Here is a 56301-nt window from a genome sequence, read left to right as displayed (position 1 = left end):
GATTGAAGAAGTAGACGGAGCATGCGAAGAGTACCAGCACACCGCACCTCAGATTTTGAGGCGCACATTATGCAGTAGAACCCGGCAGCGCGCAAATGGCCAGACCGGGTTGTCGCATATTTTTTGTGCAGACTGTCTCGGCACTCCGACCTGCCAAATACCGCGCGTTGTAACGGCATGACCGGGTTGCCGCATTCAAATGCCGCCGTGGGCCACCTTGTAATAGACCCAGCCGAACAGGCCGGCGAAAATCGCCACGGTCAGCAACACCTTGAGCCAGATAAATTTCACGGTCATCTCCTGCAGAGCCTCTGCGGCCCGTTTTGCCGCCCCCGATTGTGTCACCGCCACCGCCATTACGCCAGCCCGGTCAGCGCCGCCAGCACAAAAATTCCGACCACCACCAGCGCCGACATCACCGCCGCATAGCCCAGGTTCCAGCGCATGATGGAAAAGGAGTCCAGCCCGTAGCGGCCCTGGAATGCCAGGTTAATGCCCGACAGCGGCCCGGTGGCGGTGCCCACCGCCCAGGACGACAGAAACACCAGCGCCAGCAGGGTGTGGTCGGGGGCAAGGGGCATCAGCACCGCCCCCGCCAGGGAGATGCAGATAATGGGGTGGATGCCGAGCAGCGCCAGCAGCACGGTGGCCAGATAGGTCACGCTGGCTTCCTGGGCGCCAAACTGCGTCAGCGGCAGGCTGCCGCCCAGGCTGGCAAACAGGGTTTCCAGGCCATAGCCCAGCACCCCGGCGGCGAGGAACAGTGCCAGCTCGTTGCCCATTTGCGGCAACCGGTCATTGACCAGTCCTCTCACCGCCGCCAGCGGCCGTTGCCGTCTGATCGCAAGAATAAGCAGGGTCAGCGCCGGGGCCAGCAGGGTGATCACCGCCAGAATGGACAACTGCGGCTGCCACTGGTGCAGTGCCAGCACCGCCGCCGCCAGCAGCCCCGGCAGCAGCAGACCGCCGGCCTGCAGCGGATAGCCGGTAAACTCAGCCACAGGGGCGTTTTCACCGTGAGCTTGCCGGCGGCCAAGCTGCCAGCCGGTCAGCAGCAGGCTGCACAGCGCCAGGGGCATGCTCACCAGCCAAAGGGTGGGCAGCCTGGCCTCGGGCGCCACGCTTAAGGACACCGCCATGGCGCCGAAAAACGGCGACCAGAAGGCGGCGGCGGTAAAGCTGCGGATCAGCGCCAGTGCCTGCTCCCGGGTCACGCTGCCGCGCCGTGCCAGGCGGTCGCCGATGATAAACACCGACGACAGGTTGATCACAGAGCCAAACAGATGCACCGCCGCCAGGGTAGACGCCAGCGCCCGTCGGCCTTGGGGAGCGCGTTCTTCATCCCCGGTGTGCGGCCGGCTGACCAGGCTTAAAAAGCTCACCGCCACCAGCATGGACAGCAGGCCGCTGTTGCCGGCCACCAGCCGCGCCGGATCCACCTCGGCCCCCTGCCCCGCGCTCCAGGCCAGGCAAGCGCCGCCCACCAGCAGCAACACCAGCGCCTGGGTGCGGTTGCGGTGGGCCAGCCCCGGCCACAGCAGGGTCGCCGCGCACCAGTACGCCAGCCCCGGCCAGTGGGTTGCCAGCGGCGCTCCCAGCAGGCCGGCGGCAACCATCATCATGGCGGCCAGGATCAGGCCGCCGGCCAGTGACCGGCGCACTGAGGCAGGAAACAGCGAACACAGGGTGGCAGGCAAGGCGGGCTCCGGGTGTGGCGAATAAGCATGAGGATCATAACCATAAACACACCGAGCCGTAAGCTGTCAGCCGCAGGCAAGGGGTACTTGCAGGTGCCGGCGCAACGCCACCGCCATTGTCTGCGGAAGGAATTTCGGGCCCCGCACGCAGACACGCCGTGAACCCATCCCTGGGGGATCCGCCGCGCTTCTGACCGCCAGGGATGGCGGGAATGCCGGAACGGCAAGCATTTTCCGGCCCTGGCGCGGAGGGTCTGCTTGGCAGAACCCAGTCGCCGCCGACGGTGATCTACTATTCGGAACAGCCATTTAACGCTGAACGCTCTGCGGCCGTGAGTTATCCCTTATAAACCTTGGGGTTGAACACATCCCGCAGCCAGTCGCCCAGCAGGTTGATCACCAGCACCAGCACCACCAGGTAGATGCCGGGGAAGGCGGTGATCCACCAGGAACCGGAGAAGATGTAGCTGAAGCCCATGCTGATCAGCGACCCCAGGGACGGCTTGTCCACCGGCATGCCGAGGCCGAGGAAGGACAGCGCCGCCTCGCTCATGATGGCGTTGGCCACCTGCACCGTGGAGATCACCAGTATCGGCGACAGGCAGTTGGGCAATATATGGCGGAACATGATGCGCATGGATTTGAAACCCATCACCCGCGCCGCTTCCACATATTCCTTCTTCTTCTCGGCCAGCACGGTGGCGCGAATGGTGCGGGCATACTGGGGCCATTCGGCCAGGCCGATGATCACCACCAGCATCAGCACCGCGTACTGGGCGTAGAAGTCGGCGCCCAGGGTGGCCTGAAATACCGCCGACACGATGATGGCCACCATCATGGTGGAAAACGACAGCTGCACATCGGCAATGCGCATCAGGAAGTTGTCGATGCGCCCGCCGAAGTAGCCGGCGGACAACCCCACCACTATGCCGATCAGCAGCTGCAGCGCCACTGCACCCAGGCCGATCATCAGCGATACCCGGGAGCCGTAGAGGATGGTGCTGAGAATGTCCCGCCCCTGCACATCGGTGCCGAGCACAAAGCGCTCGTCGCCCATGTCCAGCCAGCTGGGGGGCAGCTCGGAGTCGAGGATGTCGATGGTGGCCAGATCATAGGGGTTGTGGGGGGCGATGAGCGGCGACAGAAAGGCCGCCGCCGCCAGCGCCACGAACACCGCGAAGCTGACCATGGCGACCTTGTCGCGCAGGAAATGATACAGGAAGTCCGATTGCCGGAAACGGGCCCAGCGGCCGAGATTGAGTTCTGTGCTCATGGTGGTTTATCCCTTGGCGGCCAGGTTGACGGTGGGGTTCACCAGGCCGTAGATCAGATCGACGATGGTGTTGGTGACCACGAAGATAAAGCCCACGAAAATCACGTAGGTGGTGATCAGCGGCGTGTCTACCCGGGTAATGGCCTCGAGGAACAACAGGCCGATGCCCGGCCACTGGAACACGGTTTCGGTGAGGATGGTGTAGGCCACCATGGTGCCGATCTGCACTCCGCCTACGGTGATCAGCGGCAGCAGGGTGTTTTTCAGGGCGTGGATAAACCAGATACGGTACTTGTCCAGGCCCTTGGCCCAGGCGAACTTGACGTATTCGGCGCTGAGCTGCTCCAGCATTTCGGAACGTACCAGGCGGATGAACAGCGGCAGCATGATCGACGACAAGGCGATGCTCGGCAAAATCAGGTTGCGCAGGCCCTGCCAGTTGAACAGCCCCGACTCCCAGCCGAGCGGGCTGGTCAGTTCACCCCGGCCGTAAGCGGGCAGCCAGCCCAGTTCGATGGAAAACACATACATCAGCAGGATGGCGGTGAGGAAGACGGGTACCGAAATACCGATGATGCTCACCCCCATAATCGCCTTGGACAGGATGGACCTCGGCTTGATCGCCGAATACACCCCAAGGGGGATGCTCAGGCCCACGATGATCAGGCTGGCGCAAAATACCAGCTCCAGGGTCGCCGGCAGTTTTTCGAAAATGACCTCTATGGTCGGCTGCTTGAAGAAATAGGAAGTGCCGAAGTCGCCTTGCAGCACATTGCCGATAAAACGGCCGTATTTGATCATGAAAGGGTCATTGAGCCCCATTTCGGTGCGCATCTGCTGGCGCACTTCTTCCGATACCGATTGCCCCACCAGCTCGCGCAGGGGGTCGCCCAGGTTGTCCTGGATGGAAAAGGCCACCAGGCTGATGACAAACATCACCACCAGGGCCTGGAATACCCGTTTAAGCAGAAAAGTAAACATGTTTTAAGTTCCAACTTCGGGATTGGGGATCAGGGATTGGGGACTGGAAGGGACTCCCCTGCCAGACCCCGACTCAGGATCTTAGGTGTTAAGTTCTAGTCCCAAGTCCCTAATCCCCAGTCCCGGTTTTATTCGACCACCAGGTCGCCCAGATAGGGGAAGTCCATGGCGTTGACGACGGGCTCGGCCTGAACGTTGTTGCGTGCTCCCCAGGCCAGGTTCTGCCAGTGCAGGGGAACGAAAGCGGCGTCGTCGTAGAGGATTTTTTCCACCCGCTGCAACATCGCCTCCCGCTTGGCGGTGTCGGTTTCCAGGTTGGCGGACTCGATCAGGCCGTCCACTTCCGGATTGGAGTAGTAACCACAGTTATACTGGCCCCGGCCGGTTTCGCTGTTGCGGGTCATGGTCAGGAACTCGGAGAAGTTGGCGGTATCCTCGGTGTCGGAGTGCCAGCCGATCATCAGCATGTCGGCGGCGCACTTGTCAAACTCCGGCCAGTACTGGGCCACCGGCATGGTCTTCAGATCCACGTCGATATTGATGCGCGCCAGCATCGCCTTCACCGCCTCGGCGATGCGGAAGTCGTTCACATAGCGGTTGTTGGGGGCGATCATGCTGATCTTGAAGCCGTCCTGGTAACCGGCCTCTTCCATCAGTTGCTTGGCCTTGTCCAGATCGAACTGGGGCTTGAGCTCGGGATTGTGGCCCAGGTAGCCGGCGGGCGGCTGCTGACCGGCGGTGGTGGCGAAGCCGCGCATGATGCGCTGGACGATGCCTTCCTGGTTGATGGCGTAGTTCACCGCCTGGCGCACCCGCACATCCTTGAACGGTTCAAAGCGGTTCTGGTTCATCTGGAAGGTGATGATGCGGGTGCCGGGTTCGGTCACCAGCTTGACGCCCTGGGCGGCCTTGACCCTGTCGTGATCGTTGGGCGACACCGGTTTGATGAAATCCACGTCACCGGCCAGCAGCGCCGCCACCCGGGTGGCGTCTTCCTTGATCGGCACCAGGGTCATGTGGTCCACGTTGCCGGGCGAGTTTTTGTCCCAGTAGTCGGCATGGCGCTCATATTCCACCTTGACCCCCTGCTGGCGGAACTTGAGCTTGAACGGCCCGGTGCCCGAGGTGTTGGTGGAAGCGAAGGAACTGCCGTGCTTGACCACTTCCGCCTTGTCCTTGCCGTCCGCCGTGGTGCCGCTGTAAAACTTGGCATCCATCGGGAACAGGTAGGTCACGGTATTGAGCACCAGGGGATAGGGTCCCTTGGTCACCAGATCGACGGTATGATCGTCCACCTTCCTGGCCTCGGCAAAGGGTTCGAAAATGGCCTTGAAGTCGGGGGATTCCTTCAGCCGGTTGAAGGTCCAGATCACGTCGTCGGCGGTGAAGTCGTTGCCGCTATGGAACTTGACGCCCTGGCGCAGGTGGAAACGCATGGTTTCGTCGTCAATCCGCTCCCATTTCTCCGCCAGCCGGGGCTCGAAGTCGAAATCCTTGGTCCAGCGCACCAGGGGATCGAAGATCAGGTGCGACATTTCCAGGGTCGCTCCCGACAACTGCTCGTGGGGGTCCATGGAAACCGGGTCGGCGTCATAGGCGATGGTGATGTCCGCCGCCTGCAGGCTGAAGGCAAAGCCGGCGGCAAGCAGCGCGGCGGTGACTTTATTGAGTCCTTTTTTCATATAACACTCCGTCGATGGGATGAGTTTTGGCCAGCGGCCACGTCCGAAATATCCAGACCTTTCCGGGACATGCCCTTGAATTCGGGCATCAGGGAAATCAACGAGCGGCTGTAGGGATCCGCCGCTTGGGTAAACAGCTGTTCGGTCGGAGCCACCTCCACCAGGGTGCCTTTTTTCATCACCCCGATGCGGTCGCACATCTGCCGGATCACCGGCAAATCGTGGCTGATGAACAGCATGGTGAGCTTGAGTTCATCCTGCAAATCCTTGAGCAGGTTGAGAATTTGCGCCTGTACCGAGACATCCAGCGCCGAGGTGGGCTCGTCGCAAATCAGCAGCCGGGGTCGGGTGGCCAGGGCCCGGGCGATGGAAATACGCTGGCGCTGGCCGCCGGAGAACTCGTGGGGAAACTTTACCCCCGCCGCCCGGCCCAGCCCCACGTAGTCGAGCAAATCCGCCACAATGCCGCGGATCTGCGCCTCGCTCCCGGCCAGCCGGTGGAAGCGGATCGGCTCGGCGATGATGTCTTCCACCCGCATGCGCGGGTTGAGGGAGGAATAAGGGTTTTGAAACACCATCTGCATCTGCCGGCGCAGGGGACGGCGCTCCTGCTCGCTCCTGATGGCGGTCAGCTCTATGCCCTCGAACCAGATTTTGCCGGTATCGGGCGGATAGAGGCCGGTGATGGCCCGGGCGATGGTGGACTTGCCGGAGCCCGACTCTCCCACCAGGCCAAAGGTTTCGCCCTCGAAAATCTCAAAGCTGACGTCGTTGGTGGCCTGCAGGTATTCCCGCCGGGAAGGGAAAAAGGAATCCTTGGTCACAAAACGCAGGTTGCAGTGTTCCACCCTGAGCAGGGCGCCCTGGTACTGGCGCTGATCCTGGCTCTGGCCCAGCCAGTGGGTTTTCAGGTCCAGGCTCGCCATTTCCCTGGCATCCTCGATATAGGACACCAGCGGAAAACGGCGCAGCTTGATATCGGAACGGGGCACGGCGGAGATCAGGCTCTGGGTGTAGGCATGCTCGGGGCTGCCCAGCACCTTGCTGGTGGGACCGATTTCCACCAGCCGGCCGCGGTACATCACCGCCACCCGGTCGGTTACGTTCGACACCACGCCCATGTCGTGGGTGACCAGCATGCAGCCCACGTTGCGCTCCTTGCACAGGGTGCGGATCAGGGTCAGGATCTGATCCTGGATGGACACATCCAGCGCCGTGGTGGGCTCGTCGGCGATAATCAGCTCAGGATCGCACGACAGGGCGATGGCGATCACCACCCGCTGGCGCATGCCGCCGGAGAACTGGTGCGGATACTGTTTGATGCGCAGCTCGGGCTGGGGAATGCCCACCGCATCGAGCAGCGACACCGCCTTCTGGCGGGCCTGCTCCCGGCTCATGCCGGTGTTGGCCAACAGAGTTTCGACCATCTGGTATTCCACCGTGAACAGCGGATTGAGCGAGGTCATGGGATCCTGGAAAATAAAACCGATACGACGCCCGCGCACGGCGCGGATGGCGGCGGGGGCCAGGTCGGAAATTTTCTCCCCGTCCAGGTAGACATCGCCGCTGGCGATGCGCCCGGGCGGGCTCAGCAGATCGATGACGGCATTGCCGATGGTCGACTTGCCGGCGCCGGACTCGCCGACCACGCCGAGGATTTCGCCTTTTTCGATGGTGAACGACAGCTCGTCGACGGCGGCCATAACGCCGTGGCGGGAGGGATATTCAATCCGCAGGTTCTTAACTTCAAGCAGGGACATGTTCATCCTTAAGCGGGGAGTTCCCCTCAATACGGCATCCTTGCGCCGGCCGTGCCGGCCTGGGCGACGGGAGCTTCCTAACTATAGCCCCGAGCGGCAACCCTTCAACCCGGACCCCGGCAACAAGAAAGTAACATTTGCAAGCATTGTAAGCCCGTCCGGGTCCAAACTGAACTGCGGTTATGCGGAGCCAGCTCACAAATCCAGTAACAAATATCAAACATGACAATTAATGCAGAATTTATGACTACGATTTCACATCAAGATAATCCAGGACGGACAAGAATAGAATAGTAACTTTACTCTAGACATCGGCACGGTGCCGATACGACAGCGGCATGCCACGGCCAGGGGGAAAATAAAGGAGGACGGGGAAGGCGCGGCCCTTCCCCGTAGCGTCAGTAAAAGGCCGCCAGCCCCTGCAGGCAGGCCAGGGCGAACAGGCCGGCGATAACGTCGTCGAGCATGATGCCGAAACCGCCGTGCACCCGGCGATCGAACCAGCGGATGGGCCAGGGCTTGACGATATCGAAGAAGCGGAACAGCACGAAGCCGGCCGCCAGCCAGCCCCAGCCCGCAGGTGCCGCTATCATGGTAATGCCGAAACCGATGATCTCGTCCCACACGATGGCGCCATGATCGTGCCGGCCAATGGCCCGGGTGGCCGCCTCGCAGATCTTGATGCCGGCCAGGAAGCCCAATACCAGCAGACCCAGATAGGCCCACAGCGGCAGCCCCCGCACCAGCAGGTAAAGGGGAATGGCCGCCAGGGTACCCATGGTGCCGGGCATCACCGGGCTTAACCCCGAGCCAAAGCCCAGGGCCAGCAGGTGCAGCGGATTGGACAGCCTGAGCGCCGCCAGCTCGGGTTTTCTCATTCAGGCACTCCGAAAATGATCCCAGCTCTGGGCCTGCAACCGATAGGGCTTGCCCTCGGCCAGCAGTTCCACGCCAGGGTCGCCGGCCAGGATACGGCCGACGCGGGTAAACTTGACCCCGCAATGGGCCAGGGCGGTATCCAGCAGGCCACGATGGGTTTCCGGCACGGTAAAGCACAGCTCATAGTCATCACCGCCGGTCAGGGCCAGCTCCCAGCCTGACTCCGCCGGCACCGCGGCCTGCATGGCCTCGCTCAGGGGCAACTGCTCCAGCTCGAGCTGGGCACGAACTCCGGAGGCACGCATAATGTGGCCCAGATCCCCCAGCAGGCCGTCGGAGAGATCCAGGGCGCTGGAGGCGATGTCGCGCAGGGCCTGGCCGGCCAGGATGCGGGGATGGGGATGCTCAAACTTGGTACGCACAAAATCCAGGTACTCGTCCGGCACCGCCACCTGCCCGAGCCGCTGTTGCAGCCCCAGCGCCGCGTCGCCCAGGGTGCCGGTGACATAGATGCCGTCCCCGGCCCGGGCACCGCTGCGCCGCAGGCCCTTGCCCTCGGGCAGGGTGCCGTGCACCGTCACCGTGATGGACAAGGGGCCTTTGGTCATGTCGCCGCCCACCAGGGCCACGTTGTAATATTCCGCCAGTTCGAAGAAGCCGGCACAAAAGCCTTTTATCCAGCCTTCATCGGCCGACGGCAGGGTCAGCGCCAGCGAGACCCAGCGCGGATCGGCGCCCATGGCCGCCAGATCCGACAGGTTTACCGCCAGGGCCTTGTGGCCCAGGGCTACCGGATCCATGTCGGGGAAGAAGTGCACCCCGGCAACCAGGGTATCCGTGCTCACCGCCAACCAGGTCTGGGGCGGCACCTGCAGCAGGGCGCAGTCGTCCCCCGGCCCCATCAGCACGTCCTTGCGGCCGCTGTCGGCGGTAAAATAGTGTTTTATTATTTCAAATTCGTTCATGAAAAATGAAAAGCCAGCGGCTGCTGGCTTTTTCCCGATGCTTGTCGTTATTTTTTCAACTGCTTGACAACCTTGTCGAGCACGCCGTTGACGAACTTGTGGCTCTCTTCGGCGGCAAAGGCCTTGGCCAGCTCGATGGCTTCGTTGATCACCACCCGATAAGGCACATCCTCACGCCGGGTCAGCTCGTAAGTGGCCAACCGCAGCACCGCCTTGTCCACCATGTCCAGGTCGGCCAGTGGCCGGGACAGGAAGGGAGAAAAGACGCCATCCAGCTCGGCGGCATGAACAGAAACGCCAAACAGCAGATCGCGGAAATAGTCCAGATCCACCCCCTTGGTGTCCTGCTCCAGCGCAAACTGCTGGGCGATGTCGGCCACGTTGTCCTTGGTCATTTGCCACTGATAGATGGCCTGGGTGGCGAGACGACGGGCCTTGCGGCGTTCAGACGGTTTCAATGCAGTACTCCTCTTAATCCAGCAACTGCAGGACGTTGATCATTTCCAGTGCGCTGAGGGCCGCTTCCGCGCCCTTGTTGCCCGCCTTGGTGCCGGCGCGCTCGATGGCCTGTTCGATGTTTTCGGTGGTCAACACGCCAAAGGCGATGGGCACTTCGAATTCCATCATGACGCCGGCCATGCCCTTGCTGTTTTCGTTGGCCACCAGGTCAAAATGGTAGGTGCCGCCGCGGATGACGCAACCCAGGGCGATAATGGCGTCGTACTTGCCTGCCTTGGCCAGCTTCTTGCACACCAGCGGGATTTCCACCGCCCCCGGTACCTTGACCAGGGTGATATTGTCGTCCTGCACCTGGCCCTGGCGCTTGAGCACGTCCAGGGCGCCGGCCACCAGGCTGTCGTTGATAAAGCTGTTGAAACGGGCGACCACAATGGCCACCCTGGCCTCGGGCGCGGCCATCAGCCCTTCGATTACCTTCATGGGAATCCTTGTTTGCAGAAAAGTGCGCACATTCTAGCACAATCGGCGATTGACAAAAGCCTGGGGCCGCCACCGATGCGCACCCGGGTCGCCACCATGGCATCTTCGTTGCTTGTCGCCATCATAGCCCACTGGGCTCAATCCGATATTACGGCTCCGGCGACCGCCAATGCGCTTGACAATGTACAGTCACAAGACTCTAGCGAACATGGCGCCTACCGGCTATAACCCTGGCCCAGGCCTAAAATGTAGTAAAATTACCAAAATTAAAATTCCTGATTGATCCAGATCAACGGCAGCCTACCCCCTCGGCAGTAGTCTGTAGGCATCCGGCGCGGCGCCCTCCCCGGTCCCGGCGGTGCCGCCCACTGTTCAGCGGAGGTTTTATGGCACAGCTCAACAACATCGAACATGCCTGGCGCGGTTTTGCCGGCAACGGCTGGCAACAGCAGGTCAATGTGCGCGACTTCATCCAGGCCAACTACCGCCCCTACGAGGGTGACGGCCGTTTCCTGGCCGGCCCCACCCCGGCCACCCTGGCCCTGTGGGAGCAGGTGATGAACGGCATCGCCGAGGAAAACCGCACCCACGCCCCGCTCGACTTCGACACCGACAATCCGTCCACCATCACCTCCCATGCCCCCGGCTACATCGACCGGGAGCTGGAGCGGGTGGTCGGCCTGCAGACCGAGGCGCCGCTCAAGCGCGCCATCCTGCCCTATGGCGGCGTGCGCATGGTCGAGGCCTCCTGCCAGGCCTATGGCCGCGAGCTGGACCCGCAGGTGAGCAAAATCTTCACCGACTACCGCAAGACCCACAACCAGGCGGTATTCGACCTCTACACCCAGGACATCCTCAACTGCCGCAAGTCCGGCATTCTCACCGGCCTCCCCGACGCCTATGGCCGTGGCCGTATCATCGGCGACTACCGCCGCTGCGCCCTCTACGGGGTGGACTTCCTGATCAAGGACAAAAAGGCCCAGCTCGTCGCCACCCAGGCGGATCTGGAGGCGGGTATCGATCTTTCCCGTACCCTGCAGCTGCGCGAAGAGCTGGCCGAGCAGGTACGCGCCCTGGCCGATCTCAAGACCATGGCCGCCGGCTACGGCTTTGACATCGGCAGGCCCGCCGCCACCGCCAGGGAAGCGGTGCAGTGGCTCTACTTCGCCTACCTGGCCGCCATCAAGTCCCAGAACGGCGCCGCCATGTCCCTGGGTCGCACTTCCACCTTCCTCGATGTGTATATCGAGCGGGATCTGCGAGAAGGCGCCATTACCGAGGATCAGGCCCAGGAGCTGGTGGATCACTTCATCATGAAGCTGCGCATGGTGCGCTTCCTGCGTACCCCCGAGTACGACGAGCTGTTTTCGGGCGATCCCATCTGGGCCACCGAGTCCCTGGCCGGCATGGGCCTGGACGGCCGCCCCCTGGTCACCAAGACCAGCTTCCGCTACCTGCACAGCCTGTACAACATGGGCCCGAGCCCGGAGCCGAACCTGACCGTGCTCTGGTCCGAGCAACTGCCCCGGGCGTTCAAGGACTATGTGGCCCAGGTCTCTATCGACACCTCCGCCATCCAGTACGAGAACGACGATCTGATGCGCGCGGACTTCGACTCCGACGACTACGCCATCGCCTGCTGCGTGTCGCCCATGGTGGTGGGCAAGCAGATGCAGTTCTTCGGTGCCCGCGCCAACCTGGCCAAGACCCTGCTCTACGCCATCAACGGCGGCGTGGACGAGAAGCTGCACATCCAGGTCGGCCCCAGGGCCGAGCCGCTCAAGGGCGAGGTGCTGGATTATGAGCAGGTGATGAGCCGCCTCGACAGCCTGATGGACTGGCTGGCCACCCAGTACGTGACCGCCCTCAACGTGATCCACTACAGCCACGACAAGTATGCCTACGAGGCCATCCAGATGGCGTTCCACGACAAGGACGTGGTGCGCACCATGGCCTGCGGTATCGCCGGGCTGTCGGTAACCGCCGACTCCCTGAGTGCCATCAAGTACGCCAGGGTGAAACCGGTGCGCGACGAGTCCGGACTGGCGGTGGACTTCGAGATAGAGGGTGACTTCCCCAAATTCGGCAACAACGACGACCGGGTGGACGACATCGCCTGCGATCTGGTGCGCCGTTTCATGGACAAGATCAAGGCCCATCCCTGCTACCGGGATGCCATTCCGACCCAGTCGGTGCTGACTATCACCTCCAACGTGGTGTACGGCAAGAAAACCGGCAACACCCCGGACGGCCGCCGCGCCGGCGAGCCCTTCGGCCCCGGTGCCAACCCCATGCACGGCCGGGATGAAAAAGGCGCCCTGGCGTCGCTGACCTCGGTGGCCAAGCTGCCCTTCAGCCACGCCAAGGACGGTATCTCCTACACCTTCTCCATAGTGCCGAAGGCGCTGGGCAAGGATGAAGGGGGCCGGCAGCGCAACCTGGCGGCGCTGATGGACGGTTACTTCCATCACCAGGCCGGACGCGAGGGCGGCCAGCACCTCAACGTCAACGTGATGAACCGGGAGATGCTGCTCGACGCCATCGAGCATCCGGACAAGTACCCCCAGCTGACCATCAGGGTGTCGGGCTACGCGGTGCGCTTCAACGCCCTGACCCCCGAGCAGCAACGGGATGTGATCACCCGGACCTTTACCGAGTCGATGTAAAAGACGGGGACTGGGGACTGGGGACTGGGGACTGGGGACTGGGGACTACAGTTATATCAGTAACAGACTGTCAGCCATTCTCCAGGCGGTCTCAAACAGACAACACCCAAGTCAAATCAGAAGGCCAAAGGGAGCGGCTTTCTCTTTAATGGCAGGCCATGCCGAACATCCTGAACTCGGCATTTGGGCATGGCACCGACACTCCTGGGGAGGAACCATGGCCATTAGCGGACGAATCCACTCCACCGAAAGCTGCGCCACCGTCGACGGCCCCGGCATCCGCTTCCTGGTGTTTATGCAGGGCTGCCTGATGCGCTGCCTGTACTGCCACAACCGGGACAGCTGGGACACCGACGCCGGCCGCGAGGTGACGGTGGCCGAGCTGATGCCGGAGCTGCTCAGCTACCGGCCCTTTATGCAGGCCTCCGGCGGCGGCATTACCGTGTCCGGCGGCGAACCCCTGCTGCAGATGCCCTTTGTCACCGAGCTGTTCGAAGCCTGTCAGGCCGAGGGCCTGCACACCTGCCTGGACACCAACGGCTTCGTGCACCATCACGACGCCGCCCTCGACCGGCTGCTCGACAGCACCGATCTGGTGCTGCTCGATCTCAAGCATATCCGCGACGAGCAGCATATCCCGCTGACCCAGGTCAGCAACCGCTTCGCCCTGGCGCTGGCCCGCTACCTGGCCGAACGGGGCCAGGCCATGTGGATCCGTCACGTGGTGGTGCCGGGCTGGAGCGACGACGAGGCCGACATCGACGCCCTGGGCCGCTTTATCGCCAGCCTGGGTCCGGCGGTAGAAAAGGTGGAGCTGCTGCCCTACCACAATCTGGGCAGCCACAAATGGGCCAGCTTCGGCCAGGCCTATCCGCTGGCAGGGCTGGCGCCGCCCAGCGCTGGGCGGATGGCTCGCCTCCAGTCCATCATGGCCCGCCACCATCCCTGCGTCGTCTTCTGAGCCGCCAAAAAAGGGGTCGGAGTCAATTATTAATTGACTCCGACCCCTTTTTGGCAGTTACCATCGCCGGTGGCTTTCTGTATCGGGGTATGGACTATGTTGCCGGAACGGCGAGGTGATCTTTTTCTGCTGGCTGCCACCCTGCTGGCATCCGCAGGCTGGCTGTTTTCCAAGGAGGCAATCCAGGGCCTGCCCGCCGCCGGCTTTGTGGGCTGGCGTTTCCTGCTCGCCGCCCTGCTGCTGCTGCCCTTCTGCTGGCGGCAGTTGCGCGAGTTGCCCCTGGTCAACCTGCTCAGGGCCGCCGCCGTGGGCTGTGTCATGGGCCTCAACCTGCTGTTCTGGATCCAGGCGGTGTCCCACAGCGAAGGCATCGGCGAGGGCGCCTTTATCATGAGCCTGTCGATGCTGATGGTACCGCTGCTGGCCTGGCTGCTGTTCAGGGAAAGGCCAGGCCGGCCCTTCTGGACCGCCCTGCCCATCGCCATGGCCGGCCTCTTCCTGCTCACCATGGGCAGCGGCCTCAGCCTGTCCCTCGGCCAGTTGCTGTTCCTGCTGGCCTCGTTGTCGATGGCGCTCTATTTTAACCTCAACAGCCGCTTTGCCCGGCGTATTCCGCCGGTGGCGCTGACCTGCATTCAGCTGGCGGTGACCGGTCTGATGAACCTGGTGTATTCGGGCCTGTTCGAACAATGGCCGGCGCAGATACCGCCCCAGACCTGGGGCTGGTTTGCCGCCAGCGTGCTGCTGGCCACCTCGCTGCGCTTTGCCTTCCAGACCTCGGGCCAGAAACTGAGCAACCTGGCCAATGCCGCCGTCATCATGATGCTGGAGCCGGTGTGGACGATACTGCTCAGCGTATTCTGGTATCACGAGCCGATGCCGCCCCAGAAAATCGCAGGCTGCCTGCTGATCCTGCTGGCCCTGCTCAGCTACCGAGGCCGCAATCTGCTGGCCTGGTACCGCACCAGGTGGAAGTGAACAGGGCTGCCCTGGGCCGGATTCAGGCTTTGGGGCTGAGCGGCTGAGCGGTGAACTCGATGCCGATCCAGCCGGTTTTCATGAAGTTGCGGATATTCTGGTGGTCCCGGCCATCGGGGTGGCCGAGCACGTCGTCCCGGTAGAAGGCGCCGAAGCAGGCCAGGGTTTCTTCTTCGCTGAAGCCCTGCAGGCGGGCAAAGGCGAACAGCTTGCAGGAGCCGTTATTCTGCCCCGCCGGGTTTTCCTGATCGCCATTGGTGAAGGCGGTGGGAGTGAAGTCATAGAGGCTGTCGACCAGGGCGATCACCTCGGCGAATTCGATTGTTTCGGGGGCCTGTTCGAGCTTTTGCTGCAATTCGTTGATGTTCATTCACTTACCTTTTATTACTCTTGGTCAGGTGCCAGACAACGGCACAAAAAACGGGAAATATCGCGGATCTCGGCGGCGCAGACGCTGTGCTCCATGGGGTAGTTGTGATATTCGGGCAAGAGCCCGAGCCGCTCCAGTGCGCGGCAGGCTTTCTGCCCCAGCAGCTCGGGCACCACCGGATCCCGGCTGCCGTGCAATACCTGCACCGGCAGGTGCCGGTTGGCATCATGGAGTTTCAGGCTGGCCGCGGTGGCGAAATAGGTCGACATGGCGATAAGGCCGCCCAGGGGCCGGTCGAAACTCAGCGCCGCCTCGTAGGCCACGGCGCCGCCCTGGGAAAAGCCGGCCAGTACGATACGGCGGCTATCGATGCCCTGCCCGAGTTGTTGCTCAATCAAGGCCTGCACCGCCTCGGCCGAGGCCCTGAGCTGGGTCTCGTCCACCTTGCGCTCTATCTCCAGGGACAGAATGTCGTACCAGGCCGGCATGACATGGCCGCCGTTGACGGTCACCGGCATGGCCGGCGCATGGGGAAAGACAAAACGCACCCGCAATTCGGGTGGTAACCTCAGCTCGGGCACTATGGGCACAAAATCGTGGCCGTCGGCACCCAGGCCGTGCAGCCAGATCACGCAGGCGTCGGGCCCGGGGCCAGTCTCTCGTTCAATATAGGGCAGCATGGTTCAGGCTCCGTCAAGGGGATAAAGGGTGATGTCCACCAGCACCTCGGCTCGCTCCCCGGCCGTCAGTGCCAGGGCTTCCCCCGGCGCCAGCAGCCAGAGCTCGGGCACGTCGGCATGCCGGTACAGCAGGCGGGCCCGGGGGTGCTCGCTGCGGTAGCGCTGGCCGGGCGCCAGGCGGTGCACCTCCGTTTCGGCCCTTCCCCAGCGGCGGGCGATCATCACATTGAAGTCCAGGCAGGTACCGCCCAGCAGCCGGCAGTCCACCGCCGTCTCGCCGTTGAAGTGCAGGGGGACAAAGGGTTGCGTCATCCGCCGCCGTTCGCCGGCCATCTCCAGTTCGAAACCGTCGCCGTCCACCAGCATCAGGGTGCGATCGATGCCGGGAAAGAAGGAAAAGGGGCCACTCTGTCCCACCCGGGCCATGGAGACCCGCAGCTCGAGATCACCCTCGGCGGGCAGCCGGTACAGTTCCCGGGTGGTGCCGCCGCCGTTTTTCCAGGGCATGTCGATAAAATCCGCCGATCCTAATCGGGTTGCCATCCGTATTCGGCTCCGTCTCAGAGGGTGGCGACCATCAGCCGGTCACGGCCCTGGCGCTTGGCCTGCAGCAGTTCGCTATCGGCACGGCCTATGGTCTGGTCTACCGCTTCGCCGGAGCGATGGATGGCCAGGCCGACGCTCACCGTCAGCCGGGCATGCTGGCCCAAGTCGGGCAGCCGGAGTTCCCGCACCCGGGCCATGATCCTTTCGCTCAGCCTGCGGGCCTGGGCAATGTCGGTCCCGGGCAGCAACAGCATGAATTCCTCGCCGCCCCAGCGGGCGCAAAGATCGTAGCCGCGCAGCTGCTCGTCTATGGTCTGCGCCAGCAGGCAAAGCACCCGGTCGCCCACATCATGGCCGTGGCGGTCGTTGATGCGCTTGAAGTAGTCCACGTCCAGCATCGCCAGGCTGAACGGCGCCTGGCCCCTCTGGCAGCGTTCCTGCTCCTCGCGCAGCCGCTCCATCAGCAACCGGCGGTTGGCCAGGCCGGTGAGCGGATCCTTGAGCGCCGCCTGGCGCAGACGGTCGTTGAGTTCGAGCAGGTTGCGTTGGTAGCGATCGGAAATGCGGGTGATCTTCTCCAGCCGGCGCAATTGACGGTCGTACTGCTGCAACAGGCTCTGGGTCTGGGACAACGCCATGCCGTAGCTGCAGTCGGAAATACGCAGCAGCCGCTCAAGCCGCGCCCGCTGTTCCCGGTCCCGTTCGACCAGGGCCGCCAGCAGCGGGCGCAGGGGATTGTCCCTGTGCTCGGCGGCATCGAGCAGCCGGTCGAGTTCGTCGTCGCCCGGGATCTCAGTCATGGGGCAGCACATCAAAGGGGAAGCTGCAGTCTTCCCGGAACTCCTCCGCCAGCTCCACCACCCGTTCGTTCTCCGGATCGTAGAACCACTGTACCCGCACCTCGCGCCCGCTGCCGAACGCCGACTCCAGCAGGTCGAAGATATCCATCATCGCCTTGACGCTGCTGGTGTTCATATAGATAAGGCGCAATTCCAGGCGCAGCGGCCGGGTGCTCTGCTGCAGGTACTGCTCGACCCAGCCGATGACGTCGTTGAAAAATTCAAAGGAGTTTTCCGGATAGGAATCCCCCTGCATGCTGACCACGCCGGTGGCCGGGTTGCACAGGATCTCGGGAGTCGCCCGGGTAGCCGTTATCGCCAAGGTGTTCATCGCCAGTTCCGGAATCACGCTCATATCACCGCCAATATACTGAAGAAACTCCGCCCGTCCCCCGTCGGCACCAGTTTGGCCGTCATCGGCCGGGCGGATTTGCGCGCCACGTCCAACAGCCCCAGGCCGGCGCCACTGTGTTCCGCCTCGCTTCGGGGCTGGCGCAATTGGGTCTTGTAGGCCGTTTTCAACATCGCCTTGTCCATCGTCGCCAGCGCCTCGAGCCGCCGGCACAGGGCCTCGCCGTCGTCCTGCTCAACCAGGTTGCCGGCCATCACCAGGTAGTGGCCGTCGTCGTGGCGGGCCACCACCACAGTGGCCGAGCCGTCCCGCTCACTATAGCCCAGCCGGCTGGCGTAGTGGCGGATATTCTGGGTCAGCTCGATATAGACGGCAAACACGTCCATGGCCGCACTGGGCTGGGCGTTGTCGGCCTGCAGGTAGTTGCGCAGGGCATTGCCGATTTCCTCGATAAGACTACGGGAAATGGGTCCGTTGAAACAGAGCAGTATCCGGTTCTGGTTGAACTGTTCGCGAATCGACAGTAAATCTATGGCTTGCATGGAAATGTCCTTGGTTAACCCGTCTGGGTCCTGAAGGCCAGCAGGGTGATGTCGTCCCGTTGCGGGTGACTGCCCCGGTATTCGTCCAGCGCCTGCCTGAGCGCCTGAGCCTGTTCGGGCAACGGCAGCCGGGCATGGCTGAGCAGGAGCTCGCAAAAACGGCTGTTGCCGAGCCCGAAGCCCTTGGCGCCGCCGGCCTGATCCAGGTAGCCGTCGGTCGCCAGGTAATAGATGTGATCGCCATCAAGGGCCAGCACCTGGTCTTCGAAATGCCCGGGGCGGCGGTCGAGCAGGGTACGCCGGCAACCCTTGCGCTCTTCCACCCGCTCGCCGTCACTGTAATAAAGGGACATCTTGGCGCCGGCAAACACCAGTCGCCCGCGCCGGGAATCCACCATGGCCAGCCCTACGTCCATGTTGGTGGCCAGGCCCCGGGGCAGATCGCAATCCTGCAGCATGCCGCGCAGCGTGGTGTCGGCCAGTTGCAGTATGGCTGCGGGCGAGTCCATACCCTGCTCGCGAATGGCGTGGTCCAGCGCCGCCCGCGCCAGCATGGTCATCAGTGCGCCCGGCACACCATGGCCGGCGCAGTCCACCACTCCCACCAGGAAGCGTTCTTCCTCGCCCGGATGGAACAGGTAAAAGTCGCCCCCCACCACATCCCGGGGATGCCACAACACGAAGTGGTGTTCACCGAACACCTGGGTCAGCTGCTGATCGGGCAGTATCGCCTTCTGGATCAGGCTGGCATAGTCGATGGAGTCGTTGATCTGCTGGTGGGCCTGGCGCATGCGCTGGTTGGCCAGCTCCAGCTCGCGGGTGCGGCTCTGGACCTTCTGCTCCAGCTCCTCGGTGTGGCTGCGCACCTGCTCGGCCATGATACCGAAGGCCCGGCTGAGGTCGCCGATTTCGTCGCCGGAGGGCGGCGGCAGGGAAACATCGAAGCGCCCCTCGGCAATGGCCGAGGCGGATCCCTGCAGCCGACGCAGGGGTTGCAGTACCATGCGGTCGACACCGTAGGCCAGCCCCAGCAGCAACACCGCCAGCATGATCACCAGCGCCAGCACGGCGCCGTTGATCCAGGCCTGGTCCAGTACCCGGGCGGCGCCCAGATCCACCGCCGTGGCCACATACCAGCCGAGTTCGGGAATATGGCTGAGGGCAAGCAGCTGGCGCTGTCCCTCCAGCGTAAACCAGCCCAGGCTCACCTGCTCCGGCTCGGCCGCCGCCGCGGCCATAAGGGCCGCCAGTCGCTCCCGCTCGGCGTTGTCCGCCAGCAGGGCCGGCAGGGTTCTCTGGCCGGCGCCGGCGCCGGCGGCCGACCCCAGGGCGATCATGCGCCGATCCGGGTGGGCCTGGAAGGCGCCGCCGCCGTCGATGATCATGGGGGTGACGCCGGGCTCGCCGGTGGTGATGAAATTATCGATAAAGGCGGTCAGGTCGATACCGGTGCCGGCCATGCCGAGCCAGTTGCCCGGCTCCCCCACCAGCACATTGAGCCAGACCCGGGTGATACCCAGTTGGCGATCCAGGTTGACGTTGATGTTGATCTTCTCGCCCCGCTCGAGCAGGTGGAAGAACCAGGCATCATCCGCGGCGGCAGGATCGAGCCGGTACTGGGGATCGCCGGTGAAGGGCTTGTCCTCGCCGTGGAAGTAGTAGCGCAGCGAGCCCAGGCTCGCCACGAAGAAGGAATGGCTGCTGAAATCCTCGGCGAATCCCCGGCTTTCCTCGGTAAACAGCGACAGCCGTTGTGGATCGGCTTCGTCCTGCAGCCAGCGGCGGGTCGGCACCGAACCGGCGAAGCGCCGGGCCAGGGCCAGCTCCCGGGACAGGGGCACCAAGATGTTCTGGCGGTTGAGTTGGGTAAAGTTCTGGACATAGGCCTGACCGAAGTGCTCCTGCACCCCCGCCAGCAGCCGCCAGCCGATACCTCCGGCCGGGATAAAGGCCAGAACGCAGGCCAGCAACAGCGCCCAGATGGATTTTGCCCTGAGTCCCTTTCCCCAGATGGCCATTCCCTGACCTCACTTGCCGATAGGATACGTTTGAGGGCGACATTGTTGATGTTTTATCGCCCGAACTCAATCACGCATAGCAAAAAACACAGGCCCCCAACCGGGCGGGCCATGGCAGGCACCTTACTCGGTGACGTACTCCACCACTTCCAGGCCAAAGCCGGACAGGGCATGGTAACGCTTGGGGGAGCTCAGCAGGCGCATCTTGCCCACGCCCATGGCGCGCAGAATCTGCGAGCCCACGCCCACCCGGCGGGAGGTACCCTGGCGCTTGGCCGCCTCGGGGCGTTCGCCCTTGTCGGCGGCTTCAAACATGCGCACCACCGACAGCAGATGGTCGGGGGTTTCCTCCTTGCCGAGGATCACCAGCACGCCGCCCTCGTCGGCGATGCGCGCCATCGACTTGTCCAGCGGCCAGCTGCGGCTGGCATGGCGGTCGGTCATCAGCACATCGGTGAGCATGTCGTGAATATGCACCCGCACCAGGGCCGGCTGATCGGCCTTGATCTCGCCCTTGCGCAGGGCAAAGTGCACCTGGTTGTCGATGGTGTCGCGAAAGGTCACCAGCTCGAACTCGCCGTGCTCTGTGGGCAGTTTGCAGCGGGCCACCTGCTCTATGGTGGTTTCGTTCTGGTTGCGATACTCGATGAGATCGGCAATGGTGCCCAGCTTGATGCCATGCTGCTCGGCGAACTTTTCCAGATCCGGGCGGCGGGCCATGGTGCCGTCTTCGTTGAGGATTTCCACGATCACCGCCGCCGGCTCCAGCCCCGCCAGCCGGGCCAGGTCACAGCCCGCCTCGGTGTGGCCGGCGCGGGTCAGTACGCCGCCGTTCTGGGCTTTCAGCGGAAAGATATGGCCGGGCTGTACCAGATCGGCGGGCTTGGCATCCTTGGCCACGGCAGCCTGCACGGTACGGGCCCGGTCGGCGGCGGAAATGCCGGTGGTCACCCCTTCGGCGGCCTCGATAGAGACGGTAAAGGCGGTGGAGAACTGCTCGGTGTTGCGGCTCACCATCTGGGGAATGTCGAGCTGGCGGCAGCGGGCCTCGGTCAGGGTCAGGCAGATCAGCCCCCGGCCAAACTTGGCCATAAAGTTGATGTCTTCCGGACGCACGTGCTCGGCGGCCATGATCAGATCGCCTTCGTTTTCCCGGTCTTCGTCATCCATCAGAATGACCATTTTGCCCTGACGAATATCGTCGATGATTTCCTGGGTACTGCTTAAGGCCATGATGTTCCCCTTGGTTGATTCGGTTAGCCGCTATTTCACAAAACCGCTGGCGGCCAGGGTCGCCAGGGTCAGTCCGCCTGAAGTTTCACTCTGACCGCCGCTCAGCAGGCGTTCCAGATAGCGGGCGATAATGTCTACCTCCAGATTGACGCTGCGGCCAACCTGCCAGTCGTTCAGTGTGGTGTTATTCAATGTATGGGGCACCAGCGTCAATTTAAAGGCCGCACCCGCAACCGCGTTCACGGTCAGGCTGATGCCGTCCACGGTGATGGACCCCTTTTCCGCAATATAACGGGAAAGTTCGGCCGGGGCGTCGATCCACAGCTCAATGGCAAACCCTACCTTGGTTTTTTTGCTGATGCGCCCCACGCCGTCCACATGGCCGGACACCAGATGGCCGCCGAGGCGGGTGGTGGGCAGCAGCGCCTTTTCCAAGTTCACCGCCTGGCCGGGCTGGTAGTCGGCAAAGCCGGTGCGATTGAGGGTTTCAATTGACACATCGGCGCAATAATAATCCTTGCCAAGGGCCGTGACCGTAAGACACACGCCGTTGGTGGCGATGGAGTCACCCAGGGCCACATCGGACAGGTCCAATGCCGGGCAGTGAATGCGGATCACCGAGGAGGCGCCCTTGCGTTCAATGGCGGCCAGGGTGCCGGTGGCTTCAACAATACCGGTAAACATCAGTCGGTTACCCTTGCAGTCAGTTTGAGATCGCCGCCCACAAAGCGGCAGTCCTGCCAGGCCAGTCTTGGCGGCTGACTCATGGCAGTAAATTCCGGCAGCGCCAGCAGGCCCCGGGCCGGGTTGCCCATCAGCATGGGGGCCTGATAGAGCACCAGTTCGTTCACCAGACCGGCCGCAAACAGGGCGCCCCCCAGGGTCGCCCCCGCCTCCACCCACAAATGATTCAGCTGACGCCGGCCCAGCTCCTGCAGCAGCAGCGCCAGATCCAGCTTGCCGTGCTCACTCAGGGGCAGCACGCATTCTTCCACCTCATCGCCAAGGCCGCCGGTGACCCGGCCGCGCAGCAATAAAATAGGGCCGGGCTGGGCAAACAGCCGAAGGCCGGCATGCAGCCGGTTTTGGGTGTCGATAACAATGCGCAGGGGCTGGCGCAGCTCGTTCTCGGCATAGGCATGGCGCACCGAGGCGGGCAGCTCGTTCCAGCGCACGTTGAGAGCGGCGTTGTCCATCAATACGGTGTCGGCACCGGAAAGAATGGCGCAGCTTTGCGCCCGGTGGCGCTGTACGTCGCGCCGGGCGGCGGGGCCGGTGATCCACTGGCTTTCGCCGTTGGCCAGCGCGGTACGGCCATCCAGGCTGGCGGCGAGCTTCAAGGTGACAAAGGGCCGGCCGGTGCGCATGCGGTGCAAAAAGCCCGTGTTGACCGCCTCCGCCGCCTCGCTCATCAGCCCGGCCTCGGCCTGAATGCCTGCCTCGCGCAGCATGGCCAGGCCCCGGCCGGCGACCCTGGGGTTGGGATCCACCATGGCGGCCACCACCCGGGCCACACCGGCGTCAATCAGCCCCTGGGCACAGGGCGGGGTGCGGCCGTGATGGGAGCAAGGCTCCAGGGTCACGTAGGCAGTGGCGCCGCGGGCCGCCTCACCGGCCTCGCGCAGGGCAAACACCTCCGCATGGGGGCCGCCGGCACGGCGGTGAAAGCCCTCGCCCATCAGCTCGCCGTCTTTCACGATCACACAGCCCACCGCCGGGTTGGGGCTGGTGGTAAAACGGCCGCGACGGGCCAGCTCAAGCGCCCTGGCCATCCAGCGCGCGTCGTCTTTTGTGAACACTTATTGCTCCAGGCGGGCTATCTCTTCGCCAAACTGGCGCAGATCTTCAAAACAACGGTAGACGGACGCGAAGCGAATGTAGGCCACCTTGTCGAGTTGCCTGAGCTCTTCCATCACCAGGTTGCCGATAAGCTCCGACTTGACCTCCCGCTCGCCGGTGGCACGCAGCCGGGATTTGATGCGGCTGATGGCCTGCTCGATGGCTTCGGTACTGACCGGCCGCTTTTCCAGCGCCCGCTGCATGCCCGCTTCCAGTTTGTCTTCGTTGAAGGGCTCGCGGATACCGCTGGTCTTGATAATGCGCGGCATTACCAGTTCGGCGGTCTCAAAGGTGGTAAAACGCTCCCGGCAGGCATTGCATTCCCGCCGCCGGCGCACCTGCAGGCCGTCGCCCACCAGGCGGGAGTCGATGACCTTGGTTTCGGTTGCGTTGCAGAAGGGGCAGTGCATGTTGCCTCCGCGGGGCCAGGGATGGCCCTAGTGTAAAGAAGCGGGCTGTGGATTTAAAGCGGGGAGTTAAATACAGGGACTCGGGATTGGGGAATCGGGACTGGATAGAGCGCCTGCGGCGCTAATGCAGGCTGCCTTACCCGCATATTGCCGCACAGCGGCAACCTCGATGCCCGGTTAATAACCGGCAATAAAAAAGGGACCGGGGTACAAATCCCCAGTCCCTAATCCCTAGCTTTTAAGCGTAAACCGGGTGGCGACGGCAGATATCCAGCACCTGCTCTTTCACCCGGGCGATGGTGGCGTCGTCGTTGATATTGCTAAGCACATCGCAGATCCAGCCGGCCAGCTGGCGCACTTCGGCTTCACGGAAACCGCGGCGGGTCACCGCCGGGGTACCGATACGGATACCGGAAGTCACGAACGGCGAGCGCGGATCGTTGGGCACGGCGTTCTTGTTCACGGTGATGAAGGCGCGGCCCAGGGCGGCGTCGGCTTCCTTACCGGTGATGTCCTTGTCGATCAGGTCGAGCAGGAACAGGTGGTTGTGAGTACCGCCGGACACCACCTTGAAGCCGCGCTTCTGGAACTCGTCGGCCATGGCCTGGGCATTTTTCACCACCTGGCCCTGGTACTCCTTGAACTCGGGCTCCATGGCTTCCTTGAAGGCCACCGCCTTGGCGGCGATGATGTGCATCAGGGGGCCGCCCTGGCCACCGGGGAAGACGGCGGAGTTCAGCTTCTTCTCCAGCTCTTCGTTGTTGGCAGCGGACAGGATCAGGCCGCCACGGGGACCGGCCAGGGTCTTGTGGGTGGTGGTGGTGACCACATGGGCATGGGGCAGCGGGTTGGGATAGTGGCCGGCGGCGATCAGGCCCGCCACGTGGGCCATGTCGACCATAAACCAGGCACCGACCTTGTCGGCGATTTCGCGCATGCGGGCCCAGTCGACCAGGCCGGAGAAGGCGGAGAAGCCACCGATGATCATCTTTGGCTGGTGTTCGACCGCCAGGCGCTCCATCTCTTCGTAGTCCAGCACACCCTGCTCGTTGATGCCGTAGGGGATGATGTTGTACATCTTGCCGGAGAAGTTGGCGGGAGAGCCGTGGGTCAGGTGGCCGCCGTGGGCCAGGTTCATGCCCATGACGGTATCGCCGGGCTTGACCAGCGCCATAAAGACGGCGGAGTTGGCCTGGGAGCCGGAGTGGGGCTGAACGTTGGCAAAGGTGGCGCCGAACAGTTGCTTGGCACGCTCGATGGCCAGATCTTCGACGATGTCGACATACTCGCAGCCGCCGTAGAAACGCTTGCCCGGATAGCCTTCGGCGTACTTGTTGGTCAGCTGGGAACCCTGCGCCTGCATCACCCGCGGGCTGGTGTAGTTTTCGGACGCGATCAGTTCAATGTGCTCTTCCTGGCGCACTGTCTCGTCACTGATGGCCTGCCACAGCTGGGGATCATAATCGGCGATATTCATCTCACGCTTTAACATCCGTCTCTCCTGACTCATGGGACTTGTCACTGAAAGCCCGAGTGTACCCCCAAGGCGCAGCCCGGCCTAGTCCTGAAAAGCAGGTTATCAATATTTTTTTATCTTTATGTTGAAAAGTTCACAAAAAGTTGAATCCAGCATAACACACCGCCCATCCCCCGCTTACCCGGGACGGGCTGGATATAGCCGGCAAACCGGATAGAATGGGCGTTTGATCCCAGGCCCGCCATCCGGGCCCCATACCGTTGAGGGGGAATATGCAAGACTTCAACCTGACCTCGCAGCGCCGAGCCGAGCTGTACCAGTGGTTCACCGCCCTGTTTGCAGCCCCCCTGTCCGAAGAGGATATCCGGGAATTCGGCGGCTACGACATGCACCGTTTCCTCGACAGCCTGGCCACCCTGGATCCACTCACCGAGCCGGCCGAAGGCTTTCGCCGCCAGGCAGAGCGAGTGCTGGCCCTGCCCGATCCCCATGCCGGCCTGCTGCAACAATACGGTCGGCTGTTCGGCCAGCCTTCCCTGCTCGACACTTCGGCCCTGGCCGAGCCGGAAGACCAGGCTCTGGTGCTGATGTCGGTCCTGCTGCAACGCCACGGCACCCGGCTGGACGACGACGACCCGCTCAATGCCTGCAACCAGCTGGAAATGATGGCCAGCCTGGCCCTGGCCGCTGCCGCCACGGACGAGGACGGCGCACGCCTGGCGCTGCTCGATCAGCAGCGGGAACTGGCCAACAACCTGCTGATCGGCTGGCTGCCGCCCTTCGAGGCCGCCTGCCGGGAACGGGACGAGTTCGGTTTTTACGCCGCCGCTGCCGGCCTGCTGCAGGCCATGTTCAGCATGGATCTGCACTACCTCAACAACGTGGCCGAATAATGCGCTACGACAAACACAAAAAGCCCGAGCCTTCTCCCCAGACCCGGGAAGAAGCCGAGCGCCTTGCCCGCGCGACCCAGCGCCCGGGCCAGACCAAGGAACAGACCCGGCTGATCGCCCAGGGCATCCAGAAGGGCATAGAGGAATATAAAAAGCAGCAAAAAGCCAAAGCCCGGGCCGCCGACAAGGCGCGCCGGCAACAGGCCCGACGCCAGGACGAAGATGCAGCGGACGAGGCCTTGCCGCTGGACGAGGCGCAGGCCCCGTCATCCAGCGCCCTGCTGCCCTGGCTGCTGCTGGCGCTGAGCTGGCTCGGCTTCGGCCTCTATCTCTGGCTCATGCGCGGCTGATGGATTTTTTTATCGTCTTCGCCAGCAGCCTGCTGGCCGCCACCGTGGCACCCTTCGCTTCCGAGGTGGTGCTGACGGCGGTGCTCAGCCGCCAGCCCGACGCCGCCGTGCTGCTCTGGGCACTGGCCAGCGTGGGCAACACCCTGGGTTCGGTGGTCAACTGGTGGCTGGGCAAGTACCTGCTGCACTACCAGGACAGGCGCTGGTTTCCGGTCAAGCCGGTGCAGCTGGCCCGGGCCCAGCACTGGTTCAACCGCTTCGGGGTCTGGACCCTGCTGCTGGGCTGGTTGCCGGTGGTGGGCGATCCCCTCACCTTTATCGCCGGGGTGATGCGGGTGCGGCTGGCCCTGTTCGTGACCCTGGTGTTTATCGGCAAGGCCGGCCGCTACCTTACCGTGATCTGGTTCGCCGAGCGGTTGTTGCTGTAATGGCCTGCTTACGATCTCTGTACGTTTGCCTGTAGGCGCCCGTTTACGTGGCGCAAGGCTGCAAATGGCGAGGAACCCGCAGGCCCGGTGGATATTCCCCGGCGGCTGAAGCGCCGACGACAGGAGCGACTGGCAAGTGCTCCGCGGCCCCTTTGTCTTGCTCAAAGCCCAGTGTCGCCTGTTGCCTCTTGGCAGGGCCGCACCAGACCGTCTCGCAAAGCTCGCAAAGATAGTAACCAGGCACTGCGACTAAAGTCGGCTGGACAGCCCCCGGGCGGCGGCGATACTGGAGGTGAACGCCGGGGCAAGGAGCCGCACATGCAGGATCAGTTCAATTTCGATCATCCCCCCTTCAATACCCTCACCGCCGAGCAGCGCCAGGATCTGCTGGACCAGACCGACATCGCCTATTTCAACCGGGGCGAGACCATACTGCGCCCGGGCCAGCTCATCGATTGCCTGTACATCATCCTCAAGGGGGTGGTGGAGGAACGCCACGCCGAGCGCAGCGAAATCTTCGCCCAGTACACCACCGACGATTTGTTCGATCTGCGCGGCCAGTTCGACGGCGAGTGCCGGCACAGCTATGTGGCACTGGAGGAAAGCCTGTGCTTTGTGCTGCCCACCCAGGCCTTTCTCAACCTGATGACCGAAAACCCCGACTTCGCCGCCTGGTTCCAGCAGGATCTGCAGGGCCGCCAGCAGGCGGCAGGGCCGCAAAAGAACCTGTCGGAATTCATCCTCACCCGCATCGACAACGGCAATATCCAGCCGGCCATGGTGATCGACGGCCAGACCTCCATCTACCAGGCCACCTCCCTGCTGCGGACCCACCATCTGGAGTCGCTTATCGTCACCCACGACGGCAGCTTCGGCATGCTCACCGGCACCGACCTGCTTTATGGCGCCGTGCTCGACGAACGGCCCGCCACCGAGCCCGTGCACCCCCTCGCCAGCTTCAACCTGATCTCGGTACAAAAGGGCGATTTCCTGTTCAACGCCCTGATGCTGATGATCCGCCACAAGATAGAGCGGGTGGCGGTCAAGGAGCAGGAGCAGCTGGTGGGCATACTGGAGATGACCCAGCTGCTCAGCCAGTTTTCCACCCACTCCCATGTATTGGGGTTGCGCATCCTGCGCGCCGCCAGTATCGATGAACTGGCGGAAGCCGCCGCCACCCTGGGCATGCTGGTGGAAAACCTGCACAACAACGGGGTGCGGCTGCCCTTTATCATGAAGCTCTTGGCCACCCTCAACGAACAGCTGATGCGCAAGGCCTTCGAATTCGCCTTCCCGGCCGCCTACCACGAGCGGCTGGCGCTGATGGTGCTGGGCAGCGAAGGGCGCGGCGAGCAAATCCTGAAAACCGACCAGGACAACGCCCTGGTGCTGGAGGACGGGCTGGATGCCGCCGAGATCCTGCCCCATGCCGAACAGTTCAGCCGCTACCTGGAACGGCTCGGCTACCCACCCTGTCCGGGCAAGGTGATGGTCAACAACCCGGAGTGGGTGCTGACCGCCGGCCAGTGGCGGCAAACCCTCAGCCAGTGGATCGGCCAGAATACTCCCCACAGCCATATGCAGTTGGCGATCGTCAGCGATCCCCACTTTATCGCCGGGCGCGAATCCCTGGTGCGCCAGCTGCAGCGCCACCTGCTCGACAGCCTGAAGGGCAAGGAACTGCTGCTGAGCGAATTCGCCGCCCAGGCCCTGCGCTTTCATACCCCGCTGACCTTCTTCGGCGACATCAAGCATTCGGCCAAGGGGCTGGACATCAAGCGCGGCGGCATCTTCCCGCTGGTGCAGGGGGTGCGCGCCCTGGCCCTGGAACAGGGGCTGACCGAAACCAACACCCTGGAGCGGGTCCAGCAACTGACCGCCCGGCGCGTGCTCGAGCCGGATGTGGCCGACAACCTGGGTGCCGCCCTTATCCTGTTCTGGCAGCTGCGGCTGGAACAACAACTGGCCCGGGGCGGCGACGGTCTGAACCAGCTCATCGACCCGGCCGCCTTGCCGCGCCACCGCCGGGATCTGCTGCGCCACGCCCTGCATGTGGTGAAAAAATTCAAGCAGCAACTGGAAGTGCACTTCCAGATCCGGAATCCCTGATGCTGCCCCTCAAGCGCCTGTGGCTGGCCCGCCGCTTTGCCGACTCCCCCTGGCGACACCTGTTCGAGCCCTACCGGGGCGACGAGGTGATCGCCATCGACACCGAAACCACCGGCCTGGATCCCCGCCGGGCGGACGTGCTGACCATTGCCGCCGTGCCCGTGCGGGGCAACCGGGTGCTCACCAGCCAGCGGCTGGAACTGACCCTGGCCCCCAGCGCCAAGCTCACCGGCGACAGCATCCGCATCCATGGCCTGCGCCACCAGGATCTGCGCCAGGGTGTGCCGCTCGAGCGCGCCCTGCCCCAGTTGCTGGGCTTTATCCAGAATCGTCCCCTGCTCGGCTACCATGTGCGCTTTGACATCGCCATCCTGAGCCGGCTGAGCCGGGAACGGTACGGCTTTGACCTGCCCAACCGCCATGTCGAGCTGGCCAACCTCTATCGCCGCCGTTGGCTGATGCAAAATCCCGAGGTCGAGCCCAACCTGGGCTTCGAGGCCATGGCCCGGTCGCTCGGCGTGCCGCTGTTGGCCCGCCACACCGCCTTTGGCGACGCCCTCAGCACGGCGCTGATGTACCTCAAGCTGCGCCAGCGGGGCGCGGCCTGAGCCGCACCCGCGGCCCGGGGTGGATTGTCGACAACAAGGCCGTATACTGCATAAACAAAATCTCAACAATACCGCTGCCATTGTAATGGCGGTGTTGCATGGCTAGCCGAAAGTCTAATTGAGCGAAACGACCATCTGGGTCACCTTGTTAACCAATGGTTATTGCACCAAGGAGCGGAATAATGAGTGAAGTAAAGGTTTATCCGGTTAAGGCCAATATTGCCGACACAGCCCTGCTGGACGATGCCGGCTATCAGGCCATGTATCGCCAGTCGGTGGACAACCCGGAGCAGTTCTGGGGCGAACAAGGCAAAATCATCGACTGGATCAAGCCCTACACCAAGGTCAAGCATACCTCCTACGATCCGGGCCACATCAGCATCAAATGGTTCGAGGACGGCACCCTTAACCTGTCCGCCAACTGTATCGACCGCCATCTGGCCACCAAGGCCGACGACGTGGCCATCATCTGGGAAGGCGACAGCCCCGAGGACGACAAGCAGGTCACCTACCGCGAGCTGCACGAACAGGTGTGCCGCTTTGCCAACGTGCTCAAGGCCCAGGGCGTGAACAAGGGCGACGTGGTCAGCATCTATATGCCGATGGTGGTGGAAGCCGCCGTGGCCATGCTGGCCTGTACCCGCATCGGCGCCGTGCACTCGGTGGTGTTCGGCGGCTTCTCCCCCGACGCCCTGGCCAGTCGCATCGTCGACTCCGGCGCCAAGGTGGTGATCACCGCCGACGAGGGCCTGCGCGGCGGCCGCCGGGTAGCGCTCAAGGCCAACGTGGACGAAGCCCTGGCCAATCCCAAGGTGACCAGCGTGAAGAGCGTCATCGTTTACCGCCGCACCGGCGGCGACATCGCCTGGCATGAACACAGGGACATCTGGTGGCACGAAGCCGCCGCCCGGGCCGGCACCGACTGCCCGCCGGTGGAAATGAACGCCGAGGACCCGCTGTTTATCCTCTATACCTCCGGCTCCACCGGCACGCCCAAGGGCGTGCTGCACACCACCGGCGGCTACCTGGTGTACGCGGCCATGACCTTCAAGTACGTGTTCGACTACCACCCGGGCGACATTTACTGGTGCACCGCCGACGTGGGCTGGATCACCGGCCACAGCTACCTGATCTACGGCCCCCTGGCCAACGGCGCCACCACCCTGCTGTTCGAGGGCGTGCCCAACTATCCCAAGACCAACCGCATGGCGCAAATCGTCGACAAGCACCAGGTCAATATCCTCTACACCGCCCCCACCGCCATCCGCGCCTTTATGGCCAAGGGCAACGAGGCGGTGGAAGGCACCAGCCGCGCCAGCCTGCGGGTGATGGGTTCGGTGGGCGAGCCCATCAACCCCGAGGCCTGGGAATGGTACTACAAAGTGATCGGCGACGAGCGCTGCCCCATCGTCGACACCTGGTGGCAAACCGAGACCGGCGGCATCCTGATCACTCCGCTGCCCGGCGCCACCGAACTCAAGCCCGGCTCCGCCACCCGCCCCTTCTTCGGGGTGCAGCCGGCGCTGGTGGACGGTGAAGGCCAGGTGCTGCAGGGCGCCACCGACGGCAACCTGGTGATCCTGGACTCCTGGCCGGGCCAGATGCGTACCGTGTACGGCGATCACGACCGCTTCGAGCAGACCTATTTCTCCACCTTCCCCGGCACCTACTTTACCGGTGACGGCGCCCGCCGCGACGAGGACGGCTACTACTGGATCACCGGCCGGGTGGACGACGTACTCAACGTGTCCGGCCACCGCATGGGCACCGCCGAAATCGAATCGGCGCTGGTGGCCCATCCCAAGATCGCCGAGGCCGCCGTGGTCGGCGTGCCCCACGAGATCAAGGGCCAGGGCATCTATGCCTACGTCACCCTCAACGCCGGCGAAGTGCCCTCCGCCGAGCTGCATAAAGAGGTGAAGGACTGGGTGCGTAAGGAAATCGGCCCCATCGCCACCCCGGACGTGATCCACTGGGCCGAGGGCCTGCCCAAGACCCGCTCCGGCAAGATCATGCGCCGCATCCTGCGCAAGATCGCCACCGGCGAGACCGACTCCCTGGGCGATACCTCCACCCTGGCCGATCCGGGGGTGGTCGACCGGCTGATCGAAGAGCGCAGCCGGGTCGCCTGAACCCGCTCCGTTCATCCACGCCGCCTTCGGGCGGCGTTTTTTTACCCGTTATTCTGCGTCAGCGCGCCGAAAGCTGTCGCCCGGGATATCCCGGGCGGAAGCCGCCGCTGCCCGCACCGTCCAACTTCCTTGCGCGAAGCGCCGCCAGGCCCATAAATTTATCAGTCATTAGACCAGTAATTTGCTGCCAATTTTCATGAAATCACTATAATTGGGCGCACCGGGCCGATATGCGAGATTTTATTTGCCAGTCACCGGCAAAAACCGCTAGGCTCCCTGTAACCCGATGTGTAACCCGCAAGATTGCCGAGGATTGCTGCATAATGGCTTATAAGTTCCGAATTCTGCTGCTCAATGGTCCCAACCTCAACCTGCTGGGACGGCGCGAACCGGGCATTTATGGCCAGAGCACCCTGGACGAGATAGTGCAACGGCTGACCGCCCAGGCGGCCGCCCGCGATATCGAACTCGGCCATCTGCAATCGAACGCGGAACATCTGTTGATCGATGCCATCCACCAGGCGCAGGGGCAGCAGGATTTTATCCTTATCAATCCCGCCGCCTTTACCCACACCAGCGTGGCCATTCGCGATGCCCTGCTCGGGGTCAACCTGCCCTTTATTGAAGTGCACCTGTCGAATGTCCACGCCCGCGAGCCCTTCCGCCACCACTCCTACCTCTCGGACAAGGCGGTGGGGGTGATCTGCGGCCTGGGTGCCGATGGTTACGAATTTGCCCTTGAAGCGGCGGCCCGCTACCTGGCCCGTCGTTGATTCAGCACAGCACCAACATAAAAGAGAACGCTCATGGATATTCGTAAAATCAAGAAACTGATCGAACTGGTTGAAGAATCCGGCATCGCCGAGCTGGAAATTTCCGAAGGGGAAGAATCCGTTCGCATCAGCCGTTACGGTGCCCCGGCGCCGGCCATGGCCGTACCCCAGTACCAGGTGCAGGCCGCTCCGGCCCCCGCCGCTGCCCCGGCGGCCGCTCCTGCTGCCCCGGCCGCCGATGCCCGCCCCGAGCTGAGCGGCCACGTCATGCGCTCCCCCATGGTGGGCACCTTCTACCGCGCCTCCAGCCCGGGCGCCAAAAACTTTGTGGAAGTCGGCCAGAGCGTGAACGTCGGCGATACCCTGTGCATCGTTGAAGCCATGAAGATGATGAACCAGATTGAAGCCGACAAGGCCGGCGTGGTGAAAGCCATCCTGGTCGACAACGGCCAGCCGGTCGAGTTCGACGAGCCCCTGTTCATCATCGAATAAGGAATTCCCATGCTCGATAAAGTAGTCATCGCCAACCGCGGTGAAATCGCCCTTCGCATCCTGCGCGCCTGCAAGGAGCTCGGGATCAAGACGGTGGCGGTGCATTCCACCGCCGACCGTGAACTCAAGCACGTGCTGCTGGCCGACGAATCCATCTGTATCGGTGGCAACCAGGCCAGCCAGTCGTACCTGAATGTGCCCTCCATCATCGCCGCCGCCGAGGTCACCGATGCCGTGGCCATCCATCCCGGTTACGGCTTCCTGGCGGAAAACGCCGACTTCGCCGACCAGGTGGAAAAATCCGGTTTTATCTTCATTGGCCCGCGTGCCGATACCATCCGCCTGATGGGTGACAAGGTGTCCGCCATCGAAGCCATGAAAAAGGCCGGTGTGCCCTGTGTGCCGGGCTCCGACGGCCCCATCGGCAGCGACGCCAAGAAAAATGCCGCCATTGCCAAACGCATCGGCTATCCGGTGATCATCAAGGCCGCCGGCGGCGGCGGCGGCCGTGGCATGCGGGTGGTGCGCGCCGAAAACGAACTGGAAAAAGCCATCGCCATGACCAAGGCCGAGGCCGGATCCGCCTTCGGCAACGACATGGTGTACATGGAGAAATTCCTGGAAAACCCGCGTCATATTGAAATCCAGGTACTGGCCGACGGCCAGGGCAACGCCATCCACCTGGCCGAGCGCGACTGCTCCATGCAGCGCCGCCACCAGAAGGTGGTGGAAGAGGCCCCGGCCCCGGGCATTACCGCCGAGATGCGCAAGTTCATCGGCGAGCGCTGCTGCAAGGCCTGTGTCGACATCGGCTACCGCGGTGCCGGCACCTTCGAGTTCCTCTACGAGAACGGCGAGTTCTATTTCATCGAAATGAACACCCGTATCCAGGTAGAGCACCCGGTGACCGAGATGATCACCGGCGTGGATCTGATCAAGGAACAGCTGCGCGTCGCCGCCGGCCAGCCCCTGTCCATCACCCAGGAGCAGGTGGTGGTGCGCGGCCATGCCATCGAGTGCCGGATCAACGCCGAAGACCCGCAGACCTTTATCCCCAGCCCGGGCGAGATCACCCGCTTCCACTCGCCGGGCGGCCTGGGCGTACGCTGGGATTCGCATATTTATGCCGGATACCGGGTACCGCCCTACTACGACTCCATGATCGGCAAGCTTATCTGCTACGGCGAAAACCGCGACATCGCCATCGCCCGCATGAAGCATGCCCTCAACGAGCTGGTGATCGAAGGCATCAAGACCAATATCCCGCTGCATAAAGAGATCATGAGCGATGAAAACTTCCGCAACGGCGGAACCAACATCCACTATCTCGAGAAAAAACTGGGCCTGTAAGCCAGCCGGCTTCCCCTCCGTCAACGGCGCCGCAAGGCGCCGTTGCTGTTTTGCCAGGCCCGCGCGGCTTTTCCCGGCTCCGGCTTTGCCGCTAGAATACCCGGCCAATGCCCACCTGAGAGAGTCACAATATGAACATCCACCGCATCAACCCTGCCCAGCGCTGGTCCGACATCACCGTGTTCAACGGCATCGCCCATTTCGTCGAAGTACCGGAAGGCGACCTCGGCGCCGATATCCGTGGCCAGGCCGCCCAGGTGCTGGCCCAGGCCGAACAGGCCCTGGCCAGGATCGGCAGCGACAAGACCCGGCTGCTGTCCGCCACCATCTACCTGACCGACTTTGCCAACCTGGCCGCCTTCAACGAGATCTGGGACGCCTGGTTCGCGCCCGGCACGGCGCCGAGCCGGGCCTGCGTCAAAGCGGAGCTGGCCAGCCCCGACTACCTGGTGGAAATTGCCTTTGTGGCCGCCGCCGGCGAGGCATACCAGGGATAAGCCCGCACACGAGCCGCCTGCGCTCCCCCTGAACCACACCGTCTTTGGAGCGCGGGCAACCTGCCCGCCATTTGCCGCGCAGGAGCGACCTGGCCCCCGCCTTCGCTTTCCGGCCTCCTGATTGTTCCCCCATTCCCACACTGGTATGCTGCGCGCCCCTGAAGGAGCCCTTGTCATGAATCCCATTGTATCCGTCGCCCGCCGGGAAGCCCTGTTCAGCGTGCTGCTGGCGCTGCTGTATCTGGCCGGCTGGGCCGCCACCGCTTACCTGGTACCGCCGGACCTGAGCCTGGCCGGCTGGCCGCTGTGGTTTATGCTCAGTTGCCTGTTCAACCCACTGCTGTTCACCCTGCTGTGCCTGCTGATGGTGCGCTATGGCTTCAGGGCCGTCAGCCTGGGGGAACAACATGAACCCTGAGCTGATCGTCCCTTTGCTGCTGTACCTGGCAGCCATGCTGGGCCTCGGCGTCTGGCTCGGGCGCCGCCCGCCCGGAGCCCACTTTGTGCAGGACTATTTCCTCGGCAACCGCTCCATGGGCGGCTTTGTGCTGGCCATGACCATGGTGGCCACCTACGCCTCCGCGTCCTCCTTTATCGGTGGCCCCGGCGCCGCCTACCGCATGGGGCTGGGCTGGGTCTTGCTGGCGATGATCCAGGTGCCCACCGTCTGGCTGACCCTGGGCGTGCTGGGCAAACAGTTCGCCCACATTGCCCGCCGGGTGGAGGCACTCACCATCAACGACATGCTGCAGGCCCGCTACCAGAGCCCGCTGGTGGTGCTGCTGGCCGGCCTTGGCCTGCTTGCCGCCTTCGTCGCCACCATGGTGGTGCAGTTTATCGGCGGGGCCCGGCTGCTGGAAACCGTGACCGGCCTGCCCTACCAGGGCGGACTGATGCTGTTTGCCGGCTCGGTGCTGTTGTATACCCTGGTCGGCGGCTTTCGCGCCGTGGTGGTGACCGATGCGGTGCAGGGCGTGCTGATGCTGCTCGGCACCCTGGTGCTGCTGGCCGGGGTGCTGCACGCCGGCGGTGGGGCGGCGGCCCTGTTCGCCGAGCTGGCGGCCATCGATCCCGACCTGGTCAGCCCGCGCGGGCCGGACGGCGCCCTGGGCGTCAGCTTTATGCTGTCGTTCTGGGTGCTGGTGTGTTTCGGAGCCATCGGCCTGCCCCATTCGGCGGTGCGTTGCCTGGCCTATAAAGACAGCACCGCCATGCACAGGGGCATTGTCATCGGTACCCTGGTGGGCGCCGTGCTGATGTTCGGCATGCATTTCGCCGGGGCCCTGGGCCGGGTTCTGGTGCCCGACCTCACGGTGCCCGACAAGGTGATGCCCACCCTGATGCTGACGGTACTGCCGCCGCTGCTGGCCGGCCTCTTCCTGGCCGGGCCCATGGCCGCCATCATGTCGACCATCGATTCCCAGTTAATCCAGGCCTCGGCCACCCTGGTCAAGGATCTCTACCTCAATCACCTGTGCAAGACTCCGCCCACCCCGGCCGCCATTCGCCGGGGCAGCAAGCTGGTCACTCTGGTGCTGGGACTGATCGTTCTGGCGGCGGCCCTGAGCCCGCCGGACATGATCATCTGGCTCAACCTGATGGCCTTCGGCGCCCTGCAGGCCATCTTTTTCTGGCCGCTGGTGCTGGGCCTCTACTGGTGGCGCGGCAACAGCGCCGGGGCCCTGGCCTCCATGCTGACCGGGGCGGTCAGCTACAGCCTGCTGCTGCACTTTGGCGTCAAGCCCCTGGGCCTGCATGCCATAGTGCCCAGCCTGGCAGCCTCCGGCCTGGCCTATGTGCTGGCCTCGCTGCTGACCGCGCCGCCCACCGCCGAGGTACGCGCCCTGTTCGGCCGGCCATAAAAAAAACGCCCCGGCCGGCAGGCCGGGGCCGAATCCACAGCCCGATTCACAATGGTAAGGTTCGCCCGCCGGCAGGACAGCGAGCCGGCCCAATGCTAGAATCGGCGTTTTACAGCTTTATGAAACAACGCCATGCCCTGGATACAAATTCGCATCAACGCCACCGAAAAGACCGCCGACAAGGTCAGCAATATGCTGATGGGTCGCGGCGCCCAGGCAGTGACCTACATGGATGCCGAAGACAAGCCGGTGTTCGAGCCCCTGCCCGGCGAAACCCTGCTGTGGGACGACACCGTGGTGATCGGCCTGTTCGACGCCGAAACCGATCCGGCGCCGGTGATCGACTTTATGCGCCAGTTCTACCGCAAGGATCTGGTGTACAAGGTGGAGCAGCTGGAAGACAAGGATTGGGTACGGGAGTGGATGGACAGCTTCCATCCCATGCGTTTTGGCCGGCGGTTGTGGATTTGCCCGAGCTGGCGCGACGTGCCCGATCCCGACGCGGTGAACGTGATGCTGGATCCGGGCCTGGCTTTCGGCACCGGCACCCACCCCACCACGGCGCTGTGCCTGGAATGGCTGGACGGCCAGACGCTGGAAGGCAAAACCGTGATCGACTTCGGCTGCGGCTCGGGTATCCTCGGGCTGGCGGCACTCAAGCTCGGCGCCAGGGAAGTGATCGGCATCGATATCGATCCCCAGGCACTGCAGGCCAGCCGCGACAATGCCGGGCGCAACGGCGTGGCAGAGCGGCTGCGCGTCTACCTGCCCCAGGAACAACCCGCCGGCCTGCAGGCCGACGTGGTGGTGGCCAATATCCTGGCCGGGCCGCTGCGTGAGCTGTCTCCCCAAATAAGCCAGCTGGTCCGCCCGGGTGGCCGGCTGGCGCTGTCGGGCATCCTCGAAAGCCAGGCCGAGGCCCTCAACGAGGTCTATGGCCGCTGGTTCGATATGCAGCCGCCGGTCATCCGCGAAGAATGGGCCCGGCTCGACGGTATCCGCCGCAACTGAGTCCTGTTTTCCGGCCGGAGCCCCGGCCGGAGGCCGCTTTTTTGCGCACTTTGGCTCCCCGCCCCTTGACTTATAAAAATTTGCGCGCCGGTTAATTTGTGACCTTTTCAGCACCCATAAAAATGCGTAAGATACGCGACCCTGAGCCGAGATAGCCGTACTCTCATGGATATTGGTCCTTATACGTTGCCTGCTCCCTTGCTGGTGGCACCCATGGCGGGGGTAACCGACCGACCCTTCCGGACCCTGTGCCTGCGCATGGGCGCCGGTATGGCGGTGTCGGAAATGATGTCCTCCAACCCCAGGCTGCGGGACTCCGACAAGTCACGCCGACGCATGGACCATGAAGGAGAAACCGGCATCCGGTCCGTCCAGATTGCAGGGGCAGATCCGGCGCTGATGGCCGATGCGGCCCGGTTCAATGTGGACCAGGGCGCACAGATTATCGACATCAACATGGGCTGCCCGGCAAAGAAGGTCAACAAGAAGATGGCGGGCTCCGCTTTGCTGCAATACCCGGAACTGGTCGAGGCTATCGTCAGTGCCGTGGTCGAAGCGGTAGCGGTGCCGGTCACCCTGAAGATCCGTACCGGCTGGGATCCGGAACACCGCAACGGCGTGCAGATTGCCCGCATCGCCGAACACTGCGGTATCCGGGCCCTGGCCGTGCACGGCCGTACCCGCGCCTGCATGTACAGGGGCGAGGCGGAATACGATACCATCAGGGCAATAAAACAGGCCGTCTCCATCCCCGTTATCGCCAACGGAGATATAAACAGTCCGCAAAAGGCGCGTTTTGTACTGGATTACACCGGCGCCGACGCCGTGATGATCGGTCGGGCTGCCCAGGGACGGCCATGGATTTTCAGAGAAATCCGCCACTTTCTCGAGCAGGGCACCCTACCCGCACCGCTCCCCAGGGACCAGGAGCGGGCCATGATCCGGGAACATGTTGCCGCACTGCACGAGTTTTACGGTGAGGTAATGGGCGCACGGATCGCCCGGAAACATGTGGGTTGGTACCTGCAGGAAAGTGACGCGGGCCGTGACTTTCGCAGTGATTTCAACGCTCTCGAGGACGCCGGGCAACAGCTCGACGCCCTGGAGCAGTATTTCGCGAATATAGCTTAACGAACAAAAGAAGAGCAGACTGAATATGTTCGAACAAACTCCGACTTCCGAAGCACTGGTTACTACTACCAAATCCCCGACCTCCGAGCAGCCGACCCAGCGCCCGCTGCGCAACTCGGTGGAGCAGGCCCTGCGCAACTACCTGTCCCAGCTCAACGGCCAGGAAGTCACCGAGCTGTACGAGTTGGTCCTCGCCGAAGTCGAAGCCCCCATGCTGGACGTGATCATGCAGTACACCCGCGGCAACCAGACCCGCGCCGCCAACATGATGGGCATCAACCGCGGTACCCTGCGCAAGAAGCTCAAGAAATATGGCATGAACTGATAGCTTGACTACAAGTTATTGATAGCAAAGGCGCTTTACCTAAACGGTGAGCGCCTTTTCTGCTAATGTAGCGCACCATGTAGCGCACGACACAAAGTGTCCTATCTGCAGTGTATAGCCTGCCACGCCCCATCCCGCTTTCAGCCCCCCTTTATCGCCCTCTGATCACCAGCGCCAGCGGGCCCACAAATCGGCGCCCAAAGTGTCCGCCCCCTGCTTGAGCCCTTGCCCTACCTGCTTCTCAAATCGGCGCCCTATTCGGCGCTGGCGCTCGCTGGCCAGCATCTCTACTCTTGACCATGGTGGCGCCGCCACACCGTTGCAGATAGGTAGACCTGGCCTTCTTTAACTCCGGTTCTTGCTTGTTCTCTGCCGCTCTGGCGATAAACTCAGATGGCAAGCACAGGGACTGAGTTGGTCTGTTGAGATGATGGGATATGACAATGAAAATATTGATGTATGGACTTTTGGCGGTGGGATTGGCGGGGGCCTACTCGAGTATAGGCAACGCAGATGAATGGGCGAGCTCAGCGTCTACACCGGGGCATGGAAGGATGGAAGTTGTAACCAATTACCTAATTTTCTCTTCCGGTAAATATTATGACGTGGAGATACCTCGTCGAGTTGCGTCCGGAAGAAAAATATCCATTCGATACCTCAAGGATGGCGAATGGGTACAAGATAGCTTTGTTGTTGCGGGCATCAGCACCAAAAAGGATCTGTGCCGCCTACATAACAAATTACCTTCCAAGCTCAGCACCTCCCAGGGTGACACTATTTATATTCAGCCATGCCGATATCAACCGTGACCGCCAGGCAGTAGTGGGCGGCCGCGCTGGCCGCCTACTTCGTCAGCGGTTGATCGAGGGGTAAGCGTTACGCCAAGCGTCCGCTAACCGCCCTTGAGCCGCCGGCTGGTTGCCGGGGGTGGCATTGTTGAGGTACGGACGGGCTACTGCGTTGATAAACTCCTTTTCCGTGGTCCGCACATCACCGGGAGGAATGTCCATGGCTTCCCTCAGGCTGGGCGCCGAGCCCAGTGATGGGGTTGCTCCGGTCCAGCCTTGCTTCTGCTGCCCGCCCTTGCCGGCAATCCTTTCCTCGATACCGGCGGCCACGGCGTTTTGCTGCTGCTCTTGCGCCTGTAGTTGCATTCGCTGGTAAGCCATATCGATCAACTCAGGGTCATCAGCCAGCGCCTTCAGCTCACCGCGCTCAGCCAGCGCCTGCAGGAACTGCTGGCGGCCAGGGTCTTTTCCTGCCCACGCCGTCAGCGGATCACCCTGCTCACCACCTTTGCCGCCCACACCGTAGAGCGTCTGTATGCTGCCCAGCGCTTCGTCGCGCCGGCCGGTCGCCTGCGTCAACGCGGCTTCCTGCTGCTCCGATGACATCTCCTGATATTCACGGGAGCCGATCAATCTGGTGATCGCCTTTTCCGACTCCAGCAGGTAATCCTTGGCGGCGCCTTTGTAGCCTTTGTGGTCCGGCCCTTCGGTGAAGCCCAGCTTCTCCTGAATACCACTATTCACTACCGCCTGGCTCAGGTAGGTATGCTGCCCCAGGTAGTTGCCCAGCGTGGGAATAGTGAAGTGCTTGATGGGGTCCTTCTGGTCAGGGCTGCGGCCTTCGGTGACCGGCTTGCGCTCGGTGGTGCCATCATCGTAGGTGACCGCCAGGTTGATGGCAAAGCGCGGCACACCGTCCTCCCCCGGCGGCAGCGGCATAAAATCGCTGAACTCGGCCTTGGTGATCATCTTGCCGGTGGTCGGGTCGATCTTGCCCTCCACCTTGCTGGCGTCCCCTCTGGTGATCACCTTCATGGCACTGGTGATCTCGGGGCTGTTGATGCGCTGGTGTAACGCCCGGGGCTCCATGGCATCCAGTTCACCGGCTGCCCCTTGCTTGATGATGCCGTCCAGCTCACGCAGTGCGGTTTGCCCGGCCTGCAGTGCCTCGCTGTTGTACAGGCCAATGTTGAACTTGCCGGCGCGGGGATCGGTGGCAATTCGCATTTCATCATCCGTCAGCGGCTGGCCGGCGGCGGCTTTCTCATAAATCACCGAAAACAGTGGCGCGTGCTCTTCCTGGAACCGCTGCCGCTCCACCTGCTCAACCTCAAACTGCTGCGCCCTGGCCAAACGAGCCTCCTGCTGCTTTTGCAAGGAAAGCGTGCGATTGCGGTAATCCTGATCGGCGGCAAATTGCCTCAGCCCCTGATCATGAGTTCTATCGTTCTCAAAATCCTTTCGCTTTGCCCTACCTTCCGTGTGCTTCATGTCCCATTGCTTGTAGTCGTGGTCGCGCTGGCTTTCCAGCTCACGCAACCCCATCAGCTTGTCGGCCCGCGCATCTTCCTTCTTGCCGCGCTGGTAGCCGTCCATCATCTGGAATCCAGAAATGAACCCGCTGGCCAGTGAACCCAGTCCTTCCGCCATCAGAATAACCCTCCTGCAATCAAGCCAATGGCCGCGCCAGCCGCCATGCCTACCGGTCCCGCCGCCGCGCCGAACTTGGCGCCCATGGCGGCGCTGCCCATGCCGGCCATCATGCCGGTGGCGGCACCCAGGCCGGCCATGCTCATCTGGTTCTGCTTGGTCATCGCCTTCTGCTGCTCTTTCATCTGCTTGTTCATCAGCTCGCGCTGCTGGGCAGCTTCGTCCGCCTGGCGCAGCCCGTCCAGCGCCTGCTGGCGGGTTTGCGCACCAATATCCAGAATGCCGTATCCCATAATGCTGTTTCCTCATTGAATGTTGGTGGAGTGATGCTCAATAAACCCGGACTGACCTTCTGCCCAGGCTTCAGGAAAACGCCGCTTAAAGTAGTCATCATACTCGGCCCGCCTCATGCCACTGCCAGTGCCGGTGGCGAAAGGGCCGCCAGTTATCAGCTCGTCGACTGCCAAAGCAATCTCATCGCTGTTCTCTTGCTTGCTCACGATTTTTCTCCTGTTGCCAGAAACGAAAAAGCCCCGGCGGTGAGGCCAGGGCTGGTTGGTCATGGATAGGCAAATATCCCATGATGGAGACAGGCTAACGCCGGGAGATCACCGAATCAATACGCTCTTCCGGCCACCTCTGCCGGTGCTGCGCACTCGCTGCGCATTGTCTGTGCGCAACTGCGCAGTTGGATGCGCAGTGCGCAAACAGGACGAACCCTTTGTTGATAAGGCTTTCATCCACTCCATCCGCCGCCGTCTATGTTCACCCACAACAACTGGTCGGAGCAGATTGCGCAGTATCGCCAAACTGGTCTGACCTAGTGGTTGCGCAGTACCTGGTACAGATATTCCGTCTTCTCCCTGTGAGCTGTCACCTGAACTGTCGGGTGAACTGTCGCCGCTCCCCGCTCCAGCCCGGCCTTCCCTGGGCTTGGAAGTGTCGGGTAATGTGTCGGGTAAAGTGTTGCTGTTTCCACTCTGGGCCTTGCCGACGCTGGCGTTGAATGTGTCGGGTAAAGTGTCGGGCAATGTGTCGCCCGGCCAGAGGGCCCTGATCCGGGGCACCCCTACGCGCGGGGAATGTCGTTGCAGCTGACGGGCCAGCGCCTGCCGAAGTTCGGGGCACCCCTACGCGCGGGGAATGTCGGGATAGTCCCATCCCCCCTGCTCTGGCTGGCGTGCTGGGGGCTCGTTTCCAGGAGCGATACCCGCCCACTCCCCAAGTAGGGGGCGTTCGGTAGGGTGGGCATTTCGCCCTCCCTGCTGCGTCAGCCTTCTATGTGCGATCGCTCCGATGTACCCGAAACAGGTACACAGCGGGGTTGCTGCCGGGTGTCACGGATTTGGTGACAGCGTTGTCACTGGTTTGGTGACACTCTGGCCCGGCCCGGTTGTGTGCCGCTTTGGTACACCTTCCCGTGTTCCAATTTGGTACATGAGCGGTAGCCCCTGGCCGGCGGGTGCGATCCATCAGGTTTCCCCATTTCGGGTAATGTTTCCCCATCCTGGGGAGCAAAGCTTTACCGTTCCTGTAAAGGTTTTACAGGGTCTGTAAAGACTCGGGCTTGTGTAGCCATTGCCCACAATCACAGGCTTAGCAGGTTCTCGAGGGTGGCATCAAAGTGCTGGCTGTCCTTGCGGTCATGGTCGATCAGGTACCGTAACACCGCCTTGGCTTCGGCCTTGTGGCGGGGGCGGATCTCGGCCAGCAGCGACACGGTGAAGTGCTCGCGGGCATATACTTCTTCCGGTCCATCCCAGCCCGTGGCCGCATGGCGCAGCCGGTACAGGTCATCCCAGAAAGCCAGTTCGTTAAGGCAGTCTTCCAGGGTGTGCGGCATCAGCTCCGGGTGCCGGCGGAACCGGGCGGCGGCGTCTCCGTCATCAATGCCGTCATGCCGGCCAGCCCTTGCGCCTTTCAGCACGCGCACACAGAAACGATCGGCTTCGGTCATCATGTCCGGATCATCACCGAAGCGGGCGGCGGCCTCGGCTTGGCTGATGGCCTTCGCTCTGGTGCGCTCGGCCAGCCCTCGCAGGTTGGCAAAGCCGATGGAGCCGAAAGCGGCGGTCATGGTGTTGCCGGTGCTGGCAAGCAGGTATTGGGCATAACGGCTTTCCAGTTCCCTAGGCGGGGTCTTGATGCGCTCGGCGGCGGCCAGGGCCTTCTCTATTAACGCCGGGTTGCCGGTCTGGATGGTCTCGCGCAGCCACAGCACGGCGTCCAGCTCCTTATCCCCGGTCTGGGCCCGCTGCTCTGGCAGCGTCACGGCGGCCACGCTGGTGGCTGTGGTGCCTTGCAGGGGCGGCAGGGTGAACAGCTCCCGGTGCTTGGGGTTGTCGCTGAATGCGCCCGAACGCCGGGCTATGGTCTTCACGGTGCCAACGGGCAAGCCAAGCAGCTCGGCGACCTCGGTGAAGGAATGGCGGCGCTTCAGCTCGATGATTTGCTGGCGCTGCTCTGGTGTGGTGGTGCTGGGTCTGGCCATGTGGTTTGAATCCGGTGGTTTCAATGTGGTGATTGTATCATCATTTGAATCCAGCGGTTTCAATTCGGCGGCACGCCTGAAAAATCAGGAGCGTGGCCATCGCTGGGATTTCAGCAGTGAAGCAGGCGGCCCTTTACTACGAAAATTTCGTAGTAAAGGGACTGCGTTCGACGGGGAGCCATTCGAGAGCTCGGCGGGAAAGGCCGGCAGGTGGTAGGCAGGGCCGGCCAAGAGACAGCAACAAGCACTGTATACCCACACAGAACCGGTAAGCGACCTTGGTTTAGGGTCGTTTTGGCAAATAACCCCCGACTTGGGGGTGTTTTTCACCCCTGTTTCGGGGGTGTTCCAACAGTGTGGCCTGCCTCTCAGCCGGCCGGCTTTTCGTTCTCAGGCATCAACCGGGACAAGTCCATGGTCTTCAGCATTTCCACGTTCGCCTTGTGCCGGCGTCGCTTGTCCTGCCGCAGAGACTCGATCTCATCAAGGGTCAGCAGCCTGGGGGTTAGCTCTCCGGCGGGCAATTGCCGTTTGGGCTTCATGGCGCGGTCAGTGATGCTCAACATGAGCCCGGGCGGTAATGTCCACACCCAGCGCCTTGGTCACCGCCATGATGGTCCTCAGGGTCGGATTGCCCCGCTCGCTGAAGCTCCGGTAAAGCTGTTCGCGGGACAGGCCGGTTTCCCTGGCCAGTTCGCTCATGCCCCGGGCACGGGCGGCAATGCCGATCGCCTTGGAGATGTAAGCGGCGTCCCCGGTCTCCAGCGCATCGGAGATAAACTCAGCAATGGCCTCCGGGCTGCTCAGGTACTCGGCGGGGTCAAACTCGGTGAATGTTTCAGCCATGGTGCTGTTCCCTCCATTCCTTCAATATCTGGTGAGCGGTATCAATATCCCGGCGCTGGCTGCCCTTGTCGCCGCCGCACAGCAGCAACACCAGCACGTCACCCTGCTGGTAGTAGTAAACCCGGTAGCCCGGCCCGTAGTGAATGCGCAGTTCGCTGACGCCCTGCCCCACCGGGGCCGCGTCGCCGGCCAGGCCGGCAGCCAGCCGGTTGATCCGGGACACTACCCGGGCCCTGCCGGTATCGTCCTTCAGCTTTTTCAGCCACTGCCGGAACTTGGTTGATTCGATCACCTTCATGGCGTGAATTGTAGTTTATAACCTACACAGGAGCAACAGACACAGGCATGGGATTCACCCGGCCGGCCATGGCTGTTATGCTGCGACTCAGCCCGTGAACCCAGTCAACACGGCCAAAGCCCTGAAGCCTGCCCAGCGTCAGGGCTTTTTCTTGCCTGCGGTTCCCGGCTGCGCTCGCCGGCGTTGCCGGCCTGGCCGCCCGGTACGCTGTGCCGGTAGTGAGGCTCCGCGGTCGTTGTTGGCCTTTCGCCCAAATTTCGCCGTCGGCGACCACTTGTGCTGTCACCCCTTGGGAATCCCTTTAATGACAAAGGGCTGGTATATAAACATATAAGAGCACACATCATTTCACCCCCTGGGCAATGGCCATCATATAAAGGGACACATCCTGTCCACCCTTCAATTCTGGGTGTTCAGTATCAGTTGAACGGTTCGTTTGCTCACTCCCAACCGATCGGCCACTTGCTGCCGGCTCAAGCCCTGGGCGGCCAGTTCGCGAGCCTGTTGCTGGCGCTCCGCCTGGGTGCGCTGGCGCTCCTGCTGATACTGGGCGGCAGCCCTGACCCCCTGGCTTCTTCTGCGCTTCTCCATCCGCTTGGCGTGACGTCGCAGTTTCTCCGGCTTGCCGATCAGGGTTAGCATATGGCCCTGCTCCCGCTCGGTAATGGCCAGGTCGTCGATAATGCGGGCATTGGTCAGCCGGTAACGCTGGTTCTGCCTGCTGCTGGCCGGGTGCCCCACGCTCTCCCGAAACCGCGTCAGCAGGGCGCCCAGCCGCACCGGCAGCCGCTCGAGAGCATACTTGCCGTGCGGGTCGTTGAAGCATTCGGCGGCGTACTGCTGGCACTCCCTGAGTAGCGTCCGCTCGTCGTGGCAGAAGTCGGCGGCGGCCTGGGCAAAGGCAAACAGGGCCCGGGCCCGGTGCTCACTCAGCCCTTCCCGCAGGGCCGCCAGGGTTTTCAGATCCTCCATTCGGGCGGCGGCCAGGGTGCGGGCATTGAGCAACTGCCTCACACTCTGCCGGTCCCCCTCTGGCCGCCGGCGCTCGCCCGGGGCCCGCTTCACCGGGGCCGGGTAAGTGCGCTCGTACCACCGGAGCAAGGGCCGCTCCAGCTCGGCGAAGTCTACGGGCTGCGCCAGCTGCGCATAACTCACCTGGTGGCCGTTGCGCTGGTTCACACTGCCGGCCAGCCGCAGCACCCGGGCGGCGTCCCGTGCCTTGGGATCGGCGCCAAAGTCCGCCAGCCGCCGGATAAGCAGATCCTCCACCCGTTGCCAGCGGCCAAGGATCTTGGTTCTCAGCTCGGCCTGGGCGCTGCCTTTGCCCTTGTCGGTACCGATGAAAAAGGGCGCCTTAAGCGCCCATATCAGGTAGATGCCCCGGCCACTGTCGGCGGCCAGGGTCGGCAAGGGTAAATCCCCCGCATTCTCCAGCACGGCCTGTAGCCGCTCCCGATAGCTCAGCCCGACCAGGGCCGGGATCTGGTAGGTGTCCAGATCCACAAAGCAGGCGTTCAGGTGGGTGATGTTGGCCACGCTGCGCCGGCGGAAGGGGGCGATCCCGTTCTGGCCCAGGTACACATCCGCGGCGCCGATGGCGGCCAGCCGCTCGGCTTCATCAGGCGCCAGCACCGGCGGATAGCTGAACTCCCGCCAGCACTCGCCGTTCACGGCAATGGCGATATGGCTCGCCTTGGCGCCAGAGGCACTGTGGATTAGCCGGACATGCTCCCGGGGACCAAAGTCCAGGGCATACTGGTTCAGCCTGGCTTTACGCTGTGCGTTCATCCGACCCCCTCAGTGCAAAACGGCTCGGGGCCGGCCCGACTCGATAGCGGGTAGATGACCCTGCGCGGTCTCGGCCAGCTCCGCCAGCAGCGCGTCCAGCACCTCCAGCGCCACTGGAGAAAGGCCGCTCGCCCCCATCATGCCCATGTACAGGGCAAGGGCCTGTTGTTCGCCCTGCTCCCGGCCCAGAGCCGCTATCATGGTCCCTTCGATATGATCCCGCATAGCCAGGCGCAAGGCGTTGGGGTCCATGGGCAGCCCGGCCCGCTCGCCGGGGAGAATGTCTTGGCAATGCTCATGGTAACGATGGGCCAGCAGGCCACGCAGCAGCGGCAGATCGGCAGGCACAAAGGGCTCGCCCCACGGCTTGGCCCTCAGCCCGTGCGCCAGCAGGGTATCCCGGCCCCGCCAAGGCACCAGGTACTCAGCCTGCGGCACTTCGGTGTGGTCGTAGTAGTCCAGGCCATCCAGCCGGCAGGGCAGCCCATCGAGCAGGGCCGCCAGCTCTGCCACAAGCTCGCCTTCGCTGGCGCCGGTATGGAAGGGGCCCAGCCGGAACGGCCAGCGGTTGAACACCGTCAGCTCGATGGTGAAAGCCCCCTGGGCGTAATGCGGGTGCTCGCTCATTCGCCGCCCCCTTCCTGCCAGGCGCCGCGCAGGCTCTGGGCACCAAGCCAGACCTTCGGCACTCGGTAACCCTCGAGCGGCGGGATCACCTCGCCGTCATCATCAAGGCGGGTGGTAAAGTGAACGGCCTTGTCGACGTAAGCGGAGCCGGCCAAGGCGGCGCTGGCCTCAGTGACGATCTCGTCTTGGCTTTTGCCGTAGGCCAGGAAAGGCCCGTAGCCATGAACGTCACCCTCTACCGTGGTACAGCAGATGATAAACTCGAGCGGGCGGCGGGAGCCCTCGGCGGCGGCAGAGCGGAACAGCTCAAGCTGGCGCTGGTATTCGGCGTATTGCTCCTGGGCGTCCTGGGTGGCCGGGTCCAGTTGGTAACGCTGGCAAAACTCGGTGAAGGGCTTCATTTCCGGCCCTCCTGCTCTGCGGCTTGGATATGGATAGACAGCATCGTGTTCATGTTCAGCGTGTCGCTGATCACTCCCCCAAGCTCATTCAGCAAGTAGCCGGTACAGGCGGCGGTCTCTTTTCCCAGTTCGCCCGCATCGGCAGCCGTGAACAGCAGCTCGCCAAGTGCCTTCACGCCCAGTCCAAGATTGGTCAGGCGCTCGTTGTTGCGCGAAATCTCGCCCTTGGCGACCTCGACAGGGGTGTTTTTCGGGATGGTGATCAAACGGCTCATGCTGCCACCTCCAGCCCGGCAGGGCGGCGACCGGCAAACACCAGCGGCAGGCCGGCCAGGTGAGCGCGGGCCTCCGCTTCGGTGCGGCCATAGGCGGAAATGGTGCGAATGCGGGAAAGCTCGGCCAGCTTGCGGCCTTGGGCAACGATCAGAAAGGTGTAGATCATGACGGTGGTTCCTATGTGCAATGCGACATAGGCGGATCGGGTAGCCGCAAAGCAGTGCTCACATAGGAAAGCACAGCGGGGGCGTTTTCTTTGGCTCCCGACCCATGCCCCCGAAACAGGGAAGTCACGGCCGCCATGATTGGCCGCCGTGGGGGAATGGGGTTCAGATTGTCCTATGTGAGTCACAGCCTGCGGGTGCTTAATCCGCCTGCCTTGCTGGTTGCTTAAGCCAGCACTGGCGATGATACACAGGGAAACCGGGGGACACAATGCCCCCTCGTGGGAATAGCGAATCATGGGGAAAGCTCCGGGTCAGGCGCTGGCGGTGGCCGCAGTGCTAGCTGCAGTGATGGTGGGTAAATCCGGGTACCGGCCGGCGATGCGGGTCATTCGTTCCGGCGACAAAGTCGGCGCATTGCGCTTTCGCCGCTGGCGGTTTACATCCGCCAGCACCTTGAGGCAATCGGCCCGGGTCTGAATCCGCCAGCGGTTATGCCGCCCATCATTGGTGCCGTTGGCATCCTGGCCCGCATCCAGTTTAATCCCCAGCTCGCGCTCAAGCAGCGACGGTATATTCCGGCTGGACGTGGCCCCGCTATGGTTCAGCATACTGAGCACGGTCACGCCCTCCGGAGACTCGGCCAGGAATAAGGCAACCCGCTCCCGAATTGTTGCCGGGCTGCTCACTGGCTCCCGTTCGGTGCCGGTGCTACCATTACCGAGCGTTATGCTGCTGTGTTGAAGGGCTTGGACTTGTGCGGAGTTCAGGCCCTTTTTGCTGTCTGTCATGCGGCCCCCTTATGCGGCTTTCAGGCCAGAAATCCATTTCTGAATATCCGACTCGCGCCAGCGGGTGGTGCCGCCCAGCTTTACGCTTTTCGGAAACTTGCCGGCTTTCTCCCAGCGCCAGATCGATACCCGACTGGCGGGTACCAGAGCTTGAACCTGCTTTACGTTTAACAAACGGTCTTGATGTATAGCGTCCATAAATCCCCCCGTGGGTTGCTTGTTGTTACAGGGGGATTCTGTGATCTTCCGGTGGGGGATTCTTGTCAGGTGCCAAGAATATTCTTGGCTGACAAGAATTCAGTTCTTCGGGGGCGGATACTGCAGGATTTTAAGGGCAGCAGAAATGTCCTTATTCAGGTTCTCCAAGCGCTCGGCACTCAACCCCAGCTTCTGGGCTTTATCGATTACAGCCCCTTTGATGCCCGCCATGTTGATGTTGTTCTCGCCCTTCCTCATCCGGGGATCATCGGTGTTCTCGTAGAGCAGGATGGCCATCACGCCCAGCACATCAAACCAACGGTCTTCATTGATAAGCGGCTTGGTCTGGCTTTTACCTGCTGGAGAGTCCGTTTCTTCCCCTTGCAGAATGCGCCTTTCAAGATCCAGCAGGGCCTCAGTGCGCACCACCCACAAGGCATCTTCCGGCAATGTCGCGGCAGGGTAGTAATCCCTTTCGCTAAAAGGCTTTGGCCGCTCAAAACTGGGGAGCTTGTCACTGGGAAGATCACTGAACCGATCTTGCAACTGGTAGTAATCACCCCCAGCATCTATAACAAAGACCCCCTCCAAACAGTGCAAGGTAATCTCGGGGCCACCTGTCAGCATCTGATAGCGGTGCTCAACATCAAGCCGTTCAGCTCCGATCAGAGGAAGATCAAAAACCTCGCCACCCTCGCCCAAACTCACAACCGCGGTATATTTATAGGGTGAGATAAGATCCGTGAAATTATTTTTAATAATAAAATCTGCGACATGAGCACTCATCTTAAAATGCTCAACCAAGATATCAAGCATAAGAGGATCACATAAGCTAGCAGCCTCTTTCCTCAGCTCTCCCATGAGAAGCCTGGCAACCAGATTAGAGTAATCCTCGTCGACCTCCGCTCTCTTTTTAGACACCGCTTTGTTTGGAAAAGATACGGATAAGATAAGATGGCCATCCAATGCCAGCCTGAGCACATCCGCCTCAGTCACCTTCTCACCAAAAGAGCTACTAAGCCTGTCGGCGGCCTCTGGTACGGTCAGCCATTTCTTGAGCTGGAACAGCTTTGACATGTTATCGCTACCTCTGCGGCCCTGAAAAAGGTGCCGGGGCAGGCTGGCAGGGTTCACCAGCTTTTCGGGGCGTCCCCCTATTCCCGGCAAACTCGGTTATGCGGTGCGGTTGAATGAAGCCGGGATCACGTTGTCCGGCGCTTCGGCCAGCAGTTCCAGGCGGTCAAGCCAGCGGTTCAGCACCTCCAGCTTTTCCGGCAGGTACTGGCTACGGTTGTACACGGCGAACACGCCGCTCAGCTCATGCCCGGCCAGCAGCTCCACCACATGGGGCGGGGCGCTCAAGTCGGCGTTCTTGGTGATAAAGGTGTGTCGCAGACTATGGAGTGACCAGGGCTCCCGGTGCTTCAGCCGTTTGTAAAAGGTACGGCCCTGCTGGCTCACGGCCTCGGGCTTCTTGAGCTGGCCCAGCAGATACGGGCCTTCATTACTGCGACGCATTTCTTCCAGCCAAGGGATCGCCCGTTCGGGAATGGGCCGGACAATGCGGGTGCCGGTCTTGCTGTTGACCTCGGGTACAGTCCACAGCCGGGCGTCAAAATCCCACTCATCCCAGGTTGAAAGCCGCACTTCCTGGGTGCGGGCGCAAAACACAGTGATCAGCCTGAGCAAGTCCCGGTAATAGGGCTGGACGCCGTTGTTATCGAGCCAGCGCCACAGGCTGCCCAGTTCTGCATCGGTGAGTACCCGGTCCCGCTTGCCCTGCTTCTTGCCCACGTCCGGTATCGTCAGTCCTTCCAGGGCGGTACTGGTGGCGTAGCCGCGACGGTCGCAGTAGCGCAGCGCCTGCTTGCACATCTGCAGCACATAGCCGGCGGCCACGGGTGAACCGCTGTGACTAATTCGCTCCAGGACAGTGAGCCACTGGCGGCGGTCGGCCAAATTCAGCGGCAGCTTGCCGATATGAGGGAAGATGTGGACCTCGAGCTGGCGCCGGTGCTTCTCGTGATTGGTGCGGTTGTGGGCGGCGTAGTTGTCCAACCAGTATTCCAGGGCGTCCCGAACCGTGACCGGCTTCAACGTTTCCTGTGCTTCGGCATTGAGCTTGAAGCGCGGGTCTTCATTGTTGGCCAACCACTCCCGGCACTGCTCACGCAGCTTGCGGGCGGCAGCCAGGGACAGCCCGGGGTAACTCCCAAGGGGAAGTTTATCTTCCTTGGTGCCCCTGCCCCCCAGTCGGTAACGGAAATACCAGGCAAGGGTGCCGCCTTTGGTCAGCTTGCAGCTAAGCCCCTGCCCGTCTGAAACCCACTGATCGCGCTCAGGCGGGTTGCGTATCATCCGCTTTATCTTGTTGTCGTTCAGCTTGTTGGTAGCCATACGCCCCCCTTTCCGTGTAGCGCACCATGTAGCGCACATTCCCGAGTGTCAAAGGGTACACCTATGAACCAACATGCAACAAGGTAAAACAATAAGCCTATATAAATCAGGAATTTAAAAACATGCAAAAAAACTGAATGAAGCAGTATGTAGCGCACTGAAACCCATAATGCGACAATATGGCATGAACTGATAAAAATCAGTCAAGATATTGATTTTTAAGGCGTTAATCCGAAGGGGTTAACGCCTTTTCCATTTACGTGATACCCCACGTAGCACACATTGGCCGGCGTCGCCAGCCAGCCCGGGCCTAGCGCGAGGCCTCAAAGTGGGCGGCGGCGCTGTTCAGCACCTTGTGGGCTGATTCTGCGTCTTCAAACCCCAGCCCTTCCATGCCACCGTCCGGCCCCTTATAGTTGGCAAACCACAGATCAATAATCTGGCTGGCTCCGGGATATTCTTCATCCAGTTGCGCCATGCTCTCGATATGGGAAAAGGGCGAGTCGTTTGCCAGTACGGCAATCAGCTTGTCATCCTGCTCGCCGCCATCCAGCATTTTCAGCACGCCAATCACGCGGACACTGGCCACCTCCCCCCGAGGCACCGCCTGCCCGAGCACGATCACATCCAGCGGATCACCGTCGCCACCCAGCTCCTTGGGCAAGGCCGTGCCGGGAATGGCGCCGTAGTTGCCCGGGTAACCCAGATAATTCACCACCCGCGGCTGGCCATTTTTATACTCCCAATACACCGCCTTGGGATCTTCCTTGCTCACTTCCCACTTGGCCGAAGTACCGGCCGGGATTTCAATAATGGCATTGACCATGCCGTCCTCGTTAATGGCCTTGAGCTCCATCAAATCGGCCTTGCCCACCAGGGTGAAGTCGTCCTTCACCGTCATGGCGGCGGCATGGGGAGTGGTGCCCGAAAAAGCCAGGCCACCCAGAGCATTGGCATTAACCGCACCGGACAACACCACCAGGCTGGCAGCGGCAGAGAATGTCAGGATTTTTTTCATATGACTCAACTCCTTGAAAAAGAACCGGATCAATATGCAAATAAAAAATGACGTTCTGATTACAGGGCGGCCAGCGCTTCAGATACCCGGCGGGATAGCTTTTTTTAATACCGTCATTAATTAATACAATTTTAACATTATGCCATTCTGCCCTAGTCTGGCACCGGGAGCGCGGCCCGGTTCGCCGCGCAGCCAGGGCCATGTCTTGTTTTGACAAGTGGGTGTCTTAATCAGCAATGTTGCAAAAGGGTTTCGGCAGTCTACTGGGAGCCTGCCGGAGGAGGCGATACGACCTCCCGGCTCGGTACGTTCCGGCCCGGCGCCGGGGCGTCAAACCCGTTAAGCAAGAAGGATGCTGAACATGTGTGCGATACAGGGTAACAGGGGTGTGGTCTATACCGGTCCCGGCAAGGTCGAGGTCCAGTCTATCGCCTTCCCCGAGCTGTCTCTGGGCAACAGGGCCTGCCACCACGGGGTGATCCTCAAGGTGGTGTCCACCAACATCTGCGGCAGCGACCAGCACATGGTGCGCGGCCGTACCACGGCGCCCTCCGGCCTGGTGCTGGGCCACGAGATCACCGGCCAGATCATCGAATGCGGCCGCGACGTGGAATTCCTCAAGGTGGGCGACATCGTTTCGGTGCCCTTCAACATCGCTTGCGGCCGTTGCCGCAACTGCAAGGAAGGCAAGACCGGCATCTGCCTGAACGTGAACCCGGCCCGTCCCGGCGCCGCCTACGGCTACGTGGACATGGGCGGCTGGGTCGGCGGCCAGTCCGAATACGTGATGGTGCCCTACGCCGACTTCAACCTGCTGAAGTTTCCGGATCCCAACCAGGCGCTGGAGAAGATCCGCGACCTCACCCTGCTGTCGGACATCTTCCCCACCGGCTTCCACGGCTGTGTGACCGCCGGCGTCGGCCCGGGCTCCACCGTCTATATCGCCGGCGCCGGCCCGGTGGGCCTGGCTGCGGCCGCCTCCGCCCAACTGCTGGGCGCCGCCTGCGTGATCGTCGGCGACATGAACCCGGAGCGCCTGGCCCAGGCCCGCAGCTTCGGTTGCGAGAGCATCGACCTGCGCGAAGACGGCTCGATGGAAGACAAGATTGAAGCCATCCTCGGCGAGCGGGAAGTGGACGCCTTCGTCGACTGCGTCGGTTTCGAGGCCCATGCCTGCGGCTGCAACCATGGCAAGGAAGCGCCGGCCACCGTGCTCAACTCGGCCATGCAGCTGACCCGGGCCGGCGGCCAGATCGGCATTCCCGGCCTGTATGTCACCGAGGATCCGGGTGCGGCGGACGAGGCGGCCAAACAGGGCGCGCTCAGCATGCGCTTCGGGCTGGGCTGGGCCAAGTCCCACTCCTTCCACACCGGCCAGTGCCCGGTGATGAAGTACCACCGTCCCCTGATGCAGGCCATACTTTTTGATAAGGTCCAGATCGCCAAGGCGGTGAACGTGCAGGTGATCTCCCTGGATCAGGCGGTGCAGGGCTACGCCGATTTCGACGGCGGCGTGGCCAAGAAATTCGTGATAGACCCCCACGGCATGGTCGCGGCCTGAGCCTGTTACGATGCAGCACAGAGACCACAGGGTCACCTCCGCCGACACGCTGCAAGCACATCCATGTGGCGCTCGGCACATGCCATCCCTGGCATGTGACGGTCGGTGGAGGCAATCCCTGTTGCCTCTTTCTAAGCACCGACGCCGCCTGAGGGCCGAATACACCAGATCTCAGACAGGCTCTTAACCGGTGGGCCAGCGGTGTCCGCCCCGATGGGCCCCCGCCTGCGCGGGGGTGACGAGGGGGAAACCCGAGTTCAAGAGCAATACCACCGGCTCCAGGCCCTACCGGAGCCGGCATTTGACAATAACAAGGTTGATACTATGGAAGATAAGCAAACAGCAATGGACCATACCCTAGAGCAACTGGTCGGCTCCCTCAAACATCTCCCCGGCGCCCTGTTGCCTATCTTGCACCGTATCCAGGACCATTTCGGCTATATTCCCGACGCCGCCACCCCCATCATCGTCCGCGAGCTGCGCATCACCGCCGCCGACGTGCACGGGGTGGTGAGCTTCTACCACTACTTCCGTACCGAACAGCCGGGCCGGCATGTGGTGGAGATCTGCCGCGCCGAGGCCTGCCAGGCCCGCGGCGCCCGCGAGCTGGAGCGCCACGCCAAGGCCAGCCTGGGCATCGACTACCACCAGACCACTCCCGGCCGCGACATCACCCTGAAGGCGGTGTACTGCCTCGGCAACTGCGCCTGCGGCCCCTCGGTGCGGGTGGGCAAGCAGATCAAGGCGCGCATGACCCCGGCCCGGTTCGAAGCCCTGGTAAACGAACTGACCACCTACAAACTGGAGCTGAACTGATGAGCCTGCGCATCTTCGTTCCCTACGAGACCACGGCCCTGTCGCTCGGCGCCGAGGACGTGGCGACCCTGATCCGGCGCGAGGCCGCTGCCCGCGGCCTCGATATCGAACTGGTCCGCAACGGTTCCCGCGGCCTGTGCTGGCTGGAGCCCCTGGTGGAGGTGGACGACGGCCGCGGCCGCCGCGCCTTCGGCCCGGTGGCGCCGGAGGACGTGGCCTCGCTGTTCGAACACGGCTTCGGCGACGACCATCCCCTGGCCCAGGGGCCGACCGAGGAGATCCCCTACCTCAAGCGCCAGCAGCGGGTCACCTTCGCCCGCATCGGCGTCACCGATCCGGTGTCGCTGGCGGACTACCGGGCGCTGGGCGGCTTCGACGGCCTGGAAAAAGCTATCCACCGCACGCCCCAGCAACTGGTGGACACGGTCAAGGCCTCGGGCCTGCGCGGTCGGGGCGGGGCGGCCTTTCCCACCGGCATCAAGTGGCAGACGGTGCTGGACGCCAAAGGCGCGCAGAAATACATCGTCTGCAACGCCGACGAGGGCGACTCCGGCACCTTCGCCGACCGGCTGGTGATGGAGTCCGATCCCTACATGCTGATCGAGGGCATGATCATCGCCGGGCTCGCCGTGGGCGCCACCCAGGGCTACATCTACCTGCGCGAGGAATACCCCCTGGCCCATGAGCTGTTGAACACCGCCATCGAGCGGGCCCGGGCGGCCGGCTATCTGGGGCAGGACATCCTGGGCTGCGGCCGCGCCTTCGAGCTGGAGGTGCGGCTCGGCGCCGGCGCCTACATCTGCGGCGAGGAGACCTCCCTGCTCGAAAGCCTGGAAGGCAAGCGCGGCATGGTGCGCGCCAAGCCGCCGCTGCCGGCGATCAATGGCCTGTTCGGCCAGCCCACGGTGGTGAACAACGTGCTGAGCTTCGCCGCCGTGCCGTCCATCCTGAGCGAGGGGCCCGAGCATTACGCCAGCTTCGGCATCGACCGTTCCAAGGGCACCCTGCCGTTCCAGCTGGCCGGCAACCTCAAGCGCGGCGGCCTGGTGGAGCTGGCCTTCGGCCACCGCCTGCGCGAACTGATAGAAGACTTCGGCGGCGGCACCGAGAGCGGCCGGCCGGTGCGGGCGGTGCAGGTGGGCG

Annotated in this window: 60 protein-coding genes; 22 read left to right on the top strand and 38 right to left on the bottom strand. The window is 62.7% G+C overall.

Annotated features, from left to right (window positions below; genetic code table 11):
• Positions 1-356: 356 nt before the first annotated feature.
• The 9 genes from C7I36_RS04985 to ribH all read right to left on the bottom strand — a co-directional run bounded on the left by C7I36_RS04985 (position 357) and on the right by ribH (position 10176).
• On the bottom strand, positions 357-1697 hold the full coding sequence (locus tag C7I36_RS04985) for a hypothetical protein (protein ID WP_106452633.1): 1341 nt from the start codon (positions 1695-1697) through the stop codon (positions 357-359).
• A 337-nt stretch (positions 1698-2034) separates the two neighbouring features.
• Entirely contained in the window at positions 2035-2970 is a 936-nt protein-coding gene (locus tag C7I36_RS04980; RefSeq protein WP_106452632.1) for an ABC transporter permease, read from the bottom strand.
• Between the two features lie 6 nt (positions 2971-2976).
• On the bottom strand, positions 2977-3951 hold the full coding sequence (locus tag C7I36_RS04975; RefSeq protein WP_106452631.1) for an ABC transporter permease: 975 nt from the start codon (positions 3949-3951) through the stop codon (positions 2977-2979).
• A gap of 128 nt (positions 3952-4079) precedes the next feature.
• Positions 4080-5633, bottom strand: coding sequence for an ABC transporter substrate-binding protein (locus tag C7I36_RS04970; RefSeq protein ID WP_106452630.1), 1554 nt, complete (start codon positions 5631-5633; stop codon positions 4080-4082).
• Positions 5630-7393: a dipeptide ABC transporter ATP-binding protein gene (locus C7I36_RS04965; RefSeq protein WP_106452746.1), complete on the bottom strand. Its 1764-nt coding sequence runs from the start codon at positions 7391-7393 to the stop codon at positions 5630-5632. The genes C7I36_RS04970 and C7I36_RS04965 overlap by 4 nt, the downstream gene beginning before the upstream one ends.
• 398 nt (positions 7394-7791) lie before the next feature.
• The gene (locus C7I36_RS04960) at positions 7792-8271 is read right to left on the bottom strand and encodes a phosphatidylglycerophosphatase A family protein (protein ID WP_106452629.1); all 480 of its coding nucleotides are present in this window, start codon (positions 8269-8271) and stop codon (positions 7792-7794) included.
• Positions 8272-9237 (bottom strand): thiamine-phosphate kinase, encoded by a 966-nt coding sequence (thiL, locus tag C7I36_RS04955; protein WP_106452628.1) that lies wholly within the window; start codon positions 9235-9237, stop codon positions 8272-8274.
• A 47-nt stretch (positions 9238-9284) separates the two neighbouring features.
• Positions 9285-9695, bottom strand: coding sequence for a transcription antitermination factor NusB (gene nusB / locus C7I36_RS04950; RefSeq protein ID WP_106452627.1), 411 nt, complete (start codon positions 9693-9695; stop codon positions 9285-9287).
• Positions 9696-9708: 13 nt separating this feature from the next.
• A complete protein-coding gene (ribH, locus tag C7I36_RS04945; RefSeq protein ID WP_106452626.1) occupies positions 9709-10176 on the bottom strand; it encodes a 6,7-dimethyl-8-ribityllumazine synthase in 468 nt (155 codons plus the stop codon).
• 386 nt (positions 10177-10562) lie between these two features.
• On the opposite strand from ribH, the gene pflB reads away from it, so the two are divergent.
• The 3 genes from pflB to C7I36_RS04930 all read left to right on the top strand — a co-directional run bounded on the left by pflB (position 10563) and on the right by C7I36_RS04930 (position 14781).
• Complete coding sequence (gene pflB, locus C7I36_RS04940; RefSeq protein WP_106452625.1) at positions 10563-12842, top strand: formate C-acetyltransferase; 2280 nt, start codon at positions 10563-10565, stop codon at positions 12840-12842.
• A gap of 217 nt (positions 12843-13059) precedes the next feature.
• Positions 13060-13803 (top strand): pyruvate formate lyase 1-activating protein, encoded by a 744-nt coding sequence (pflA, locus tag C7I36_RS04935; RefSeq protein ID WP_106452624.1) that lies wholly within the window; start codon positions 13060-13062, stop codon positions 13801-13803.
• A 96-nt stretch (positions 13804-13899) separates the two neighbouring features.
• Positions 13900-14781: a DMT family transporter gene (locus C7I36_RS04930; protein WP_106452623.1), complete on the top strand. Its 882-nt coding sequence runs from the start codon at positions 13900-13902 to the stop codon at positions 14779-14781.
• A gap of 22 nt (positions 14782-14803) precedes the next feature.
• Here C7I36_RS04930 and C7I36_RS04925 read toward each other — a convergent pair whose 3' ends face one another.
• The 12 genes from C7I36_RS04925 to glyA all read right to left on the bottom strand — a co-directional run bounded on the left by C7I36_RS04925 (position 14804) and on the right by glyA (position 25102).
• A complete protein-coding gene (locus C7I36_RS04925; protein ID WP_106452622.1) occupies positions 14804-15151 on the bottom strand; it encodes a HopJ type III effector protein in 348 nt (115 codons plus the stop codon).
• Between the two features lie 14 nt (positions 15152-15165).
• The gene (locus C7I36_RS04920) at positions 15166-15831 is read right to left on the bottom strand and encodes an alpha/beta hydrolase (protein ID WP_106452621.1); all 666 of its coding nucleotides are present in this window, start codon (positions 15829-15831) and stop codon (positions 15166-15168) included.
• 3 nt (positions 15832-15834) lie between these two features.
• Positions 15835-16374: a HutD/Ves family protein gene (locus tag C7I36_RS04915; protein WP_106452620.1), complete on the bottom strand. Its 540-nt coding sequence runs from the start codon at positions 16372-16374 to the stop codon at positions 15835-15837.
• Positions 16375-16391: 17 nt separating this feature from the next.
• The gene (siaD, locus tag C7I36_RS04910) at positions 16392-17177 is read right to left on the bottom strand and encodes a biofilm regulation diguanylate cyclase SiaD (RefSeq protein ID WP_106452619.1); all 786 of its coding nucleotides are present in this window, start codon (positions 17175-17177) and stop codon (positions 16392-16394) included.
• Positions 17170-17571, bottom strand: coding sequence for a biofilm regulation phosphoprotein SiaC (gene siaC / locus C7I36_RS04905; protein WP_281258129.1), 402 nt, complete (start codon positions 17569-17571; stop codon positions 17170-17172). The genes siaD and siaC overlap by 8 nt, the downstream gene beginning before the upstream one ends.
• Entirely contained in the window at positions 17568-18110 is a 543-nt protein-coding gene (siaB, locus tag C7I36_RS04900; protein WP_106452618.1) for a biofilm regulation protein kinase SiaB, read from the bottom strand. Before siaB ends, siaC begins: the two co-directional genes overlap by 4 nt.
• Before the next feature lie 14 nt (positions 18111-18124).
• The gene (siaA, locus tag C7I36_RS04895; RefSeq protein ID WP_106452617.1) at positions 18125-20128 is read right to left on the bottom strand and encodes a biofilm regulation protein phosphatase SiaA; all 2004 of its coding nucleotides are present in this window, start codon (positions 20126-20128) and stop codon (positions 18125-18127) included.
• Between the two features lie 123 nt (positions 20129-20251).
• Positions 20252-21361, bottom strand: coding sequence for a bifunctional 3,4-dihydroxy-2-butanone-4-phosphate synthase/GTP cyclohydrolase II (gene ribBA / locus C7I36_RS04890; protein WP_106452616.1), 1110 nt, complete (start codon positions 21359-21361; stop codon positions 20252-20254).
• A 30-nt stretch (positions 21362-21391) separates the two neighbouring features.
• Complete coding sequence (locus tag C7I36_RS04885) at positions 21392-22045, bottom strand: riboflavin synthase (RefSeq protein ID WP_106452615.1); 654 nt, start codon at positions 22043-22045, stop codon at positions 21392-21394.
• Positions 22045-23160 (bottom strand): bifunctional diaminohydroxyphosphoribosylaminopyrimidine deaminase/5-amino-6-(5-phosphoribosylamino)uracil reductase RibD, encoded by a 1116-nt coding sequence (ribD, locus tag C7I36_RS04880; RefSeq protein WP_106452614.1) that lies wholly within the window; start codon positions 23158-23160, stop codon positions 22045-22047. Before ribD ends, C7I36_RS04885 begins: the two co-directional genes overlap by 1 nt.
• On the bottom strand, positions 23161-23610 hold the full coding sequence (gene nrdR / locus C7I36_RS04875) for a transcriptional regulator NrdR (RefSeq protein WP_106452613.1): 450 nt from the start codon (positions 23608-23610) through the stop codon (positions 23161-23163). It abuts the gene before it with no gap.
• 238 nt (positions 23611-23848) lie between these two features.
• A complete protein-coding gene (glyA, locus tag C7I36_RS04870) occupies positions 23849-25102 on the bottom strand; it encodes a serine hydroxymethyltransferase (protein ID WP_106452612.1) in 1254 nt (417 codons plus the stop codon).
• 257 nt (positions 25103-25359) lie between these two features.
• Between glyA and C7I36_RS04865 the strand changes: the two genes are divergently transcribed.
• The 16 genes from C7I36_RS04865 (at position 25360) to C7I36_RS17230 (ending at position 39857) form a co-directional block, all read left to right on the top strand.
• On the top strand, positions 25360-25980 hold the full coding sequence (locus C7I36_RS04865; protein ID WP_106452611.1) for a molecular chaperone TorD family protein: 621 nt from the start codon (positions 25360-25362) through the stop codon (positions 25978-25980).
• Positions 25977-26330 (top strand): DUF2956 family protein, encoded by a 354-nt coding sequence (locus tag C7I36_RS04860; protein ID WP_425445031.1) that lies wholly within the window; start codon positions 25977-25979, stop codon positions 26328-26330. Before C7I36_RS04865 ends, C7I36_RS04860 begins: the two co-directional genes overlap by 4 nt.
• Entirely contained in the window at positions 26330-26758 is a 429-nt protein-coding gene (locus tag C7I36_RS04855; RefSeq protein ID WP_198401801.1) for a YqaA family protein, read from the top strand. The genes C7I36_RS04860 and C7I36_RS04855 overlap by 1 nt, the downstream gene beginning before the upstream one ends.
• Positions 26759-27076: 318 nt before the next feature.
• The gene (locus tag C7I36_RS04850; protein ID WP_106452609.1) at positions 27077-28867 is read left to right on the top strand and encodes a DUF294 nucleotidyltransferase-like domain-containing protein; all 1791 of its coding nucleotides are present in this window, start codon (positions 27077-27079) and stop codon (positions 28865-28867) included.
• The gene (locus C7I36_RS04845; protein ID WP_106452608.1) at positions 28867-29475 is read left to right on the top strand and encodes a 3'-5' exonuclease; all 609 of its coding nucleotides are present in this window, start codon (positions 28867-28869) and stop codon (positions 29473-29475) included. The genes C7I36_RS04850 and C7I36_RS04845 overlap by 1 nt, the downstream gene beginning before the upstream one ends.
• Before the next feature lie 182 nt (positions 29476-29657).
• The gene (gene acs / locus C7I36_RS04840) at positions 29658-31607 is read left to right on the top strand and encodes an acetate--CoA ligase (RefSeq protein ID WP_106452607.1); all 1950 of its coding nucleotides are present in this window, start codon (positions 29658-29660) and stop codon (positions 31605-31607) included.
• 323 nt (positions 31608-31930) lie between these two features.
• A complete protein-coding gene (aroQ, locus tag C7I36_RS04835) occupies positions 31931-32380 on the top strand; it encodes a type II 3-dehydroquinate dehydratase (protein ID WP_106452606.1) in 450 nt (149 codons plus the stop codon).
• A 33-nt stretch (positions 32381-32413) separates the two neighbouring features.
• Entirely contained in the window at positions 32414-32872 is a 459-nt protein-coding gene (gene accB, locus C7I36_RS04830) for an acetyl-CoA carboxylase biotin carboxyl carrier protein (protein WP_106452605.1), read from the top strand.
• 9 nt (positions 32873-32881) lie between these two features.
• Entirely contained in the window at positions 32882-34222 is a 1341-nt protein-coding gene (gene accC, locus C7I36_RS04825) for an acetyl-CoA carboxylase biotin carboxylase subunit (protein WP_106452604.1), read from the top strand.
• A 131-nt stretch (positions 34223-34353) separates the two neighbouring features.
• A complete protein-coding gene (locus tag C7I36_RS04820; RefSeq protein ID WP_106452603.1) occupies positions 34354-34719 on the top strand; it encodes a RidA family protein in 366 nt (121 codons plus the stop codon).
• 175 nt (positions 34720-34894) lie between these two features.
• Positions 34895-35137: a DUF997 family protein gene (locus C7I36_RS04815; RefSeq protein WP_106452602.1), complete on the top strand. Its 243-nt coding sequence runs from the start codon at positions 34895-34897 to the stop codon at positions 35135-35137.
• Complete coding sequence (panF, locus tag C7I36_RS04810) at positions 35127-36581, top strand: sodium/pantothenate symporter (RefSeq protein ID WP_106452601.1); 1455 nt, start codon at positions 35127-35129, stop codon at positions 36579-36581. The genes C7I36_RS04815 and panF overlap by 11 nt, the downstream gene beginning before the upstream one ends.
• Positions 36582-36713: 132 nt before the next feature.
• A complete protein-coding gene (prmA, locus tag C7I36_RS04805; protein WP_106452600.1) occupies positions 36714-37592 on the top strand; it encodes a 50S ribosomal protein L11 methyltransferase in 879 nt (292 codons plus the stop codon).
• Positions 37593-37757: 165 nt separating this feature from the next.
• Positions 37758-38723 carry a tRNA dihydrouridine synthase DusB gene (gene dusB / locus C7I36_RS04800; protein ID WP_106452599.1) on the top strand — a complete coding sequence of 322 codons (966 nt, stop codon included), beginning with the start codon at positions 37758-37760 and terminating at the stop codon, positions 38721-38723.
• Between the two features lie 25 nt (positions 38724-38748).
• Positions 38749-39048, top strand: coding sequence for a DNA-binding transcriptional regulator Fis (gene fis / locus C7I36_RS04795; RefSeq protein ID WP_106452598.1), 300 nt, complete (start codon positions 38749-38751; stop codon positions 39046-39048).
• A 443-nt stretch (positions 39049-39491) separates the two neighbouring features.
• Entirely contained in the window at positions 39492-39857 is a 366-nt protein-coding gene (locus tag C7I36_RS17230) for a hypothetical protein (RefSeq protein WP_146137307.1), read from the top strand.
• Between the two features lie 42 nt (positions 39858-39899).
• Here C7I36_RS17230 and C7I36_RS04790 read toward each other — a convergent pair whose 3' ends face one another.
• The 17 genes from C7I36_RS04790 to C7I36_RS04715 form a co-directional block, all read right to left on the bottom strand.
• Positions 39900-41486 carry a hypothetical protein gene (locus C7I36_RS04790; protein ID WP_106452597.1) on the bottom strand — a complete coding sequence of 529 codons (1587 nt, stop codon included), beginning with the start codon at positions 41484-41486 and terminating at the stop codon, positions 39900-39902.
• Entirely contained in the window at positions 41486-41779 is a 294-nt protein-coding gene (locus tag C7I36_RS04785; RefSeq protein ID WP_106452596.1) for a bacteriocin, read from the bottom strand. The genes C7I36_RS04790 and C7I36_RS04785 overlap by 1 nt, the downstream gene beginning before the upstream one ends.
• A 12-nt stretch (positions 41780-41791) precedes the next feature.
• Positions 41792-41986, bottom strand: a complete 195-nt coding sequence (locus C7I36_RS04780; RefSeq protein ID WP_106452595.1) for a hypothetical protein — start codon at positions 41984-41986, stop codon at positions 41792-41794.
• Positions 41987-43074: 1088 nt separating this feature from the next.
• Positions 43075-43977 carry a hypothetical protein gene (locus tag C7I36_RS04775; protein WP_106452594.1) on the bottom strand — a complete coding sequence of 301 codons (903 nt, stop codon included), beginning with the start codon at positions 43975-43977 and terminating at the stop codon, positions 43075-43077.
• A gap of 368 nt (positions 43978-44345) precedes the next feature.
• Positions 44346-44519, bottom strand: a complete 174-nt coding sequence (locus tag C7I36_RS17395) for a hypothetical protein (protein WP_181256299.1) — start codon at positions 44517-44519, stop codon at positions 44346-44348.
• Positions 44520-44526: 7 nt separating this feature from the next.
• Entirely contained in the window at positions 44527-44823 is a 297-nt protein-coding gene (locus tag C7I36_RS04765; protein WP_106452592.1) for an addiction module antidote protein, read from the bottom strand.
• Positions 44816-45115, bottom strand: a complete 300-nt coding sequence (locus tag C7I36_RS04760; protein ID WP_425445030.1) for a type II toxin-antitoxin system RelE/ParE family toxin — start codon at positions 45113-45115, stop codon at positions 44816-44818. The genes C7I36_RS04765 and C7I36_RS04760 overlap by 8 nt, the downstream gene beginning before the upstream one ends.
• Before the next feature lie 405 nt (positions 45116-45520).
• Entirely contained in the window at positions 45521-46909 is a 1389-nt protein-coding gene (locus tag C7I36_RS04755) for a helix-turn-helix domain-containing protein (protein ID WP_106452590.1), read from the bottom strand.
• Between the two features lie 9 nt (positions 46910-46918).
• Positions 46919-47536 carry a hypothetical protein gene (locus tag C7I36_RS04750; protein WP_106452589.1) on the bottom strand — a complete coding sequence of 206 codons (618 nt, stop codon included), beginning with the start codon at positions 47534-47536 and terminating at the stop codon, positions 46919-46921.
• The gene (locus C7I36_RS04745) at positions 47533-47937 is read right to left on the bottom strand and encodes a hypothetical protein (protein WP_106452588.1); all 405 of its coding nucleotides are present in this window, start codon (positions 47935-47937) and stop codon (positions 47533-47535) included. The genes C7I36_RS04750 and C7I36_RS04745 overlap by 4 nt, the downstream gene beginning before the upstream one ends.
• Positions 47934-48212, bottom strand: coding sequence for a hypothetical protein (locus C7I36_RS04740; protein WP_106452587.1), 279 nt, complete (start codon positions 48210-48212; stop codon positions 47934-47936). The genes C7I36_RS04745 and C7I36_RS04740 overlap by 4 nt, the downstream gene beginning before the upstream one ends.
• Positions 48209-48379 carry a host cell division inhibitor Icd-like protein gene (locus tag C7I36_RS17225; RefSeq protein ID WP_146137306.1) on the bottom strand — a complete coding sequence of 57 codons (171 nt, stop codon included), beginning with the start codon at positions 48377-48379 and terminating at the stop codon, positions 48209-48211. The genes C7I36_RS04740 and C7I36_RS17225 overlap by 4 nt, the downstream gene beginning before the upstream one ends.
• 312 nt (positions 48380-48691) lie before the next feature.
• Positions 48692-49168 carry a hypothetical protein gene (locus tag C7I36_RS04735; protein WP_106452586.1) on the bottom strand — a complete coding sequence of 159 codons (477 nt, stop codon included), beginning with the start codon at positions 49166-49168 and terminating at the stop codon, positions 48692-48694.
• A gap of 9 nt (positions 49169-49177) precedes the next feature.
• Positions 49178-49366 carry a helix-turn-helix transcriptional regulator gene (locus C7I36_RS04730; RefSeq protein WP_106452585.1) on the bottom strand — a complete coding sequence of 63 codons (189 nt, stop codon included), beginning with the start codon at positions 49364-49366 and terminating at the stop codon, positions 49178-49180.
• 99 nt (positions 49367-49465) lie between these two features.
• On the bottom strand, positions 49466-50443 hold the full coding sequence (locus C7I36_RS04725) for a hypothetical protein (RefSeq protein WP_106452584.1): 978 nt from the start codon (positions 50441-50443) through the stop codon (positions 49466-49468).
• A 96-nt stretch (positions 50444-50539) separates the two neighbouring features.
• Positions 50540-51763, bottom strand: coding sequence for a tyrosine-type recombinase/integrase (locus tag C7I36_RS04720; RefSeq protein WP_106452583.1), 1224 nt, complete (start codon positions 51761-51763; stop codon positions 50540-50542).
• Positions 51764-52073: 310 nt separating this feature from the next.
• Positions 52074-52781: an inorganic diphosphatase gene (locus C7I36_RS04715; protein ID WP_106452582.1), complete on the bottom strand. Its 708-nt coding sequence runs from the start codon at positions 52779-52781 to the stop codon at positions 52074-52076.
• Between the two features lie 361 nt (positions 52782-53142).
• On the opposite strand from C7I36_RS04715, the gene fdhA reads away from it, so the two are divergent.
• The 3 genes from fdhA to C7I36_RS04700 all read left to right on the top strand — a co-directional run.
• The gene (fdhA, locus tag C7I36_RS04710; RefSeq protein WP_106452581.1) at positions 53143-54342 is read left to right on the top strand and encodes a formaldehyde dehydrogenase, glutathione-independent; all 1200 of its coding nucleotides are present in this window, start codon (positions 53143-53145) and stop codon (positions 54340-54342) included.
• A 324-nt stretch (positions 54343-54666) separates the two neighbouring features.
• Positions 54667-55158, top strand: coding sequence for a formate dehydrogenase subunit gamma (locus tag C7I36_RS04705; protein ID WP_106452580.1), 492 nt, complete (start codon positions 54667-54669; stop codon positions 55156-55158).
• On the top strand, positions 55158-56301 hold a 1144-nt coding region (locus tag C7I36_RS04700; protein WP_106452579.1), incomplete at its 3' end, for a formate dehydrogenase beta subunit. The genes C7I36_RS04705 and C7I36_RS04700, both read left to right, overlap by 1 nt.

Origin of the sequence: Zobellella taiwanensis (assembly GCF_003012795.1) — a bacterium.
Taxonomy (GTDB): Bacteria; Pseudomonadota; Gammaproteobacteria; order Enterobacterales; family Aeromonadaceae; genus Oceanimonas; species Oceanimonas taiwanensis.
The sequence above is the reverse complement of the archived record's forward strand: the minus strand, read 5'-3'. Positions and strand labels throughout refer to the sequence as shown.

Coding starts and splice junctions, on each gene's coding strand:
- C7I36_RS04980 (WP_106452632.1), bottom strand. CDS start 2,970: ATGAGCACAGAACTCAATCTCGGCCGCTGGGCCCGTTTCCGGCAATCG.
- C7I36_RS04975 (WP_106452631.1), bottom strand. CDS start 3,951: ATGTTTACTTTTCTGCTTAAACGGGTATTCCAGGCCCTGGTGGTGATG.
- C7I36_RS04970 (WP_106452630.1), bottom strand. CDS start 5,633: ATGAAAAAAGGACTCAATAAAGTCACCGCCGCGCTGCTTGCCGCCGGC.
- C7I36_RS04965 (WP_106452746.1), bottom strand. CDS start 7,393: ATGTCCCTGCTTGAAGTTAAGAACCTGCGGATTGAATATCCCTCCCGC.
- C7I36_RS04960 (WP_106452629.1), bottom strand. CDS start 8,271: ATGAGAAAACCCGAGCTGGCGGCGCTCAGGCTGTCCAATCCGCTGCAC.
- thiL (WP_106452628.1), bottom strand. CDS start 9,237: ATGAACGAATTTGAAATAATAAAACACTATTTTACCGCCGACAGCGGC.
- ribH (WP_106452626.1), bottom strand. CDS start 10,176: ATGAAGGTAATCGAAGGGCTGATGGCCGCGCCCGAGGCCAGGGTGGCC.
- pflB (WP_106452625.1), top strand. CDS start 10,563: ATGGCACAGCTCAACAACATCGAACATGCCTGGCGCGGTTTTGCCGGC.
- pflA (WP_106452624.1), top strand. CDS start 13,060: ATGGCCATTAGCGGACGAATCCACTCCACCGAAAGCTGCGCCACCGTC.
- C7I36_RS04930 (WP_106452623.1), top strand. CDS start 13,900: ATGTTGCCGGAACGGCGAGGTGATCTTTTTCTGCTGGCTGCCACCCTG.
- C7I36_RS04925 (WP_106452622.1), bottom strand. CDS start 15,151: ATGAACATCAACGAATTGCAGCAAAAGCTCGAACAGGCCCCCGAAACA.
- C7I36_RS04920 (WP_106452621.1), bottom strand. CDS start 15,831: ATGCTGCCCTATATTGAACGAGAGACTGGCCCCGGGCCCGACGCCTGC.
- C7I36_RS04915 (WP_106452620.1), bottom strand. CDS start 16,374: ATGGCAACCCGATTAGGATCGGCGGATTTTATCGACATGCCCTGGAAA.
- siaD (WP_106452619.1), bottom strand. CDS start 17,177: ATGACTGAGATCCCGGGCGACGACGAACTCGACCGGCTGCTCGATGCC.
- siaC (WP_281258129.1), bottom strand. CDS start 17,571: ATGAGCGTGATTCCGGAACTGGCGATGAACACCTTGGCGATAACGGCT.
- siaB (WP_106452618.1), bottom strand. CDS start 18,110: ATGCAAGCCATAGATTTACTGTCGATTCGCGAACAGTTCAACCAGAAC.
- siaA (WP_106452617.1), bottom strand. CDS start 20,128: ATGGCCATCTGGGGAAAGGGACTCAGGGCAAAATCCATCTGGGCGCTG.
- ribBA (WP_106452616.1), bottom strand. CDS start 21,361: ATGGCCTTAAGCAGTACCCAGGAAATCATCGACGATATTCGTCAGGGC.
- C7I36_RS04885 (WP_106452615.1), bottom strand. CDS start 22,045: ATGTTTACCGGTATTGTTGAAGCCACCGGCACCCTGGCCGCCATTGAA.
- nrdR (WP_106452613.1), bottom strand. CDS start 23,610: ATGCACTGCCCCTTCTGCAACGCAACCGAAACCAAGGTCATCGACTCC.
- glyA (WP_106452612.1), bottom strand. CDS start 25,102: ATGTTAAAGCGTGAGATGAATATCGCCGATTATGATCCCCAGCTGTGG.
- C7I36_RS04865 (WP_106452611.1), top strand. CDS start 25,360: ATGCAAGACTTCAACCTGACCTCGCAGCGCCGAGCCGAGCTGTACCAG.
- C7I36_RS04855 (WP_198401801.1), top strand. CDS start 26,330: ATGGATTTTTTTATCGTCTTCGCCAGCAGCCTGCTGGCCGCCACCGTG.
- C7I36_RS04850 (WP_106452609.1), top strand. CDS start 27,077: ATGCAGGATCAGTTCAATTTCGATCATCCCCCCTTCAATACCCTCACC.
- C7I36_RS04845 (WP_106452608.1), top strand. CDS start 28,867: ATGCTGCCCCTCAAGCGCCTGTGGCTGGCCCGCCGCTTTGCCGACTCC.
- acs (WP_106452607.1), top strand. CDS start 29,658: ATGAGTGAAGTAAAGGTTTATCCGGTTAAGGCCAATATTGCCGACACA.
- aroQ (WP_106452606.1), top strand. CDS start 31,931: ATGGCTTATAAGTTCCGAATTCTGCTGCTCAATGGTCCCAACCTCAAC.
- accB (WP_106452605.1), top strand. CDS start 32,414: ATGGATATTCGTAAAATCAAGAAACTGATCGAACTGGTTGAAGAATCC.
- accC (WP_106452604.1), top strand. CDS start 32,882: ATGCTCGATAAAGTAGTCATCGCCAACCGCGGTGAAATCGCCCTTCGC.
- C7I36_RS04820 (WP_106452603.1), top strand. CDS start 34,354: ATGAACATCCACCGCATCAACCCTGCCCAGCGCTGGTCCGACATCACC.
- C7I36_RS04815 (WP_106452602.1), top strand. CDS start 34,895: ATGAATCCCATTGTATCCGTCGCCCGCCGGGAAGCCCTGTTCAGCGTG.
- panF (WP_106452601.1), top strand. CDS start 35,127: ATGAACCCTGAGCTGATCGTCCCTTTGCTGCTGTACCTGGCAGCCATG.
- prmA (WP_106452600.1), top strand. CDS start 36,714: ATGCCCTGGATACAAATTCGCATCAACGCCACCGAAAAGACCGCCGAC.
- dusB (WP_106452599.1), top strand. CDS start 37,758: ATGGATATTGGTCCTTATACGTTGCCTGCTCCCTTGCTGGTGGCACCC.
- fis (WP_106452598.1), top strand. CDS start 38,749: ATGTTCGAACAAACTCCGACTTCCGAAGCACTGGTTACTACTACCAAA.
- C7I36_RS17230 (WP_146137307.1), top strand. CDS start 39,492: ATGAAAATATTGATGTATGGACTTTTGGCGGTGGGATTGGCGGGGGCC.
- C7I36_RS04790 (WP_106452597.1), bottom strand. CDS start 41,486: ATGGCGGAAGGACTGGGTTCACTGGCCAGCGGGTTCATTTCTGGATTC.
- C7I36_RS04785 (WP_106452596.1), bottom strand. CDS start 41,779: ATGGGATACGGCATTCTGGATATTGGTGCGCAAACCCGCCAGCAGGCG.
- C7I36_RS04775 (WP_106452594.1), bottom strand. CDS start 43,977: ATGGCCAGACCCAGCACCACCACACCAGAGCAGCGCCAGCAAATCATC.
- C7I36_RS17395 (WP_181256299.1), bottom strand. CDS start 44,519: ATGAAGCCCAAACGGCAATTGCCCGCCGGAGAGCTAACCCCCAGGCTG.
- C7I36_RS04765 (WP_106452592.1), bottom strand. CDS start 44,823: ATGGCTGAAACATTCACCGAGTTTGACCCCGCCGAGTACCTGAGCAGC.
- C7I36_RS04755 (WP_106452590.1), bottom strand. CDS start 46,909: ATGAACGCACAGCGTAAAGCCAGGCTGAACCAGTATGCCCTGGACTTT.
- C7I36_RS04750 (WP_106452589.1), bottom strand. CDS start 47,536: ATGAGCGAGCACCCGCATTACGCCCAGGGGGCTTTCACCATCGAGCTG.
- C7I36_RS04745 (WP_106452588.1), bottom strand. CDS start 47,937: ATGAAGCCCTTCACCGAGTTTTGCCAGCGTTACCAACTGGACCCGGCC.
- C7I36_RS04740 (WP_106452587.1), bottom strand. CDS start 48,212: ATGAGCCGTTTGATCACCATCCCGAAAAACACCCCTGTCGAGGTCGCC.
- C7I36_RS17225 (WP_146137306.1), bottom strand. CDS start 48,379: ATGATCTACACCTTTCTGATCGTTGCCCAAGGCCGCAAGCTGGCCGAG.
- C7I36_RS04735 (WP_106452586.1), bottom strand. CDS start 49,168: ATGACAGACAGCAAAAAGGGCCTGAACTCCGCACAAGTCCAAGCCCTT.
- C7I36_RS04730 (WP_106452585.1), bottom strand. CDS start 49,366: ATGGACGCTATACATCAAGACCGTTTGTTAAACGTAAAGCAGGTTCAA.
- C7I36_RS04725 (WP_106452584.1), bottom strand. CDS start 50,443: ATGTCAAAGCTGTTCCAGCTCAAGAAATGGCTGACCGTACCAGAGGCC.
- C7I36_RS04720 (WP_106452583.1), bottom strand. CDS start 51,763: ATGGCTACCAACAAGCTGAACGACAACAAGATAAAGCGGATGATACGC.
- C7I36_RS04715 (WP_106452582.1), bottom strand. CDS start 52,781: ATGAAAAAAATCCTGACATTCTCTGCCGCTGCCAGCCTGGTGGTGTTG.
- fdhA (WP_106452581.1), top strand. CDS start 53,143: ATGTGTGCGATACAGGGTAACAGGGGTGTGGTCTATACCGGTCCCGGC.
- C7I36_RS04705 (WP_106452580.1), top strand. CDS start 54,667: ATGGAAGATAAGCAAACAGCAATGGACCATACCCTAGAGCAACTGGTC.